52 protein-coding genes, 1 tRNA gene and 1 pseudogene (1 of these 54 running past the window's edge) are annotated in these 56,546 nt (G+C 63.0%); 27 read left to right on the top strand and 27 right to left on the bottom strand.

The window, feature by feature from the left end:
* The 3 genes from JAB8_RS09350 to tssK all read right to left on the bottom strand — a co-directional run.
* Positions 1 to 716, bottom strand: partial view of an ATP-binding protein gene (locus tag JAB8_RS09350; RefSeq protein WP_070289310.1) — the 5' end (the start) only. The gene continues 1,450 nt to the left of window position 1, outside the view; 716 of the gene's 2,166 nt are visible here — the first part of the coding sequence; the start codon lies at positions 714 to 716; its stop codon lies off the left edge, out of view.
* A complete protein-coding gene (locus JAB8_RS09345) occupies positions 713 to 3,778 on the bottom strand; it encodes a PAS domain-containing hybrid sensor histidine kinase/response regulator (RefSeq protein WP_083287637.1) in 3,066 nt (1,021 codons plus the stop codon). Before JAB8_RS09345 ends, JAB8_RS09350 begins: the two co-directional genes overlap by 4 nt.
* A gap of 162 nt (positions 3,779 to 3,940) precedes the next feature.
* Positions 3,941 to 5,287 carry a type VI secretion system baseplate subunit TssK gene (gene tssK / locus JAB8_RS09340; RefSeq protein WP_070289308.1) on the bottom strand — a complete coding sequence of 449 codons (1,347 nt, stop codon included), beginning with the start codon at positions 5,285 to 5,287 and terminating at the stop codon, positions 3,941 to 3,943.
* A gap of 175 nt (positions 5,288 to 5,462) precedes the next feature.
* On the opposite strand from tssK, the gene tssF reads away from it, so the two are divergent.
* The 7 genes from tssF to JAB8_RS09300 all read left to right on the top strand — a co-directional run bounded on the left by tssF (position 5,463) and on the right by JAB8_RS09300 (position 14,730).
* Entirely contained in the window at positions 5,463 to 7,268 is a 1,806-nt protein-coding gene (tssF, locus tag JAB8_RS09335) for a type VI secretion system baseplate subunit TssF (protein ID WP_070289307.1), read from the top strand.
* A complete protein-coding gene (gene tssG / locus JAB8_RS09330; protein WP_175445174.1) occupies positions 7,268 to 8,257 on the top strand; it encodes a type VI secretion system baseplate subunit TssG in 990 nt (329 codons plus the stop codon). Before tssF ends, tssG begins: the two co-directional genes overlap by 1 nt.
* A 29-nt stretch (positions 8,258 to 8,286) precedes the next feature.
* Positions 8,287 to 8,541 carry a PAAR domain-containing protein gene (locus JAB8_RS09325; protein WP_070289305.1) on the top strand — a complete coding sequence of 85 codons (255 nt, stop codon included), beginning with the start codon at positions 8,287 to 8,289 and terminating at the stop codon, positions 8,539 to 8,541.
* A 12-nt stretch (positions 8,542 to 8,553) separates the two neighbouring features.
* Positions 8,554 to 11,151: a type VI secretion system Vgr family protein gene (locus JAB8_RS09320; protein WP_070289304.1), complete on the top strand. Its 2,598-nt coding sequence runs from the start codon at positions 8,554 to 8,556 to the stop codon at positions 11,149 to 11,151.
* A complete protein-coding gene (locus JAB8_RS28100) occupies positions 11,148 to 13,070 on the top strand; it encodes a hypothetical protein (RefSeq protein WP_071654398.1) in 1,923 nt (640 codons plus the stop codon). Before JAB8_RS09320 ends, JAB8_RS28100 begins: the two co-directional genes overlap by 4 nt.
* Before the next feature lie 89 nt (positions 13,071 to 13,159).
* A complete protein-coding gene (locus JAB8_RS29475) occupies positions 13,160 to 14,179 on the top strand; it encodes a T6SS immunity protein Tli4 family protein (protein ID WP_254679483.1) in 1,020 nt (339 codons plus the stop codon).
* A gap of 71 nt (positions 14,180 to 14,250) precedes the next feature.
* On the top strand, positions 14,251 to 14,730 hold the full coding sequence (locus JAB8_RS09300) for a GNAT family N-acetyltransferase (RefSeq protein ID WP_217494217.1): 480 nt from the start codon (positions 14,251 to 14,253) through the stop codon (positions 14,728 to 14,730).
* 4 nt (positions 14,731 to 14,734) lie between these two features.
* Here the strand turns inward: JAB8_RS09300 and JAB8_RS29470 are convergent, their stop codons facing one another.
* The 6 genes from JAB8_RS29470 to JAB8_RS09275 form a co-directional block, all read right to left on the bottom strand.
* On the bottom strand, positions 14,735 to 14,908 hold the full coding sequence (locus JAB8_RS29470) for a hypothetical protein (protein WP_175445173.1): 174 nt from the start codon (positions 14,906 to 14,908) through the stop codon (positions 14,735 to 14,737).
* Entirely contained in the window at positions 14,901 to 15,278 is a 378-nt protein-coding gene (locus JAB8_RS09295) for a DUF2750 domain-containing protein (RefSeq protein WP_254679482.1), read from the bottom strand. Before JAB8_RS09295 ends, JAB8_RS29470 begins: the two co-directional genes overlap by 8 nt.
* Entirely contained in the window at positions 15,268 to 15,552 is a 285-nt protein-coding gene (locus JAB8_RS09290) for a hypothetical protein (protein ID WP_070289301.1), read from the bottom strand. Before JAB8_RS09290 ends, JAB8_RS09295 begins: the two co-directional genes overlap by 11 nt.
* 1 nt (position 15,553) lies before the next feature.
* Positions 15,554 to 15,943: an Imm1 family immunity protein gene (locus JAB8_RS09285; RefSeq protein WP_083287636.1), complete on the bottom strand. Its 390-nt coding sequence runs from the start codon at positions 15,941 to 15,943 to the stop codon at positions 15,554 to 15,556.
* Positions 15,940 to 17,580 carry a sulfate permease gene (sulP, locus tag JAB8_RS09280; RefSeq protein ID WP_070289299.1) on the bottom strand — a complete coding sequence of 547 codons (1,641 nt, stop codon included), beginning with the start codon at positions 17,578 to 17,580 and terminating at the stop codon, positions 15,940 to 15,942. Before sulP ends, JAB8_RS09285 begins: the two co-directional genes overlap by 4 nt.
* Positions 17,581 to 17,647: 67 nt before the next feature.
* On the bottom strand, positions 17,648 to 18,229 hold the full coding sequence (locus JAB8_RS09275) for a TetR/AcrR family transcriptional regulator (protein WP_070289298.1): 582 nt from the start codon (positions 18,227 to 18,229) through the stop codon (positions 17,648 to 17,650).
* A gap of 127 nt (positions 18,230 to 18,356) precedes the next feature.
* Here JAB8_RS09275 and JAB8_RS09270 point away from each other — a divergent pair, with 127 nt between their 5' ends.
* From JAB8_RS09270 to JAB8_RS09260, 3 genes are all read left to right on the top strand, one after another.
* Positions 18,357 to 19,331: an SDR family oxidoreductase gene (locus JAB8_RS09270; protein WP_070289297.1), complete on the top strand. Its 975-nt coding sequence runs from the start codon at positions 18,357 to 18,359 to the stop codon at positions 19,329 to 19,331.
* Positions 19,332 to 19,334: 3 nt separating this feature from the next.
* Positions 19,335 to 20,210 carry a Ku protein gene (locus JAB8_RS09265; protein ID WP_070289296.1) on the top strand — a complete coding sequence of 292 codons (876 nt, stop codon included), beginning with the start codon at positions 19,335 to 19,337 and terminating at the stop codon, positions 20,208 to 20,210.
* A gap of 120 nt (positions 20,211 to 20,330) precedes the next feature.
* The gene (locus JAB8_RS09260) at positions 20,331 to 22,643 is read left to right on the top strand and encodes a PAS domain S-box protein (protein ID WP_070289295.1); all 2,313 of its coding nucleotides are present in this window, start codon (positions 20,331 to 20,333) and stop codon (positions 22,641 to 22,643) included.
* Here the strand turns inward: JAB8_RS09260 and ligD are convergent.
* Entirely contained in the window at positions 22,627 to 25,113 is a 2,487-nt protein-coding gene (gene ligD / locus JAB8_RS09255) for a DNA ligase D (RefSeq protein WP_070289294.1), read from the bottom strand. The genes JAB8_RS09260 and ligD overlap by 17 nt on opposite strands.
* A gap of 212 nt (positions 25,114 to 25,325) precedes the next feature.
* Here ligD and JAB8_RS09250 point away from each other — a divergent pair, with 212 nt between their 5' ends.
* The 8 genes from JAB8_RS09250 (at position 25,326) to JAB8_RS28095 (ending at position 32,155) form a co-directional block, all read left to right on the top strand.
* Entirely contained in the window at positions 25,326 to 25,655 is a 330-nt protein-coding gene (locus tag JAB8_RS09250) for a hypothetical protein (protein WP_070289293.1), read from the top strand.
* A gap of 222 nt (positions 25,656 to 25,877) precedes the next feature.
* Positions 25,878 to 26,219, top strand: a complete 342-nt coding sequence (locus tag JAB8_RS09245; RefSeq protein ID WP_070219505.1) for a hypothetical protein — start codon at positions 25,878 to 25,880, stop codon at positions 26,217 to 26,219.
* A gap of 39 nt (positions 26,220 to 26,258) precedes the next feature.
* Positions 26,259 to 26,597, top strand: a complete 339-nt coding sequence (locus JAB8_RS09240) for a hypothetical protein (RefSeq protein WP_070289292.1) — start codon at positions 26,259 to 26,261, stop codon at positions 26,595 to 26,597.
* A 278-nt stretch (positions 26,598 to 26,875) separates the two neighbouring features.
* A complete protein-coding gene (locus JAB8_RS09235; RefSeq protein WP_070289291.1) occupies positions 26,876 to 29,044 on the top strand; it encodes a TonB-dependent siderophore receptor in 2,169 nt (722 codons plus the stop codon).
* Positions 29,045 to 29,059: 15 nt separating this feature from the next.
* Positions 29,060 to 30,295 carry a PepSY-associated TM helix domain-containing protein gene (locus JAB8_RS09230; protein ID WP_070289329.1) on the top strand — a complete coding sequence of 412 codons (1,236 nt, stop codon included), beginning with the start codon at positions 29,060 to 29,062 and terminating at the stop codon, positions 30,293 to 30,295.
* A gap of 63 nt (positions 30,296 to 30,358) precedes the next feature.
* A complete protein-coding gene (locus tag JAB8_RS09225) occupies positions 30,359 to 31,381 on the top strand; it encodes a serine hydrolase (protein ID WP_083287634.1) in 1,023 nt (340 codons plus the stop codon).
* Positions 31,382 to 31,495: 114 nt separating this feature from the next.
* Positions 31,496 to 31,840, top strand: coding sequence for a hypothetical protein (locus JAB8_RS09220; RefSeq protein ID WP_070219501.1), 345 nt, complete (start codon positions 31,496 to 31,498; stop codon positions 31,838 to 31,840).
* A 45-nt stretch (positions 31,841 to 31,885) separates the two neighbouring features.
* The gene (locus JAB8_RS28095) at positions 31,886 to 32,155 is read left to right on the top strand and encodes a hypothetical protein (protein WP_071654397.1); all 270 of its coding nucleotides are present in this window, start codon (positions 31,886 to 31,888) and stop codon (positions 32,153 to 32,155) included.
* Positions 32,156 to 32,210: 55 nt separating this feature from the next.
* Here JAB8_RS28095 and JAB8_RS09215 read toward each other — a convergent pair.
* From JAB8_RS09215 to JAB8_RS28965, 6 genes and pseudogenes are all read right to left on the bottom strand, one after another.
* Positions 32,211 to 32,614, bottom strand: a pseudogene (locus JAB8_RS09215) (fasciclin domain-containing protein).
* Positions 32,615 to 32,786: 172 nt separating this feature from the next.
* Positions 32,787 to 34,229: an efflux transporter outer membrane subunit gene (locus tag JAB8_RS09210; RefSeq protein ID WP_070289327.1), complete on the bottom strand. Its 1,443-nt coding sequence runs from the start codon at positions 34,227 to 34,229 to the stop codon at positions 32,787 to 32,789.
* A gap of 44 nt (positions 34,230 to 34,273) precedes the next feature.
* On the bottom strand, positions 34,274 to 37,474 hold the full coding sequence (locus JAB8_RS09205; protein WP_070289290.1) for an efflux RND transporter permease subunit: 3,201 nt from the start codon (positions 37,472 to 37,474) through the stop codon (positions 34,274 to 34,276).
* Between the two features lie 2 nt (positions 37,475 to 37,476).
* Positions 37,477 to 38,721 (bottom strand): efflux RND transporter periplasmic adaptor subunit, encoded by a 1,245-nt coding sequence (locus JAB8_RS09200; RefSeq protein ID WP_070289289.1) that lies wholly within the window; start codon positions 38,719 to 38,721, stop codon positions 37,477 to 37,479.
* Positions 38,722 to 38,992: 271 nt separating this feature from the next.
* Positions 38,993 to 39,853 carry an alpha/beta hydrolase gene (locus JAB8_RS09195; protein WP_070289288.1) on the bottom strand — a complete coding sequence of 287 codons (861 nt, stop codon included), beginning with the start codon at positions 39,851 to 39,853 and terminating at the stop codon, positions 38,993 to 38,995.
* Positions 39,850 to 40,062 (bottom strand): hypothetical protein, encoded by a 213-nt coding sequence (locus tag JAB8_RS28965; protein ID WP_139142989.1) that lies wholly within the window; start codon positions 40,060 to 40,062, stop codon positions 39,850 to 39,852. The genes JAB8_RS09195 and JAB8_RS28965 overlap by 4 nt, the downstream gene beginning before the upstream one ends.
* A gap of 148 nt (positions 40,063 to 40,210) precedes the next feature.
* On the opposite strand from JAB8_RS28965, the gene JAB8_RS09190 reads away from it, so the two are divergent.
* The 3 genes from JAB8_RS09190 to JAB8_RS09180 are packed head-to-tail and all read left to right on the top strand — an operon-like array spanning position 40,211 to position 42,608.
* The gene (locus JAB8_RS09190; RefSeq protein WP_070289287.1) at positions 40,211 to 41,170 is read left to right on the top strand and encodes a LysR family transcriptional regulator; all 960 of its coding nucleotides are present in this window, start codon (positions 40,211 to 40,213) and stop codon (positions 41,168 to 41,170) included.
* Positions 41,167 to 42,156, top strand: coding sequence for a D-2-hydroxyacid dehydrogenase (locus JAB8_RS09185; protein ID WP_070289286.1), 990 nt, complete (start codon positions 41,167 to 41,169; stop codon positions 42,154 to 42,156). Before JAB8_RS09190 ends, JAB8_RS09185 begins: the two co-directional genes overlap by 4 nt.
* On the top strand, positions 42,153 to 42,608 hold the full coding sequence (locus JAB8_RS09180; RefSeq protein WP_070289285.1) for a hypothetical protein: 456 nt from the start codon (positions 42,153 to 42,155) through the stop codon (positions 42,606 to 42,608). The genes JAB8_RS09185 and JAB8_RS09180 overlap by 4 nt, the downstream gene beginning before the upstream one ends.
* 3 nt (positions 42,609 to 42,611) lie before the next feature.
* Here JAB8_RS09180 and JAB8_RS09175 read toward each other — a convergent pair whose 3' ends face one another.
* From JAB8_RS09175 to JAB8_RS09145, 7 genes are all read right to left on the bottom strand, one after another.
* Positions 42,612 to 43,115, bottom strand: coding sequence for a DUF1993 domain-containing protein (locus JAB8_RS09175; RefSeq protein ID WP_254679481.1), 504 nt, complete (start codon positions 43,113 to 43,115; stop codon positions 42,612 to 42,614).
* A 60-nt stretch (positions 43,116 to 43,175) separates the two neighbouring features.
* Positions 43,176 to 44,057 carry an alpha/beta hydrolase-fold protein gene (locus JAB8_RS09170; protein ID WP_070289283.1) on the bottom strand — a complete coding sequence of 294 codons (882 nt, stop codon included), beginning with the start codon at positions 44,055 to 44,057 and terminating at the stop codon, positions 43,176 to 43,178.
* Between the two features lie 75 nt (positions 44,058 to 44,132).
* Positions 44,133 to 45,356 carry a HAMP domain-containing sensor histidine kinase gene (locus JAB8_RS09165; protein ID WP_070289282.1) on the bottom strand — a complete coding sequence of 408 codons (1,224 nt, stop codon included), beginning with the start codon at positions 45,354 to 45,356 and terminating at the stop codon, positions 44,133 to 44,135.
* Positions 45,349 to 46,053, bottom strand: coding sequence for a response regulator transcription factor (locus JAB8_RS09160; RefSeq protein ID WP_070289281.1), 705 nt, complete (start codon positions 46,051 to 46,053; stop codon positions 45,349 to 45,351). The genes JAB8_RS09165 and JAB8_RS09160 overlap by 8 nt, the downstream gene beginning before the upstream one ends.
* Entirely contained in the window at positions 46,050 to 46,589 is a 540-nt protein-coding gene (locus tag JAB8_RS09155) for a GNAT family protein (RefSeq protein WP_070289280.1), read from the bottom strand. Before JAB8_RS09155 ends, JAB8_RS09160 begins: the two co-directional genes overlap by 4 nt.
* An 18-nt stretch (positions 46,590 to 46,607) precedes the next feature.
* A complete protein-coding gene (locus JAB8_RS09150; RefSeq protein WP_175444700.1) occupies positions 46,608 to 46,955 on the bottom strand; it encodes an SMI1/KNR4 family protein in 348 nt (115 codons plus the stop codon).
* Positions 46,952 to 47,515, bottom strand: coding sequence for a GNAT family N-acetyltransferase (locus JAB8_RS09145; RefSeq protein ID WP_070289279.1), 564 nt, complete (start codon positions 47,513 to 47,515; stop codon positions 46,952 to 46,954). Before JAB8_RS09145 ends, JAB8_RS09150 begins: the two co-directional genes overlap by 4 nt.
* A gap of 179 nt (positions 47,516 to 47,694) precedes the next feature.
* Between JAB8_RS09145 and JAB8_RS09140 the strand changes: the two genes are divergently transcribed.
* The 4 genes from JAB8_RS09140 (at position 47,695) to JAB8_RS09125 (ending at position 50,655) form a co-directional block, all read left to right on the top strand.
* Complete coding sequence (locus tag JAB8_RS09140) at positions 47,695 to 48,462, top strand: CPBP family intramembrane glutamic endopeptidase (protein WP_070289278.1); 768 nt, start codon at positions 47,695 to 47,697, stop codon at positions 48,460 to 48,462.
* A 9-nt stretch (positions 48,463 to 48,471) separates the two neighbouring features.
* Positions 48,472 to 49,137 carry a hypothetical protein gene (locus tag JAB8_RS28545; RefSeq protein ID WP_083287633.1) on the top strand — a complete coding sequence of 222 codons (666 nt, stop codon included), beginning with the start codon at positions 48,472 to 48,474 and terminating at the stop codon, positions 49,135 to 49,137.
* 10 nt (positions 49,138 to 49,147) lie between these two features.
* Complete coding sequence (locus JAB8_RS28540; protein WP_083287632.1) at positions 49,148 to 49,954, top strand: DUF6624 domain-containing protein; 807 nt, start codon at positions 49,148 to 49,150, stop codon at positions 49,952 to 49,954.
* A gap of 194 nt (positions 49,955 to 50,148) precedes the next feature.
* Positions 50,149 to 50,655: an ATP-binding protein gene (locus JAB8_RS09125; protein WP_070289277.1), complete on the top strand. Its 507-nt coding sequence runs from the start codon at positions 50,149 to 50,151 to the stop codon at positions 50,653 to 50,655.
* Here the strand turns inward: JAB8_RS09125 and JAB8_RS09120 are convergent.
* Both JAB8_RS09120 and JAB8_RS09115 read right to left on the bottom strand, forming a co-directional pair.
* Positions 50,652 to 51,797 carry an alpha-hydroxy acid oxidase gene (locus JAB8_RS09120; protein WP_070289276.1) on the bottom strand — a complete coding sequence of 382 codons (1,146 nt, stop codon included), beginning with the start codon at positions 51,795 to 51,797 and terminating at the stop codon, positions 50,652 to 50,654. The two genes, JAB8_RS09125 and JAB8_RS09120, sit on opposite strands and share 4 nt — an antisense overlap.
* A gap of 92 nt (positions 51,798 to 51,889) precedes the next feature.
* Positions 51,890 to 52,849, bottom strand: coding sequence for a phytanoyl-CoA dioxygenase family protein (locus JAB8_RS09115; RefSeq protein WP_070289275.1), 960 nt, complete (start codon positions 52,847 to 52,849; stop codon positions 51,890 to 51,892).
* 115 nt (positions 52,850 to 52,964) lie between these two features.
* On the opposite strand from JAB8_RS09115, the gene JAB8_RS09110 reads away from it, so the two are divergent.
* Positions 52,965 to 53,837, top strand: a complete 873-nt coding sequence (locus JAB8_RS09110) for an AraC family transcriptional regulator (protein ID WP_070289274.1) — start codon at positions 52,965 to 52,967, stop codon at positions 53,835 to 53,837.
* A 55-nt stretch (positions 53,838 to 53,892) separates the two neighbouring features.
* Here the strand turns inward: JAB8_RS09110 and JAB8_RS09105 are convergent.
* Positions 53,893 to 53,969: transfer RNA gene (locus tag JAB8_RS09105), tRNA-Arg, on the bottom strand.
* A complete protein-coding gene (locus tag JAB8_RS28960; RefSeq protein WP_139142988.1) occupies positions 53,947 to 54,252 on the bottom strand; it encodes a hypothetical protein in 306 nt (101 codons plus the stop codon). The genes JAB8_RS09105 and JAB8_RS28960 overlap by 23 nt, the downstream gene beginning before the upstream one ends.
* On the opposite strand from JAB8_RS28960, the gene JAB8_RS09100 reads away from it, so the two are divergent.
* Positions 54,247 to 56,376 (top strand): hypothetical protein, encoded by a 2,130-nt coding sequence (locus tag JAB8_RS09100; RefSeq protein WP_070289273.1) that lies wholly within the window; start codon positions 54,247 to 54,249, stop codon positions 56,374 to 56,376. The genes JAB8_RS28960 and JAB8_RS09100 overlap by 6 nt on opposite strands.
* Positions 56,377 to 56,546 lie beyond the last annotated feature (170 nt).

Raw genomic sequence — 56,546 nt, 5'->3', positions numbered from 1 at the left:
TAGCGGCTGTCGAGCAGCGCCACCATGTCGCGGATGGAACGGTACAAGGTGCGCAGCTCGCCCAGGAACCACGCTTTCGGCGGCGTGCCGGGCGCTTCGCCCTGCCCCGCCTGGATGCCGGCCGCATACTGGCCGATTGCCTTCAGGGGCTTGAGCATCAGACACCACATGAGCAGCCAGATGCTGGCCACGAGGATCACGTCGAGCGCCACGATCATGGCGCCGATGCCCAGCGCGCGCTGGCGCAGCTGCGCGTGCAGCAGGGCCGGCGTCGCATACACGGCCACGCTGCCGATGACCTGTCCGCCCATCGTCACGGGGCGCCGCTGCACCAGCCAGCCCGGTTCCGCGGACAGCGAAGAAAAGCTGCCGATGGCGCCGGACGCAGTGCGGCGCAGGACCAGCGCTTCCTTGCCGATGCCCGGCGTGAGGGAACTGGCCACCAGGTCGCGCTTGCCCAGCATGCTGCGCATGATGGCCTGCATCTGCTTTTCATCGAGATTCCACAATGGCAGTTCGATGGCCACGGCCAGCTGGTCCGCGCTCACGGACAGGCTGCCCTGCAGCTGCTGCCAGCGCTGCTCGCGTTCGGACTGGTAAAACAGCACGGCAAACACCAGCAGCAGCGCGGTGACGACAAAGGTCAGCGCCACGCTGACGGCCAGCACGATGGAGACGCCGCCCAGGCGCGCATCTTTGGGGGCGTATGGCGTCATGCACCTTCGCCCTGCGGCTCGCTGCTTGGCTGCGCCAGCAGGGCGCACAGCGGCTGGTACTGGTGCTGCTCCAGCATGGCGGCGATGTGCGCGGTCAGCTGCGGCAGGCTGGTCGCCACGCCGGCCAGCACGATGGCGCTGCGCCGCAAATCGAGGGCTTGCACGGATTCGAGCAGCGCCTGCCGCTGGGCGGCGCTCAGCTGGCCCAGCGCCTTTTGCAGGTCGAAGGCGGCGGCCGGCACGCGCGGCGCTTGGGCGGCAGTGCGCTGGAAGCGCAGGCCCAGTTGCTGCTCCAGCATGGCGAACAGGTGTTCCTGTTCGATCGGTTTGCGCAGGAAGCCGTCGGCGCCGGCCGCCAGCGCCTCCTGCTTTTCTTCCTCGAAGGCTGAGGCGGTCATGATCACCAGGCGCGGCTGCACCAGCGCTGGCTGCGCGCGCAGCCAGCGCGTCAGCGCCAAACCGTCCATGTCCGGCATGCGCCAGTCGCTGAGCACGATGTCGTAGCGCTGCGCCGCCAGCATCGCTTGCGCCTGCACGCCGCCCGCCGCTTCCTGGAGCTGAAAGCCCAGCGGCGCCAGCAAGCCGGCCAGCAGCTTGCGGCAGTTGTCGTCATCGTCGACCAGCAGCACCATGCGCCCGCGCTGGGACGGCGGCAGGCGCGCCACGCGGCCCGGCGCCTGCGCCGCGAAGGCCGGCTGCCGCAGCGCGGGCGCGTGCAGCTCGAAACTGAAGCGGGAACCGGCGCCCAAGGTCGATTCGACGCGCAGCTCGCCGCCCATCAGGCGCACGAATTCGCGCGAAATGGTCAGCCCCAGTCCCGTGCCCGCCTGCGCCACGGCGCTGTCGGCCTGCACGAACGGTTCAAAGATGCGTTCCAGGTCCTCTTCCGCGATGCCGCTGCCCGTATCGCGCACGGCAAACGCCAGCGCCATTTGCCCGTCGCCGTCCGCCTGGCAGCTCAGCGACAGGGTCACGCTGCCCTGCTCGATGAACTTGAGCGCGTTCGACAGCAAATTGAGCAGCACCTGGCGCAGCTTGGCGCCGTCGAGGCGCACCAGCGGGGGCACGCCGTCGCGCTCGAGCCGCAGCGCGATGCCCTGGTCGCCCGAGCGCATGCGCACCATCTCGAGCACCTCGTCGAGCAAGCCGTTCAAGTCCACGGGCCCCGCCTGCAACTGCATGCGGCCCGCCTCGATTTTCGACAATTCCAGGATATCGTTGATCAAGGTCAGCAAATGGTGGCCGGCGCGGTTGATGATGGCCAGGTTGTGTTTTTCTTCCTCGAACATGCTGCTCGAATCAGCCATCATCTGCGAAAAGCCGATCACGGAATTCAAGGGCGTGCGCAATTCGTGGCTCATGTTGGCGAGAAAAACGCTTTTCGCGCGGTTCGCCGATTCGGCCTCGGTGACGGCCACCGACAGGGCGGCCGTGCGCTGCTGCACCAGTTCCTCCAGGTGGTCGCGGTAGCCGAGCAGCTCCTGCTCGCTTTGCTTGCGCTCGGAAATGTCGACGATGCCGCTGCGCACCAGGCGCCGCCCCTCCATCGGCAAGCGCACCAGCCGCACTTCGCAGGGGAAGACGCTGCCGTCGGCGCGCCGCACATGGCGCTCGACCAGGATGGGTTCACCCAGCATGGCGCGGCGCAGATGCTCTTCCATCATCAGGCCCAAAGGCATGCCGTCGGGCTGCTCCGTGCTGTACAGGTCGAACGGCCCGCGCGCCAGCAGCGCTTCGCGCGACATGCCCAGCATGCGCTGCGCGCTGCTGTTGGCGTCGATGAAGCGGTCCTGGTCCAGGTCATACACGACGATCGCTTCAGGCGCATGCTCGACGAGGATGCGGAAGCGCTGTTCGCTTTCGCGCGCCTCGCTCTCTGCGCGGCGCAAACGCCGCCGCTGCAGCAGCAGGGCGCTCAGCAAGCCGGCCATCACGATGAAGACGCCGGCCGCCAGCAGCACGGCGGCGCGGTGTTCGTGCCACAGCTGCGGCGGGCGGTTGAAGAACAGCGTGTCCGGCGGCAGCTGGCTGATGTCGGCATCCCACCGCTGCAGCTGCTCCCAGTCGTACATGGGCACGGGGCGGACCGGCGGCAGCAAGGCGCCCGGCGCGGCTGGCGCCTTGCCGGCCAACACGGCCAGCGACATCTGCGCCACCTGCTGCGCGGCCCCTTCGATGTGCAGGAGGGAGCCGCCCAGGATGCCCTTGCCCACGTTCGTGTTGTACATGCCGAAGGCGGGCACGTTCGCCAGCCGCGCCAGTTCGCCGGCAAACTGCACGGGTGTGGCGATGGCGCCGGCCACGTCGCGGTTGACATTGCCGGCCACCAGCAACGTATCAGCGGGCAGGTGCGCCACCTTCACGCGCATCTGCGCCAGGGTCAGGCCGTCGAGATACTCGACGTAAACCCTGCCCTGCCACGCCTGCGCCGCCTGCTGCAGGCTGCGCTTCAATGCCTGGTCGGCCTCGCTGACGCCAACGGCCATGACGATGGTTTTGGTCTCCGGGAACAGCGCCATCGCTTGCGCCAGGGTGCCGGGAAAATCGACGTTCGCCTTTTGCTGCCAGATGGCCAGCGGACTGCCGGCCGGCAAGGCCTTGCCCGAGGTGTTAATCGCCAGCACGGGCACGCCGCGCGCCAGCGGCGCCAGGTCGGACAACAAAAAATCGAGCGCCGGCTGCTGCATGGCGATGATCAGGTCGGCCTTGCGCCCCATCATCTGGGTGTATCTTAAAAGCAACAAATCACGCATCTCGTTGCGCAGCGCCGGGTCGCCCTGGGTATTGAGGTTCAGGTGCTCGACCATGATGTCTTCGCTGGCCAGGCCCGCGGCGGCCATGGCGGCCACGTAGGTGCGCGTGTACGATTCCACGCCGGCGCGGCCGTAATCGTAGGCGTTGAGGACCAGCACGCGCTGGCCCTGGTGCGGCGGCGCAGCGGCTGGCGCCGCTGCCGGCACGGCGGCCGGGGCCGCGGCGACACAGAATGCCAGCAGCAATGCGCGGCCGCAGCGGTACACCGCTGCCCTGCTCGTCCCGCCGCCAGGCACATCACGCATCATTCGCCATGCCCATGCTCACCCTCGCCTGTCACCATGTTTCAACTATGCGCCGGCCATTCAGCCACCGACACTTACAAAAACATGATAACGTCAACTGCCGGGGCAAGTCTATTCCTTAGGGCAATCTTTTGACAATACCCCGGCGCGTCAGGCCAAGCATCGTTACACGGCGGTGCTACTGATACCGAACAATTCCAGCTTCAGCCCTTTTATGCCAGACGGCACATAAATCGCAATCGCCTGGGCCTTGATCATGCTGTCATAGATACTGCCCTTGTTATCGATCGAAAAGTAATACGTATTGGGCCGTACTGGCACCTCGGCGGGAACCTGGGCCATATGGCGCAACTCGGCACCCGGCAGCGCCCTGCCTAGTAGCAGTTCGATATTGTCCGGAGATGAAATCTTGAACTGCAACGGCACCGTGGCGACCAGTTCCAGCGCCGGCATATCGGCGTTTACCGCAAGACAGAGTTCGGTCTGACGGTCAATCCGCTTGGCATCGAGCAAGCCGTAATAGTGGGTGTTCTGTTGCGCGTCGTTCGATAGCGCGATCGGGAAATAGCGCGACAGGAGCACAGTATCGATCAGGTCACGAATGATGCCATCGAGCTTGCCGAAGCCGGCAGCCGCGTCATCGTGACAATAAGCGGGCAAGTCGCTCAGTGTGTATTTCTTCGAAAACGTCATCAAGCCACCGGCCAACGCCATCAATTTTTCAAACAAATACACGGGATGGTGGCGCCGGTAACTGGCGCAATGACTGAGCGTGGCGCTGGCCATGCTCAAGGTATGGAGCATCCAGAACGAGGCAACATCCCCGCCATGAAATTCCACCGTATTGTTACCAGGCTGACGGTGGCGGCTGTACAGCGCCTCAATTTTCGCCCCCATGCGATCGATCAGCGAATCGAGCATTTTCTGCAGCGAGGACTCGGCACTGATGGTCAGGCCAGGTGGGATGAAGGAGGCATCGATGTCAAAGCCGCCATTGCCAGCGCGGTACAAACGGATCACCGGGATGGCAAGGTAATCATTCAGAGGGTCCAGTTGGGACAGCAGATACACGCGTTTCTTCAGGTAAGCCACGTCTATGCTGACCGCCTCGCTGTACAGATCCGGTGTTTCGATATCCGCCTGGACATAGCGCGCACCGGCAGAGCTCACATTGCCGCCATGTGCCTGCAGCGCGGGCAGCGCGGCATAAAAAGTAAAACTATGTTCGCTGGAAGGGAGTTTGGACAGGTCAACCGCACTGGGCAATACATCGCCCAGCGGCGCTTCAAACAGCTCTCCATCCTGAAAGACGAGCGACATGGCATCTGCCCGCAGGCTATTGTTGGCCAGCGCATCCGCATTCCAGCTGACGCCGTGCACGCCCCATAAATGTGGATTAATGAGCGAGGCCAGACGTTGCAGGCGCGCTTCATGGTAGCGGTCCAGCTGCTGGAATTGCTGGGGACCGATGGCCAGGCCTTCGGACCAAAGTAATTTGGATGGCAATGTCATTGCGTTCTCCGTGTTGACCGTTGGAATCTTTCTGCTTTGCCAGTCTGATGTTGCCAGCGTGGAAGTCCTTGATGTTGCGCAGTAACCCTGTTCAATTATTTGCGCAAACGCAATTTTCCTTGGAGCAAACGCTCGGATACTGGCCATTCCGCCGCGAAGACACAGGAAAAGAAAGATGGAAGACTTGCTGCCGTATTTCGAACGCGAGCTGGTGATGCTGCGGCGACATTGCCGTGAGTTTGCCGAGCGCTATCCGAGAATCGCCGGCAAATTGCATATGTCCGGCGAATCTTGCGAAGATCCGCACGTGGAACATTTGATCGAATCGGTGGCCATGCTGGCGGCACGCATCTCAAAACGGCTCGATGACGACTATCCGCAATTTACCGAAGCCTTGTTCGAAGCCCTGTTCCCGCATTACCTGCGTCCTTTTCCATCCTGCAGCATCGTGCGCCAGTGCGCCCCGGCGGCGGGAGCGGGTGCTTTGCAGCTGCCTGCCGGCAGTGAAATGGATACAGCGCCCGTGCGCGGCGTGCGCTGCCGCTTCAAGACGGCCTACGATATGACGGCCGGAGCATCGGTACTGGACAGCGCCGTTTTCGATGCGATGATCAAGGCGCCACCGGGCGTACGCCTGCCAGCATCGGCCAGCTCCTCGCTGAACATCGGCATCCGGCATCTCGATGCGGCGCCCGCGTCGCTGCGCGTTTTCATCGATGGCGAGGCTTCTTTTTCCGCCGCATTGCGCGATGCCTTGTTCATGCATACCGTCTGTGCTTTTGTGTCGACCGACGCGGCGCAATGGACGGCCTTGCCCGCCGTCCCTTTGGCCCCCGTCGGCTTCGCCGACGCGGATGCCTTGATACCTTTTGGCGCCCGTTCGCAGCCGGCATACCGCATCCTGAGCGAGTATTTTGCGTATCCGGAAAAATTCAATTTCTTTGACATCGATATCGCGGCGCTGAGTGCCGCCTTGCCGCTTGCTTGCCAGCGCTTCACCCTGCATCTGTGCATGGCCGGTTTGCGACCCGATTCCGCGACGGCGCGCATGTTGTCCAGCATTTCCAGCGAAAACTTGAAGCTGGGCTGCAGTCCGGCGGTCAATCTCTTCCGCCAGGAGGGCGTGCCGATCTCCGTCACCCGGCAGAAAACCGACTATCCCGTGCTGGCCCATGCCACCCATGCGCATGGCTACGAAGTCGTCTCCATCGACTCCGTGCGTTTGCTGCGCCAACGCGGCGGCGAAAGCACGCTGAGCGAATTCCGCCCGCTGTACAGCCTGCGGCATGGCGAGGGTACGGCGCAACAAGGCCATTACTGGATCATGCGCCACGATACGGCGTTGGCCATCAAAAGCCCGGGTCATGAAAAGAAAATCACGCTGATCGACAGCGACTTCAATCCCCTGATCCATGAAAAGGCCAGCTTGTCGCTGTCGCTGACATGCAGCAACCGCGATCTTCCCCTTGCACTCAAATACGGCCAGCCGCAAGGAGACTTGCAACCGTGCGCTGGCGGACCCGCGCTGCACATGCTGCGACGCCCCAGCCAGCCGCGACGCTTTTCGCCAGGCGCAGGTCTGCACTGGCGCCTGATTTCGCATCTGGCGCTGAATCATCACGCACTGGTCCAGGAGGGACTGCCGGCGCTGCGCGAAATGCTGACGCTGTACGACCTGTCCCAATCGGCAAGTTCGCAACGCCAGATAGGCGGCATCGTCGCGCTGGCGCACTCGCCGACCACGACATGGCTGCGGCACCGGCGCGGCACCTCGCTGGCGCATGGCGTGGAAGTGCGTATCACGCTGGACGAGGAAGCCTTTATCGGCAGCGGCATGCACCTGTTTGTGCAGGTGATCGACCATTTTCTCGGGCTGTATGTGCAAATCAACAGTTTCATCGAACTGGTGGTGCTGTCACTGCAAAGCGGAGAGGAGCTGATCCGATGCAAACCAAGAAGCGGATTGCAGAATCTGGTGTAATGCAACACTTGCTCGCCGAGCCTTACCGCTACCAGTTCGTGCAGGCGGTGCGTATTCTGCTGTGCTGGCTACGTCAGCAGAACGTGTCCCATGCACAAGCCTTCAGCCAGGTGCTGCGCTTCAAGAACAGCCTGTCCTTGAACTTTCCAGCCAGCGAAATCGAGCAGCTCTCGCTCGACGAGCATGAACAACTGATCCTGACACCGACTTTCATGCGTTTTCTGGGCGCCAGCGGCACCTTACCCTTGCATCACTCGGAACGCATCGCCGCCTGCCGTTTGTCGAGCAAGGACGCCGGCGTCTCGGCCTTCCTCGATATCTTTTCGCACCGCATGGTCTCGCTGTATTGCCAGGCATGGGAAAAATATCGCCTGGAGTCCGCACGCGAGACCCATGCAAAAGATGCGCAACTGCCCTTGCTGACTGCGCTCGCTGGCGTACCGCGCGATGCGCTGCCATCGAACGGCGAGGCCGGCGCCGTGACGCAGGACGTCGCAGCCTGGTACGCTGGCCTGCTGCGCTGCCGCCCCGTTTCAGCTCAGGCGATAGGTCCCGTGCTGGCCGAATACTGCGGCGTACCCGTCACCCTGCAACAATTTGTCGGGGGCTGGGACTATCTGGAAAAAAACCGGCGCAGCCTGCTGGGCAGTGTCAACTTCGTTCTGGCGCGCGGCGCAACGCTTGGTCTGCGGCTGTGGCGCCAGGACATGCGCGTCTGCCTGCATATCGGCCCGCTGGATCCCGCTGGCCTGCAACGCTTCCTGCCGCGCAGTACCGGCGCGGCGGCACTGGCAAAGATGCTGGCGCTGTTTGGCGTACCAGACTTGCAATATGAAGTGCGGCTGATATTGAGTCCGCCATGCATTACCCCCCTGCTCCTGAGCTCCAACCCGTCAGAAAGACGGCGGCTTGGCTGGACGACGTTCTTGCAGACAACACCAGGCAAGGTACGCGGCGCCGAAGTGCGTTATCTGCTGCAACTGACCTGAGCAGCCCATCACTGGAAAGCGAGGCAAGCATGAAACATGCGGGACGCGGCGTCATCCGGCTCGGAGACGCAACCGATCACGGCGGCAAGGTCACCAGCGCATCATCGGGCAGCACCGTGATGGGAAAGACGGCGGCGCTGGCCGATGACACAACCTTTTGCCCCAAGTGCAAGGGCAGCTTTCCCATCACGCCAGACGGCGCCGGCGCAAAGCACATGGGCAAGCCGTACGCCTATGACGGCGATGCCACCGCCTGCGGCGCCCGCCTGATCACATCGCTATAAGGGAGGCAGGCCATGCATGCAAGCATACAGGCGGCGTTATCGGCCTTTGACCTCGCCGCGCAAGAGCGGCGCCTGCTGAAGATCGACTTCCCCCATGACGATGGGCCGGCCGGCGCCATCCTGCTGGTCAATTCGCTGACCGCCAGGGAAGAAGTATCGCGCGACTTCCGTTTCGAAGCCGAGCTGCTGTCGGACGACGCACACATCGCGCTCAAGGCCATGATGGGCCGCATGGTCACCATTTCCATGGTGCGCGACGATGGCACGCTGCGCCACTTTAACGGCTATGTGGGCGAATTCTGCCTGCTGCGCGCAGACGGCGGCTTCGCCTGGTACCGGATGGTGCTGCAGCCGTGGCTGGCCTTTGCCCGGCTGCGCCAGGACAACGTCTCCTTTCATGGCCAAAGCGTCATGCAGCTGACCGAAACAACGTTCGCGCACTACGGGCAGCGCGACTGGAAAACCAGCATCCATGGCGACGATCCACAGATCACTTGCGCCAACCAGCACAATGAAACCGACTACAACCACCTGCACCGGCGCTGGGAAGCGCTCGGCTGGCATTACTGGTACGAACACCGTGCCGATGGCCATACCTTGTGGCTCGCAGACAACAGCACCCTGGCGGACATGATCGCCACGGTAGCCGGCGACGGCGCCATGCGTTTCCACGCCGAGTCGGGTTCCCTGGAAGACGATGGCCTGCAACAATGGCAAGCCGTGCGCAGGATCGGCTCCGGGCAGCTGACCTTGGCCAGTTTCGACTATAAAAATCCGCAGCCACGCCTTGCCAGCGGCTACTCCCTGAACCGCCAGGGCGACGTATTTGCTCACGAGTTGTATGAAGATACGGGCGCCTATGGCTACAGCAATGTTGATGATGGAGAGTCCCTGGCACAGCGCCGCATGGAAGAAAGCGACCATCTGCGCCAGTATTTCGAGGCGGCAGGCAATCACCGTGGCGCGCAGCCCGGCCTTTGCTTCCGGCTCGATGGACATTTCAGCGCCGAGGAAAAGCGCTATCAGCCTGGCCAGGAACGCCCGGACAGTATTGCCGAACGCGAGTATCTGATCCTGTCAGCCGAGCATATCGCCAGCAACAATTATCAGGCGGGCCCCAGCGCGCCATCGGAATATGCGAACACGCTGATGTGCGTGCGGCGAGACATCCGCTGGCGCCCGGGGCGTGGCTACAACAGCACGCCGTGCGTGGTTGCCGGCGTGCAGACGGCACTGGTGGTCGGGCCGGCCGGGGAAGAAATCCATACCGATGCCCTGGGACGCATCCGCCTGCAATTTCACTGGGACCGCCTGGGAAAATTCGATGAGCGCAGCTCGCCATGGATACGGGTCATGATGCCGATGGCGGGAGCGCAAATGGGACACATCGCCTTGCCCCGCGTGGGACAGGAAGTGGTCGTGCAATTTCAGGACGGCAATATCGACCATCCCATCGTCATCGGCGTCGTCTACAACAGCGCCAATCCGCCGCCGTGGCAATTGCCCCAGCAACGCGCCCTGTCCGGCGTGCGCAGCCGCGAACTGGGCGCCCGCAGCGCCAACCACCTGGTACTCGACGATACCAAGGGGGCGATCCAGGCACAGCTGCGCAGCGAGCACCAGGACAGCAGGCTGTCATTGGGCAACATCACCCGCATCGACGACAATGCCGGGCGCAAGGAAGCGCGCGGCGCGGGCTTTGAATTGGCCAGCAATGCCTGGGGCGCCCTGCGCGCCGCCAAAGGCATGCTGATCAGCACAGAGACATCGGCAGGCGCCGCATCGATCAAACAGCTCGACGAAACACAGTCCCGCCTGGCGCAGGCACGCCAACTGCAGGAGGGACTGGCCGGCATGGCCGTCGACGCAGGCGCGCAGGACAATACCGCACAACAGGGCGCCGTGGCAGACGCCATCCAGCGGCAAAACACCGCCATCAAGGGCAGCGGCGGTGATTTCCCGGAATTATCGGAACCACATCTGGTACTGGCCAGCCCGGCCGGCATCGAACTGAGCACGGCCCAGTCCATCCACCTGGCCGCCAGCGAGCATGTGGCGCTCAGCAGCAGCAAGCATATTTCACTCGCCAGCGGCGACAGCATGTTTGCCAGCACCGCCAGGAGCTTCAGCCTGTTCGTGCACAAGGCCGGCATGAAGCTGATCGCGGCCAGCGGCAAGGTGTCCATCGAAGCGCACAGCGACGAGGTCGAAGTCATTGCGAGGAAAGTGCTGTCGCTGATCAGCGAAGCGGACTGGGTCAACATCAAGGGCAAGAAAGGCATCCGCCTGCACGGCGCCAACCACATGCTGGAAATCAGCGACAAGGTGCAGTTCTTCACCTCCTCGCCCGTGCTCTTCAATGGCAACCTGGAAACCCTGGCGCCGAAGAGCGTGTCGCAGGAATTTAATGAGAGGCCAGTAGCGCGTTTTGATCAGGCCGTTCGACTGCTGCAAGTCGATGGCACACCCGCTCCCGATATAGCTTTTGAGTTAATACGCGAAGATGGCCACAGAATCAGTGAAAAGAGTAGCAGTGACGGACACACCCCAGTACAGAAAGGAGACGGCATGGATAGCTACACAATACGCTATAAGGGAGAACTTCCATGAATGACGATACGGATCTGAATGAACACGGCAATCACCAAGGCGAGTTTCGGCAGACTGTTGGCGGATGGGCTGAGTACACCGTCAATATGACTGAAATAAACGACACGATTCGTCATGACGTAACCATTCCTCCTGGGAAAATAATTCCTATCATCTTTTTACCAGGCGTGATGGGTAGTAATTTACGCATGAGCAAGGTACGTCAGAAAGAGCTGGACAAAAGCGATAACATCTCCTGGAGGCCAGATGACATGATGAGCGTGGCCGGAAAATGGAGTGTCGTAGAAGGTTATGGCATCGGTGGATGGTATAAAAATGCATCACCGAGAGATCGACAGATGGCCCTCGACCCAAATGAAACCGAGGTCGAATATTATATTTACAGCACAAATCAAGGAAGATTTGAACCAAGTGGCAACATCACAGGACTTTCCGATTTTCGTCACACCAACATTCCACATGATTTTGCCGGAGTGCCGCCATTGATTGCCATTAGTCCAAGAAAAATAAAAGAGAATGCAAAGTACAACATTCCAGGAATAGTAGATACCTCCTTACCCCCAGCCTTGCGTGAAACACCGGCACAAATTGCACGTTGGCGCGGCTGGAGCGAGATACTTTTTATTGGGGCTTATGGTGAAATGCTAAAGACTGCGGAATTTTTCATGAATAACATTGTCAGAGACAAAAATATTCTTCCCCATTGGCAGATAAGAGATATTCAATCCAAGAAAAATCAAGGTCCATATCCTGAAATTTCAAAATTAGTGCTACAAGCACCCAGCGCTTTCGGTGCCACATCCGGTACTGCAATTACAGAGACTGATCTAAAAAAAATATCTCCATGCTGGTATCCTGTTCACGCCATGGGCTACAACTTCTTGCAGAGCAATGCTATCTCCGCCGGCGTCATCGCTGAGCGGATACGTGGACTTGTCAAAGGCTATGTGGGCTGCGGATTCAAATGCGAAGAGGTCATTCTCGTCACACATAGCATGGGAGGTCTGCTTGCACGCACCTTAATGCATCCAAGTTATGGAAATCTTGTTAACGACAAGGAAGTAAAAGTACTTGGCGTCTATCATAACGTCATGCCGTCGATAGGTGCCGCAAGCGCCTATAAACGTATGCGCTTCGGTTTTCTGGAAAAATCTGGCCCATTCAATAAAAAGACGGCACAAGTTCTGGGAATTGACGGAGAGCATGCAACTGCAATGGTAGCAAATGCTCCAGCTGCATTGGAAATGATGCCGAGCGTTGCCTACGGCGCGAATTGGCTCAAAGTCGTGGACGACAAAGATCGAATTTTATGGAGCTGGCCGCAAGAAGGTCAGAACGCACTCGATAGCATTTATCTACGGCCAAGCAGTAATTGGTGGCGCCTTATTAATCCAATGTGGGTGAATCCAGCAAACATTTCCCATGAAAAAGGTGGCGGACTAAAAAATGTAACCCAGCGAATAAAAGATGCTTTTGCATTTTCACAGTCCATCGAAAAATACTTCCACAAACAAACATACGCTAGTTACTGCGAATCAAAAGACTACCTGTCTTATGGCGAGGTAATCTTCAAAGTTACTGACGGCATGGGTGGTGGACTGACAGATTTTTTTAAGAAATTTACGCCTCCTCATGCAGAGAAATGGAAACTAATCAACGATGATGCAAAAGGAATCCTAACCGTTCAAACTGGATCACGCATACTAAAACTCAAGTTGCAGCCTGCAAAAGAGCTTGGAGATGAAACAGTTCCAGCAATCCGGTCTGCCCGCCATATTACAGGAAATATTTTTCGTCATGGATTAGCAGATGGTAGCGGCTATGAACACCAAAATAGTTACTTGAACAAAAACGTGCTTGCATCTATGCTTTACTCCATAATTCAAATCGCAAAATTAGCAAATTGGGATAAAAAATGAAATCAATTTTTATTAAATATATTTTAATAATTTTCATATTTCTCCCCATAATTGCTTGCACAAAAAATTCTATGATTAAGGAGGAAATTATGACCAAAAAAACGAAATTGAATGGGCGATTAGAAAAAATGTTTTCAAAAACTAAATTATTATGTTTCGGCCGCTATGCTTTGGAAGTTCCAGACGAATCAAAACTTATTATTGGAAGCAATACTATTGACGTGGAAAAAATAACAATAAATAATTTACATTTTAAAATAGAAAAAGACATAGAAGAAATTTTTAAAAGAAATAAGAGCGCAGAAATCACATACAACCTTGAAGGCCCAATTAAAAATAGTTGGCAATTGCGCTATTACAATAGCATTCATGCAAAGGAAATGAAATTTCTATTTTTTAAAACTTATATTACAAAAGGAGATTTTACATTTATTGCTGGAGATGCTGTAGATGTGGATATCGGGGAACGAGAAGAAGAAATTGCTCGTCGACAGCTGCTTCTCGCAAAAAACATACGGCTGCGTGATCCGGACGAAATTCCTTCAGATCCTGGGGTTTGCTTCGAACATGGCTTCCTGGCAGAAAATTTATATAAAGAGCAAGAGATTGACAACGTCGGAATTCATTTCCCAAGTATCCCTGATATAACTTTTTCGGTGAGTTCTAATAAGGATGCATACGGCGATTACTCTTCAGAAGAATTTGAGAAGCGACTGCGTAGCGAATTATCTTTGCTCAACCGCATACAGAGTGCAAAAGACATACAGGGGGCGACTTATCCCAAGCGGAACTTGTTACGCGAAGGGAAGCGGGACGTTCAGCATTGGAAGGGGGAAGAGTCACTCATCCTGCGCCCTGATGGAGTACATGATTTTGAATGGGCATTGGTAGGCAAACCGAAAGACATCGCAAATCCATCTGTGCTGGAAGTCAAGATGTACACCAAAGTCGCCCACAACATGGTCGGCGCCGCCGAAGCCGCGTCGCTGACGGACGAAGAGGCCATCGCCTTGTGGGACAAGCTGCTCTCCGGCCTGAAGTTCCGCGTGAAAGTGCCGGGTGCGCCGCCGGGTTCGTATTACTTCGATCCGGACAAGCCGGCGCAGTGACAATTGACAAACTCATGCTGGCGCCGTGCAAGCCATTGCGCTAGCATGCTCCTTTTACCCGGAAAGCCCCCGTGCCCATCACCCTGCGCCCCGCCCTGCCAGCCGACATCGACGCCCTGTGGGCCCTGCGCACGGTGGCCGTGCGCGTCAGTTGCGCCACGCACTATGCGCCGGAGCAAATTGCTGTTTGGACCGCCTCGCCCGTGCCGGCATCGTATGGCGCCATGCTGGCTGCCGGTGGCGGCATCGTGGCCATGCAGGACGAGGCCATCGCCGGCTATGCCATGCTCGATGCGGACAAGCAGGAAGTCGATGCCGTCTTCGTCGACCCGGCGCGCGCGGGACTCGGTATCGGCAAGCGCCTGCTGGCGGCGCTGGAGCAGCTGGCGCGCCAGCGCGGCATTGCCCATTTGCACCTGTCCGCCTCGCTCAATGCGGAACCGTTTTACCGGGCCGCCGGTTTTGTTGCCTTGCGCGCGGAAGCGTATGCGCACCCGAGCGGCATCAGCCTGGCCAGCGTGGCGATGGAAAAGGCGCTGGCGGCGGCCTGAACCTTCAGTCAGGCACCGCGCCAGCCTCGGACTCGGCCAGGCATTGCTGCAGCTTGGCGATCAGGGCGCGCACTTCGTCGTCGCCCAGGTCCAGCGGGTCGCCGTGCGCGCCGACGGCGATCAGGCAGATGGCCGAGCCGTCGTACCAGGCGTCGAGGCGATCCTTGTCTTCACTCATATTGTTCCGCCTCATGTTGCAAATCCCTCCGTAAATCGTCCGGCGCCGCGATGCTGGCGCGGCCTTGCGGCACGGGAAAAACGGACGCCAGCTGGCCGTTGCCGGCCATGCCGGGCAGCCACTTATGCAAAAAATCGTCGAGCGCGATGGCGCGCGGCTGGAAATGTTCCCACTCGCCGCCGGCGCACGCTTGCGCGTATGCCGCTTCCGGCCAGAACGGTATAGCCACCTTGGCGTCGGCTTGCGCCGTGGCCCAGCCCTCACGGTACAAGCCCCACACTTCTTGCGTATCGGCTACCTTGCGCACAAAATAGCCATGGCGTTCGGCGGACGGCAGACCCATCACGTGCTTGAACTTTTCAGGATGCACGGTTTTCCCCTGCCTCGTCCCATACCCGCAGATGCGGCGCGCACCAGCCCGTCACCAGGTCGAGGGCATCCAGTATCACGTCTTCCCGCGCCTCATCCTGCGTGCCGTCCTGCGCAGACGCGCGCAATTCCTGCAGCAAGCCGGCCACTTGCGCCGCCGTCACACCGCTGGCCTTGTAGCGCAGCAGGATGGCGCGCAGCGTCAATAAACCTGCCCTGGCATCGAGCGCGGCCAGCAGGTCTCTGTCGATCTCGGCGATGATGGTGTGCGGCATGTCAATCCGCCTCCCAAGCGATGGCGGCCGGCCGCGCGCCGCCCGTCCTGAAAAATGCGGCAAAGGCACGCTGGCAGTGTTCCACATCAATGCACCAGGCTTCCGGATACTCATCCACCTGGCCATTGGCCAGCAGATAGCTGCAAACGCCGTCTGCCTCCTCGTCGCCCAGCGAGTGAAAACTCAAGTCATCCTGGCCCGACAGATACATCAGCCAGGCGTTGCCGCCATTGCGCAGCATCCACAGGGCCGGGCCCTGCTCCGCATCGGTTGCCACGGTCAGCCACAGCTCGCACTGGGCCAGGGCGCGTGCTTCCTGCAGCGCTTGTTCCAGCGCAAGCACGCTGCCGATCGCACGCGGCTCGCCATGCAGATTCAATTCCATTGTCATGTTGTGCTCCCGCTCAAATCGTTCGTCGCCAGCGCCGTACTCAGGTACAGCTTGCCGCTGAGGTCTTGCAATAAACTGCTCTGGCGCAAACGGTCCATCACGGGGCCCTTTACTTCGGCCAGGTTCAGGCTGATGCCGCGCTTGGCCAGCGTGCTGTTGAGCTCGATCAAGCCCAGCAAGGCCGTGCTGTCGATCTGGTTGACGGCCGACAGCACCAGCACCAGGTGGCGCGCCGTCGGGTGGCCGCGCAGCTCGTCTTCCACGCGCTCCGTGACGGCTTCCACGTTGCCAAAGAACAGGCCCGCATCGATGCGCAGCAGCAAGACGTCGGGCAAGGTCTGCGCCTCGTAGCGCTCCACGTTGCGGAAGTGCTCGCTATTCGGAATACGCCCCAGCACCGCGATATGCGGGCGGCTGGCGCGCCAGATCAGCGTCCCCATCGACAGCAGCACGCCGATCACCACGCCCGCTTCCACGCCCAGCACCAGCACGCCGGCCGTCGTCGCCAGCAGGGCCAGCGCATCGCTGCGGTCGTAGCGCCACGACAATTTCAAGGTATCCCAGTCCAGCAGGCTGCTGACGGCAAAGATGATGGTGGCAGCCAGCACGGGCAGCGGCAGCAGGGCCAGCCAGCCCGTGGGCGCCACCAGCGCCAGCGCGAGTAGCCCCGCCGTGATGATGCTGGCCAACGGCGTGTTGGCGCCCGCCTGGAAATTGACGGCCGAACGGGAAATCGAGCCCGTGACGGGAAAGCCGCCCGACAGCGCACTGGCCACGTTGGCCGCGCCCAGGCCCAGCAGTTCCCGGTTCGTATGCAGCTTTTCACCGCGTTTTTGCGCCAGGGTCTGGGCGGCGGACATGCTCATCAGAAAGATGATGAAGGCGATCAGCAGCGCCGGCGACAGCAAGGTGCGCCAATGGGCGCCCGAGGTGGCCAGATTCAGTCCGGGCAAGCCGCTGGGCACGTGGCCCGTCGTCTGCACGCCCATCGCTGCCAGGCCGCCATAGGCGACGAGCGCGATGCCGGCCAGCACCAGCGCCATCGGCGCCAGGCGCGCGCCCACGTCGGCCGCCACCTTGTTCAGCCCGCAGCGCTGCAGCAGGCGCGATGCGTAGCGCTTGGCCAGCCACAGGAACAGCAGGCAGGACAGCCCCAGCACGAGGCTGGGCGCGTGCCAGTGGGGAAGCGTTGCGCCCAGCAGGGGCGTGATCTGGCCCCAGATGATCAGGATCGCGGCGCCATTGCTGAAACCGCTGATCACGGGGCGCGACAAAAAGCTGGCCATGAAGCCCAGCCGCAGCACGCCGCACAGCAACAGTACCAGGCCGCTGATGAAGGCCAGCTGGGCGGCCAGCACGATGTACAGCGAGGAGCCGGGGTCGGCCAGCGGCGCCAAGGCCGCGGCCGTCATCAGCGAGACGATGGCCATGGGGCCCACCGATTGCGTCATGCTGCTGCCGAACAAGGCATACAGCACGGGCGGCAGGATGCTGGCGTAGATGCCGACCACGGGCGGCAAACCGGCCACCAAGGCGTAAGCCATGCCTTGCGGCACCATCATCATGGCGACAACGATACCGGCGGTGATGTCTCCGGCCAACAGAGGACGCCGGTATTGCCTGAGCCAGAGCAGCATGGATGATCCCAAAATCTGAAAACCGAAGCCTATCATGCGACGAGGCCGGCTGACAGGGGGAACGCGATCAGTCTGGCAGCAATTGCGCCTTCACGGCATCGAGGATTTCCGCCGACAGGGCTTCGTCATCGACGGAACGGGCCAGCACCATGGCGCCCACCATGGCGGCAAACGTGGCAATGGCCTGCTGGCGCCGCCGCTCCGGCGCACCATCGGGCGCGCCGTCGGGCAGCAAGCCTTCCAGCAGCGCGAACTGCTGCCGCGTGGCTTGCGTAAACGCGGGGCGCGCGCCGGGCGACATGCGCGCCACGTCGACGCCCATGGCCGCCGCCGGACAGCCGCCGCCGGGCTGGTCGCGGTGCCGGGTGGTCAGGTAGCTGTCGATGATGGCCGGCAGCGCGCGCTGCGGGTCGCTGGCAACCTTCGCCCGCCAGCCTTCCAGCGATTTCTCCAGGGCGTGCTGGCACGCCTCGATCATCAAGTCTTCCTTGGACGCAAAATGGCCATAGAAGCCGCCATGCGTGAGGCCCGCGTTCTTCATCAGGTCGGCCACGCCGATGCCGTCATAGCCCTTTTCGCGGAACAATCTTGCCGCTACGTCAACGATGCGCTCGCGGTTCAGCGCCGCCTGCTCCCTGCTCACTTTCATGCTGCCCTCCTACATTTATGTCAATCATCATATAACTTTACGCCCGTTTGCGCCACTCTGTTAGCAAGCGCACCGTTTGATGCCGGCGCCGCGCCGATACTGGATCTTCGTTTCCAGGGAGGCCAGCATGAACGAAAACAAGGACCAGTCCGCCGGCAACTTGCAGCGCGCCATCCAGCAGGAGCAGGATGGCCGCGATGCCGCCAAGCCAGACCAGGAAAGCAAGGCCCCCGTGCAGACGGGCAGCCGCAGCCAGCCGGCGCCTCCCCTGCCCGCCCAGCACCTGGACAAACCGGGCATCGAGGGGCAAATGCAGTTGAAACCGCGCTTCCTGGCGCCCGATTACTGCGGCAGCGGCAAGCTGGCCGGCATGGTGGCCGTCATCACGGGCGGCGATTCGGGCATCGGGCGCGCCGTGGCCGTGCTGTACGCGCGCGAAGGGGCCGATGTCGCCATCATTTACCTGAACGAACACGCGGACGCCAACGAAACGAAGCGCTACGTGGAAGCGGAAGGCCAAAGCTGCCTTTTGATCCCCGGCGACGTGCGCGACCAGGGCTTTTGCCAGCAAGCCGTCAGCCAGGTGCTGGAACGCTTCACGCACATCGACGTGCTGGTGAACAACGCCGCCTTTCAGGAACACGCCGAATCCTTGCTGGAACTGAGCGAAGAGCGCTTCGACCTCACCATGAAAACCAATGTCTACGGCTACTTTCACATGGCCAAGGCCGTGCTGCCCCATTTGCGGCGGGGCGCGTCCATCATCAACACGGGTTCCGTGACGGGCTTGCAGGGCTCGAAACACCTGCTCGACTATTCCACCACCAAGGGCGCCATCCATGCGTTCACCATGGCGCTGGCCGGCAACCTGCTCGACAAGGGTATCCGCGTGAACGCCATCGCGCCCGGCCCCGTCTGGACGCCGCTCAATCCGGCCGACAAGTCGCCCGAGGAGATCGAGAAATTCGGCCAGGACACGGACATGCGCCGCCCGGCCCAGCCCGAGGAACTGTCGCCCGCCTACGTCTTCCTGGCCTCGCCCGCCTGTTCCAGCTACATCAGCGGCATCGTCCTGCCCGTCACCGGCAGCGTGGGAGACTAGCCGATGGCGCGCGCACTCTGGAAAGGCGCCATCAGCTTCGGGCTCGTGCACATTCCCGTCGAGCTGATTTCTGCCAGCCTCGACCACGAACTGGACTTGTCCATGCTGGACCGGCGCGACTTCGCGCCCATCGGCTACAAGCGCTACAACAAGCAGACGGGCAAGGAAGTCGAGTGGGACGACATCATCAAGGGCTATGAATACAAGACGGACGAGTACGTGGTGCTGTCCGACGAGGATTTAAGGCAGGCGAACGTGAAGGCCACGCAAACCATCGATATTTTGACCTTTGTCGATGCGGCGGAAGTGCCGCTGACCTTTTACGAGCACCCGTATTACCTGCTGCCCGCCAAGGGCGGCGAGAAAGTCTATGCGCTGCTGCGCGAAACCTTGCGCAAGGCTAACAAAGTGGGTATCGCCAGCGTAGTCATGCGCACCAAGCAGCATTTGTGCGCGCTCGTCTGCGTGGGCGACGCCATCGTGCTCAACACCCTGCGCTACGCTGATGAAATCCGCCCCACGGATGACCTGGACTTGCCCGCCAGCACCCTGAAGGCGGCCTGCATTTCCGACAAGGAACTCAAGATGGCCCTGTCGCTCGTGGAAGGCATGAGCGAAGCGTGGGAACCGGAGCAATACCACGACAGCTACCGCGAAGACGTGCTGGCGCTGGTCAAGAAGAAAATCAAGGCGAAACAGACCAAGACCATCACGCCGCCCGCCCCCGAACCGGAAGAGGAGCACGCCAGCAATGTGATCGACCTGGTCGCCCTGCTGCAGCAAAGCCTGGGCAAGAAGGCGTCCGCGGCGCCGGTCCGCAAGCGGACGGCCGCGTCCCCCGCGCGCAAAACGGCGTCCGCCAGGCGCAAGGCGGCCTGAGGCACGCCCCACGCCACCGAGAATAGTCAATACTATAAATGCATTGACTTTGATCAAGCTTCTCGCTACGTTATGCACAGGCCTGCCAGCCGGCAAGCCCTGTCTCGCGTGCGGAAAAAAATGGATGCCGAGTTAGATCAGCTTATCCTCAGCGGCGCCCCTGGCGGCGTCGTCATCACGAACGAAGAGCACGCCGTCGTGCGCTGGACGGTGGGTGCCCAGCGCATCTTCGGCTATGGCAGCGACGAAGCGCTGGGCCGCACGCTGTGGGAGCTGATCTCCTTGCCCGGACAAGCCGAGGCGGCACAGCTGATCGACGAACAGCTGACCCTGCACGGCAGCTACGACCGCGAATCGCTGCGGCGGCGCAAGGATGGCGAACTCATCCACGTCGATGTCGCGTGCCAGGTCGCACAGGCCGGGGCGGATGCGCCCCGCTACCTGATTTCCACCATGAAAGACACGACCTTGCTGAAGGCGGCACGCGACGCCCAGTTCGTCGAGGTGCGCTACCGCGTGCTGTTCGAATCGACGCCGGACAGCGTCATCATGGTCAATGCCACGGGCGCCATCGTGCTGGCCAACCAGCAGGCGCAGCGCCTGTTCGGCTACGCGGAAGGCGAATTGAACGGCAGGCAAATCGATAGTCTGCTGCCGCAACGGCTGCGCCATTCGCACGTGGCGCACCGCGCGCGCTATTTCGACCAGCCCCGCACGCGCACCATGGGCGCCGACCTGGAATTGCTGGGCTTGCGCAAGGACAACGTCGAGTTTCCCGTCGAAATCAGCCTGTCGCCCATCCAGACGGAAATCGGCACCTTCGTCATCAGCGCCATCCGCGACGTCAGCGACCGCCGCCGCGCCGAGCAGAAGTTCCGCGGCCTGCTCGAATCGGCGCCGGACGCCATCGTCATCGTCAACGGCGATGGCGAGATCGTGCTCGTCAACTCGCAGACGGAACGCCTGTTCGGCTACTCGCGCGCGGAGTTGCTCGGGCGCAATGTGGAAGTGCTGATCCCGGCCCGCTACGCGATGGACCATCCGCGCCACCGCCATGCGTTTTCCACGGCGCCGCGCGCCCGCTCCATGGGTGCAGGACTGGAACTGTACGGCTTGCGCCGCGACGGTACCGAATTCCCCGTCGAAATCAGCCTGTCGCCGCTGGAAACGGACGAAGGCGTGCTCGTGTCGTCGGCCATCCGCGACATCTCCGAGCGCAAGCGCATCGAACGCACGCTCAACGAACAGAAAGTCGAACTCGAGCGGGCCAGCCAGGCGAAGGACCGTTTTCTCACCAGCATGTCGCACGAGCTGCGCACGCCGCTGAATGCCATCCTCGGCTTTGCCCAGTTGCTGGCCAACGAAGCCTTGCCCGCCACCGTGCTGCAAAAACGCACCTTCGTGCAAAACATCGTCACCTCGGGACGCCACCTGCTCACCCTGATCAATGAAATCCTCGACCTGGCGAAGATCGAATCAGGCAGCCTGAGCCTGTCGATGGAAGCGGTGACGCTGCCCGCGCTGATCGAGGAAGTGCGCGTGATGGTGGAAGAACAGGCGCAGCAGCGCCAGATCCACCTGATCTTTCCCGCCTGCGAAGCGCTGACGCTCAGGGCCGACCATACGCGCCTCAAGCAAGTGCTGCTGAACCTGCTGTCGAACGCCATCAAGTACAACCGCCCGGCCGGCAAGGTGGAGCTGGAAATTTCGCAGCCCGATGCGCTGTGCGTGCGCATCGCCATCCGCGACACGGGCAAGGGGCTGGACGACGCGCAGATGGCCGAACTGTTCCAGCCGTTTAACCGCCTGGGGCAGGAGGCCGGCAGCGAAGAAGGCACGGGCATCGGCCTGGTCGTCACCAAGCGCCTGGTCGAACTGATGGGCGGACGCATGGGCGTGCACAGCTGCCTTGGCGAGGGCAGCGTGTTCTGGATCGAACTCGACACCATGGCCGCGCCGCCCGACAGCATGCCGCTGGATACGGAGGGGTTATCCGAGCCTGCCGGCGACGCCGGGGACGACGCCAGCGGCCAGGCGCTGCTGCTGTACGTGGAAGACAATCCGGCCAGCCTGCGCCTGGTGGAAGACATCGTCAGCTTCCTGCCGCATCTGCGCATGATCTCGGCCACCGATGCGCGCCAGGGCATCGCGCTGGCGCTGGAACGCCAGCCCGATGTCATCCTGATGGATATCAACCTGCCCGGCATGAACGGCAACCAGGCGCAACGCATTCTGCGCAACGATCCGCGCACGGCGCACATTCCCGTCATCGCCCTGACGGCCAACGCCATGAAGGGCGACATCCGGCATGGCCTGGCCGCGGGCTTTTTCCGCTACCTGACCAAACCCGTCGAGATTCCCCAGCTCAACGCCGCCATCGACGAAGCCCTGCAGCTGGCGCGCGCCACCGTGACATTCAAGCCGGAGGCGTAAAGGCCAGCTTTTTCATCGCCGCACCGAGCCCTTTCGCGCTGCGCGCATAGCCAGCCCACGGCGCGTTGCCCACGTCGAGACGGCTGTGGACATTGCCCACGTTCCATTGGTCGCCCGCCTTCAGCTGGTCGAGCTCCTCCCAGGCCAGCGGCACGGAAATGCCCAGCCCCGAACGCGTGCGGGCCGACCACGCGCACACGGTGGTGGCGCCCCGGCCATTGCGCAAATAATCGATGAAGATCTTGCCGACCCGGTTGGACGGTCCGCTTTTCAGGACAAAACGCTGGGGAATGAGCTGCGCCATGTGCGCCACGATGGCTTGCGAAAACGCCTTGACCGTATCCCAGTCGTGTTTCGGGCGGATCGGCACGACCACGTGCAAGCCCTTGCCGCCGCTGGTTTTCAGCCAGGCGGGCAAGCCCAGTTCCGTCAAAAAGGCGCGCAGCAGCACGGCCGCTTCGCGGATGGCGGGCCAGGCCACGCCCTTGCCCGGGTCCAGGTCGAACACCAGGCGGTTCGGCGTGTCGTAGGCGCTGGCCAGTGCATTTTGCGTGTGAAATTCCACCACATTCCACTGCGCCGCCGACAACAGGCCCTGTACGCTGGCCACTTCCAGCATGCTGGCATGCTCGGGATCGAGGCCGGGATCGAGCTGTTTGACGCCGGGCATGGCGGACGTGTCCGCATGCTTCTGGAAAAACAGCTCGCCGCCCACGCCGGACGGCGCGCGCACCAGCGACACGGGCCGGCCCCGCAAATGCACGAGCATCAGCTTGCCCACGAGCGCGTAGTAGCGCACCAGGTCGATCTTCCTGGCGCCGCTGTCCTTGTCGATCACCCTGTCCGCATGGCTGACCTTGAAACTGGCCGGCAAGACGCTGTCCGGCCTGGATTGGTTTGGCATCGTCTTCTCCCTGTCGATTCGCTGTGGCCGCTCGCGCACGATGGCGGCCGGCTGTTTATCCGCACGCAAGCCGTGAAACACGGCGTGGCGCACGGCGCCGCCGCTGGTCCATTGCGCAAAGCCGACCTCGGCCACCAGCTCCGGCTTGACCCAGATGGGCTGGCGCACGCCGCCCGCCTTGCCCGCAAACGGACTCGTCTCGATGGTCAGGGTGTCGAGGCGGCGCCGCAAGTCGCGCAAGGCCGCATCGTCAAAGCCGCTGCCCACATTGCCCGCATAGCGCAGCTTGCCCTGCTCATCGTGCACGCCCAGCAGCAGCGAACCGATGCCTTCGCGCGCGCCTTGCGGCGCCGTATAGCCGCCGATGACGAATTCCTGGCGCAGCCCGCATTTGAGCTTGATCCAGTCGCCGGAACGCCGCGTGACGTAGGGCGAGCCGCGCCGCTTGCCAATCACCCCTTCCAGCCCCAGGCGGCAGGCGTGGGCCAGCAATTGCCGGGGTTTGGCGTCGAGCGCTTCGCTGAAGCGCAGCAGCGGCGAAGCCGGCAAGCGCTGCAGCAGCTGTTCCAGCAAGGCCCGGCGCGCCTCGACCGGCTGGCCCCGCAGATCGTGGCCGTCGAAAAACGGCACGTCGAACAGGTAATACACGATCTCGCTGGTCGTGTCTGCCTCGAAGGCGCGCTGCAAGGCGCCAAAATCCGGATGGCCGCTGGCGTCGTTGACGACGATTTCGCCGTCATACCAGCCAGGCGGCAAGCCCAGCTTTTCCAGCGCCTGGCGCAGCTTCGGCAGTTTCGCCGTCCAGTCGTTGCCATTGCGCGTGATCAAACTGACCCGTTCGCCATCGCAACGCGCGAGGATGCGGTAACCGTCGAATTTCACCTCGAACATCCAGTCTTGCGCGTCTGGCGGCGGCGCATCGACGAGCGTGGCCAGCTGCGGCGACAGGGCGGCTGGCAGCTTCGCGGCTGGCGCAGCCGCCTGCTCTGCGCTGTGTTTGCGCCTGGGCATGGCCTTGTGCTTGACGCTGTCGGGGAATTCGTCGACGACAGAAAATTCCAGCGCCGGCCGGGCATATTCATCTTTTTCCTTGATCAGCAGCCAGGCGGGCTGCTTTTCGCCCTTGCCCTTCATGCGCACGAGCACCCACTTGCCGTGCATCTTGTGGCCATGTACGGTGAATTTCAGCTCGCCGGCCGCCAGCGCCTTGCGCGCATCGGGCGTGGCCGGCTGGGGCTGCCACGTGCCCTTGTCCCAGATGATGACCTTGCCCGCGCCATACTGTTTTTCGGGGATCGTGCCTTCAAAGCTGGCGTAGGCAATCGGGTGGTCTTCCACTTGCACGGCCATGCGCTTGTCGCGCGGGTCGTAGCTGGGGCCTTTCGGCACGGCCCAGCTTTTCATCGTGCCGTCCAGTTCCAGGCGAAAGTCATAGTGCAGGCGGCTGGCCCAATGCTTCTGGATGACGAAGGTAAGCCCGCCGCCCGCCGCCTCGCCGCCCGCCGCAGGCTCGGGCGTGACGGCGAAGTTGCGCTTGGCTTGATAGGTTTTCAAGGCGGCTTTCATGGCGGACCCATGCGGTGACGATGGCATCGAGTCTAGGCCGCCAGGGGCCAAGGCGCGGTACGCCAGCTAACAGAGCGCCTGCCCCGGCAAATGTAAGTGTTTGTAATTGAGAGAAAACGTGTCAACGCAATTGCCGCACGGCGCGTTTTTGGCTCAGTGACAGGGGAAATGCATCTCCTGAACTACAACCCCACTTCTCGAGGAACTGCATCATGAAAAAACGCACTGTCAACATTGTCGCTACTCTGATCGCCGGCTTGTTCGCTACCGCAGCCTTTGCTCAAACCCCAGCACCAGCAGCGCCGGCCAAGGCCGAAGCCAAGCACACCAAGGAAGTGGCTAAAGCAGAAGCCAAAGAAACCAAGGCCGTCGTGAAAGCCGATGCGAAAGAAGCCGCCGTTGCCGCCGATGCGAAAGCCGACGTCGCCAGCGCCAAGGCCGATGCCGCCGTCACCAAAGCCAAAGCCCACAAAAAAGCGAAAAAAGCCAAGGCCAAGGCTGACGAAGCCAAAACTGAAGCGACCGCAGCAGCAGCCAAGTAATCCCCACAGCGCATTTTTTGCGCCACACAAAAAGACAGCTTCGGCTGTCTTTTTTCATTTTCATGCCAGCATCATGCAACAACATCTTATAAAACACCTGATTGTAAGAAAGTGTAAACAAGGTCAACGGTAAGCTTCCGGGGCGCGTTTTATGCTCAGTGACACGGGAATCATCCCACCACCAACAGATACACCAGACAAACCACCACTGAGGACTGCACCATGAAAAAAGTAATCGCTACCCTGATCGCCGGCCTGTTCGCAACCGCTGCCTTTGCCCAGACGCCCGCAGCCCCAGCAGCTCCGGCAGTGCCCGCCAAAGTCGAAGCGGCCCACACCAAGGCCGTCGTAAAAGCCGATGCCAAGGAAGCGCAAACGGTCGTGAAAGCGGACGCCAAAGAAGCGAAAGCCGTCGTCGCCGCGAAAACGGAAGTCGCCAGCGCCAAAGCGGAAGCGGCCACCACGAAAGCCAAGGCCCACCACAAAGCCAAGAAAACCAAGGCCAAGGCTGACGAAAAGCTGGCATCGGCCACCGCTGAAGCAGCACCGGCAGCAGCCAAGTAATCACCCAGACAATCGCTTATCACTCTCCAGGACAATACAATGAAAAAAGTTATCGCCACCCTCGTCGCCAGCCTGTTCGCTACCGCCGCCTTCGCCCAAACCCCTGCCGCCCCCGCAGCACCGGTTCCCGCCAAGGCGGAAGCGGCCCACACGAAAGCCGTAGCAAAAGCGGAAGCCAAGGAAACCAAGGCCGTCGTGAAAGCCGATGCGAAAGAAGCGGCCGTCGTCGCCGATGCGAAAGCCGACGTGGCCAGCGCCAAGGCCGACGCCAAGGTCAGCAAGGCCAAGGCCCATCACAAGGCCAGCAAAGCGAAAGTGAAAGCGGACGCAACGAAAGCGGCAGAAGCCGTACCGGCAGCGCCAGCGCCAGCGAAGTAATCGCGGCAATCGCCACGGGAGCGCGTCCGCCGGGTCTGCGCTTCCGTGGCGGCTTCGCCCGCAGTATCAAAGACAGCTTCGGCTGTCTTTTTTTTTCGCGGCTGGCACTGGTAGCGCATGAGCGGCACTGACGACCGGAAGCAAAACCTCCAACGTAAAACCGTGTAAAGATGTAAAAAAACAACGCTTTTCAGTCACAAAAAGTCCCCATTCCGGCCCCTCCTCAAATAGAATTGAGAATTATTCTCATTCTCATCCTTGATTCAGGAGCCGTTTCAATGCCAGGTCGCACCGTTCTTTCCGCCGCATCGTCCACCCCATCCTGCCCCGCCGCGCTGTCGTTGCGCCCGCTGGCCCTGGCCATTTCACTGGCGCTCGGCGCCGGCATGGCGCATGGCGCCGACGGCGCCCCCGCCGATGATGCTGGCGAAGATACGCCCGTGATGCAAACCATTACCGTCACGGGCAGCAGCGACGCGAACGCCTACACGGCGCGCAAAAGCGCCTCGGCCAGCAAGTTCGACCTGTCGCTGCGCGAGACGCCGCAGGCCGTTTCCGTGGTCACGCGCGCGCAAATGGACGATTTCAGGCTCGATAACGCCAGCAAGGTGCTGGCGCAAACGACGGGCGTGACGGTGGAAGCGGTAGAAACGGACCGCACCTATTACACGGCGCGCGGCTACGACATCACCAACTTCCAGTTCGACGGCGTCGGCATTCCTTTCGTCTTCGGCAATGTGATGGGCGACCTCGATACGGCGCTGTTCGAGCGCGTCGACATCGTGCGCGGCGCGAATGGCCTGATTTCCTCGACCGGCAATCCGTCGGCCACCGTCAACTTCGTGCGCAAGCGCCCGACCCAGGGCCTGGCCGCTGCTGCCGGCGTCACGCTGGGCTCCTGGAACACGCGCCGCGTCGATGCCGACGTCTCGACGCCGCTCGGCAGCGACGGCAAGGTGGCGGCCCGCTTCGTCGCCGCCCACGAGGAAGGCGATTCCCACCTGGACCGCTACTCGCCGCGCAAGGATGTCGCCTACGCCATCGTCGAAGCGAAACTGACGCCGGACACCCGCCTGGCCGTGGGCCACAGCTACCAGAACAACCTGGCCAGGGGCGGAATGTGGGGCGCCCTGCCCGTCGCCTACACGGACGGCACGCCCACCGACTACCCGGTTTCCGCCTCGACGTCGGCCGACTGGTCGCGCTGGAGCATCCTCAACAACAGCACCTTCGCCGAACTGGCGCACCAGTTCAATGCCGACTGGCGCGTGACGGCCACGGCCACCTACAACCGCTCCACCTCGGATTCCAAACTGTTCTACGTCTACGGCACGCCGGACAAGGCCACGGGCGACGGCTTGTTCAGCTACCCTTCGCGCTATGCCTCGGCCAACAAGCAGCGCCTGCTCGATGTCGCCGCCACGGGCACATTCACGCTGGCCGGGCGCCGGCATGACCTCAGCATGGGCCTGGCCTGGTCGAAGTCCACGCTCGACGACGTGTCGTATTATGGCCGCGGCATCGGCACGGCCCTGCCGAACGGCGCGGCCTTCGACGGCTCCTACCCGGAACCGCTCTTCGATGCATCGACCAATGGCAGCGCCTACAAGGACGAACGCAAGAATGCCTACCTGGCCGCCCGCTTCAACCTGGCCGACAACGCCAAGCTGCTGGCGGGCGTGAACACCGTCAAGGCCGACAGCACGGGCAGCGCGTATGGCGTCAGCCAGGCCAAGTCGCAGAGCGATACCACGCCCTACGTGGGCCTGGTGTACGACATCGGCCGCCATGTGTCGGCCTACGGCAGCTACACGGAAATCTTCAACCCGCAAAGCAGCATCGACCGCACGGGCCAGACCCTGGCGGCGGCCACCGGCAAGAGCCTGGAAGCGGGCTTGAAAAGCGACTGGTTCGACGGCCGCCTGAACCTGTCCGGCGCCCTGTTCAAGACGCGCCAGAAGAACGTGGCCGAAGCGGCCGGCACCACGCCCGACCTCAAGACGTTCTACAAGGGCGTCGATTCGGAATCGCAGGGTTTCGAGCTCGATGCCTCGGGCGAGCTGGCGAAAGGCTGGCAGGCGAACGCCGGCTATGCGCAGCTGCGCATCGAAGGCGACGACGGCCACGATGCGCGCACCTTCATCCCGCGCAAGCGCTTTCACCTGGCCACCACCTATCACGTGCCGGCCGTGCCGGCGCTGAAGCTGGGCGCCAGCCTGACCTGGCAGGACGCCATCTACAACAAGGTCGACGACAGCACCACCCTGCACCAGGGCGCCTACGCGCAACTGGGCCTGATGGCCAGCTACGCCATCAGCCGCAACGTCAGCCTGTCGCTGAACCTGAACAATGTGACGGACAAGAAGCACCTGACCAGCCTGTACTGGACCCAGTCGCTGTACGCGGCAGGCCGCAATGGCAGCGCCACCCTGAGCTGGAAGTACTAGGGAGCCGCCATGCGACTGCGTCCTCCCATGGTTGTTCTGCACCGCTGGTTCGGCCTGGCGGCGGCGCTCTTCCTGTTCATTTCCGGCCTGACGGGCGCCGTGATCTCGTGGGATCACGAGCTCGACGCCTGGCTCAATCCGCAGCTGTTCCGCGCCGCCAGCGCCGCCGATGTCGGCCACGCAAAATCGGGGCTGGAACTGGCGCGCCAGCTCGAGGCGCAGGACCGGCGCCTGCGCGTGAACTACGCGCTCACGGCGATCGAGCCTGGCCACACGGCGCTGATCTCGGTGGAAGGCCGGCCCGACCCGGCCACCGGCAAGCCGTTCGAGCCGGGCTTCAACCAGGTGGCCGTCGACCCGGCCACGGGCGCCATCCAGGGCACGCGCCTGTGGGGCGCGGTCTCGCTGACGCGCGAAAACCTGCTGCCCTTCCTGTATAAACTGCACTACACCATGCACATTCCCGATGGCTGGGGCATCGAACTGGGCGTGTGGTTCATGGGCATCATCGGCATCGTGTGGGTCCTTGACTGCGGCATCGCCCTGTACCTGTCGTTTCCAAACTGGCGCAGCTGGCGCAAGTCGCTGGCCTTCCGCTGGCGCGAAGGGGGCCACAGGCTGAACTTCGACCTGCACCGCTCGGGCGGCGTGTGGGTCTGGTTGCTGCTGCTGGTGCTGGCCGTCACGTCCGTGTCGATGAATCTGCAAACCCAGGTGATGCGTCCCCTGGTCGCGAAGTTGTCCACGCTCAGCCCGAACGCCTTCGACAGCCGCACGCCGCAGCCCCCCGGGAACCCCATCGAGCCGCTGCTGACGCGCGAAGAGGCGGTGGCGCTGGCAAAGACGGAAGCGGCAAGACGGGGCTGGACGCTGCCGGCCGGCGGCGTGTTCTATTCTTCCGCCTACGGCCTGTATGGCGTCGGTTTCTTCGCGGCGGACAACGACCATGGCGACGGCGGCCTGGGCAATGCATGGCTGTACTTCGACGGGCGCGACGGCAAGCCGGCGGGAGGCGTGGTGCCCGGCACGGGCAGCGCGGGCGACATCTTCCTGCAGGCGCAATTCCCCCTGCATTCGGGCCGCATCCTGGGCCTGCCCGGGCGTATCCTGATTTCCGCCATGGGCCTGGTGGTGGCCATGCTGAGCGCAACGGGCCTGATCATCTGGCTGAGAAAGCGCCGTGCCCGCGCGGCGCAGACCGGTAAGGCGCCGGCGCCGCTGCATGCCAACTTCAGCAAGCAGGTGCAGTAAAACGCCACAAAACGGCGCAACTGGGCGACACTGGCGATCCGACCATCGCCACGAAAGCTGTCCATGCGCCGCCTGTCCTTGTCCTTGCTGACTACCCTCCTCCTGTCCTGCGCCGCCCTGGCACAGGACAGCGCCCCCGGCACCATCGCGCAAGTCCTGCAAGCCCAGGACCGCGACAGCCACGGCGACCTGCGCGCCGTCGTCGTGCTGCGCGACGGCGCCATCGTCGCCGAACGCTATTACAACGGCGAGACGGCCGATACCCTGCACGACATCCGCTCGGCCGGCAAGAGCATCACCGCCCTGCTGGCCGGTGCGGCCGTGGCGCGCGGCCAGCTGGCGACGACAAAAACCGTGGGCGACTACTGGCCCGAAGTGGCCGGCAGCCCGGCGGGCAAGGTCGTCCTCGACGACGTGCTGACCATGCGTTCGGGCCTGGCCGCCTTCGATGAAGACGAACAGTCGCCCGGCAATGAAGACAAGCTCGATGCGGCGCCCGACCCCGCCGCCTTCGTGCGCGGCGTGCCGGCCGCAATAAAGCCGGGCAGCGCCTACCGCTACAACTCGCTGGGGGCGTACATCGCCGGCAGGGTGGTGGAAAACGCCAGCGGCGCCGACCTGGAAGACTACGCCGCCAAGGTGCTGTTCGCGCCACTGGGCATCAGGCGCTGGAGCTGGGGCCGCGACGTGGCCAACCATCCGAAGGGACAGGGCAATCTGTCGCTGCGGGCGCGCGACACGGCAAAGATCGGCCAGATGGTGCTCGACGATGGCGTAGTTGGCGGCAAGAGGGTCATCGACGCCGCCTGGCTGCACGCGGCGCTGGCGCCGCGCGTGGCCGTCGGCGCCGTCGACCGCTACGCCGACAGCTACGGCTATTTCTGGTACGCGAAGACGCAGGAGATCGGAGGACAAAAAATCGCCGTGTATTTCGCCTCGGGCAATGGCGGCAACAAGATCTATGTGATTCCCACGCGCCGCATGGTGGTGAGCGTGGCATCCAGCGCCTACGGCAAGGCGCATGGGCAGCGCCGTTCGGAAGACATCCTGAAAGCCATCCTGAAAGCCGATGCCACGCAGATGTAAGCGTTTGTAATGACCGTCAACGCAAGCGTCCGGGGCCGCGTTTTATGCTCAGTGACACGGGAATCATCCCGGCACCAACAGATACACCAGACAACCACCACTGAGGACTGCACCATGAAAAAAGTAATTGCTACCCTGATCGCCGGCCTGTTCGCAACCGCTGCCTTTGCCCAGACGCCTGCAGCTCCTGCAGCCACCCCGGCAGCCTCGGTTCCCGCCAAAGTGGAAGCGGCCCACACCAAGGCCGTCGTAAAAGCCGATGCCAAGGAAGCGCAAACGGTCGTCAAAGCGGACGCGAAAGAAGCGAAAGCCGTCGTCGCCGCCAAGACGGACGTCGCCAGCGCCAAAGCGGAAGCGGCCACCACCAAGGCCAAAGCCCACCACAAAGCCAAGAAAACCAAGGCCAAGGCTGACGAAAAGCTGGCATCGGCCACCGCTGAAGCGGCTCCAGCGAAGTAATTTCTTCCCACTGCATTCACCCGAAAAAACACCAAGGATCTCATCATGAAAAAAGTTATCGCCACCCTGATCGCCAGCCTGTTCGCCACCGCCGCTTTCGCCCAGACGCCAGCCGTCGCGCCAGTCGCTCCAGTGGCACCGATTCCTGTCGTCGCCCCTGTCGTCAAGGCCGAAGCACCGGCAGCAGCCGTCAAGCCAGCGACGCACAAGAAAGCCAAGCATCACAAGGCGAAGAAAGCGGCACCAGCAACGCCAGCAACTCCGGCCGCACCAGCAGCTTCCGCACCAGCAGCAGCGCCAGCGCCAGCCAAGTAATCACGGCCGCAGCAAGCAAAAAGACAGGGTTTTCCCTGTCTTTTTTTTCGTCCGCTTATTGTGGCATCAGCACCGTGTCGATGACATTGATCACGCCATTCGACTGGTACACGTCATAGGTGCTGATGTTGGCGCTGTTGCCGCCTTCATCCATCACCACGATGTTGTGCATGCCGTTCATGGCGAACATCAGCTTGCCCCCGCTGGCCGTGGGCAAGGTGGCTTTACCGTCATGCATCTTGATTTCCCTGGCCAGCGCCTTGAAGTCGTATTTGCCGGGCACCACGTGGTAGGTGAGGATTTTCGTCAGGGTCGCCTTGTTTCCGGCTTGACCAGGGTGTCGACCAGGCCAGCCGCCTTCACGGCGGCGACCAGGCTCGTGTGGTCGGCCGAATTGACGGCGTTGTCGACGATGTCCCTGGACGGATACATGCTCTGGCCACCGACCATGGTCGCCATGCGGCGGCAAAGGGGGCGCTGGCGGCCAGCATGGACGTAATGAACAGGGTATTGTCGGCTTACGCGCTGCGCGCTAAGCCGACCTACAGCGCTGAGCCGACCTGCGCCAACCATAAAAAAACGGCGCCGTGCAATGCACGACGCCGTTCTTGGCTGGCTTATAGCCGGGATACTAGTTGGCCGCGACTTGCGGCTCCGTCTCGCCCCAGCCGCCGCCCAGGGCGCGGATCAGCGCCACCGTGGTGACGGCGCGGTTGCCGCGCAGCTGCACGGCATTGCGCTCGATGGCCGCCAGGTTGCGCTGCGCATCGAGCAGATCGAGGTAGCTGGAACGGCCCGCGTCGTACAGCTTTTGCGCCAGGTCGGCCGAACGGCGCGCCGAGACGACGGCTTCGTCGATCTGCTGCGTCTGGCCCGACAGGATGCGCAGGCCAGCCAGGTTGTCTTCCACCTCGGCGAAGGCCACCAGCACGCTCTGGCGATACGTCGCCACCGATTCTTCCAGCTGCGCTTCGCTGCGGCTCACGGCAGCTTTATTACGGCCACCGTCGATGATCGGCATCGACATCAGGGCGCCCAGCAGCCAGGAGCGGCTGCTCCACTTGAAGATGTCCGAGAAGGTATCGGACGCGCCGCCGCCGGAAGCGTTCAGGCTCAAGGCGGGGAACATGGCCGACTTGGCCACGCCGATGCGCGCATTCGACGCTTCCATGGTGCGCTGCGCCGAGGCGATGTCGGGACGGCGTTCCAGCAAGGACGACGGCATGCCGGCCGGGATCACGGGCAGGAAGCCGCTGTCCTGCAGCGGGTTGACGCCCGCCGTGAAGCTGGCGGCAGGTTTGCCCAGCAGGACGGCCAGCGCATGCTCGCTGGTGGCGCGCTGGCGCTGCAGGCCGATGGCTTCGGCGCGCACGGTCGACAGCTCCGTGCGGGCACGGGACAGGTCGAATTCGCCGATGTCACCCAGGTCGTAGCGGCGCTGGTTCACATGCACGCTTTCCTCGCGCAGGCGCACCGTCTGTTCCAGGGTCGCCAGTTCGGCGTCCGTGGCGCGCAGCTGGAAGTAGGTTTGCGCCACGTCGGCCTGCAAGGACAGCAGCACCGAGCGGTAAGTCGCCTCCACGGCCAGCGCATCGCTGTGCGAGGCGCTGACGTTCGATGCCACCCTGCCGAACAGATCGACTTCGTAGCTGGCCGTCAGGTTGGCCTGGTAGACGTTGGTCGCCGCCACCGGCGCGCCGTTCGGCAAGCCGAGCGACACGGCGGAAGCGCGGTTGCGCTGGCCGCCCACGTTCACGCCCACTTGCGGAATGCGGTCCGCTTCGGCGATGCCGGCAATCGCCCTCGCCTGCTTGACGCGGGCGGCGGCGACGGCCAGGTTGGCGTTCGCCTGCGTGGCCTCGTTGATCAGGCCAGTCAAAGCCGGATCATTGAACGCCAGCCACCACTCGCCGCGCGCCTGGCGCTCGGCTGGCACGCCCTGCTTCCAGCGCGTGCCATCGGCCGCCGTCTGCACGGCGGGCGCTTGCGCTTCCTTGAACGCCGCCGGCGTCTCGATCTGCGGCTGCTTGAACTCGGGCGCCGCGCAGGCGGCCAGCAGGACTGCGGCGGCCATGGCGCTCAAGACGGGCGCCGCGCGCCGGATGATTTCCTTGGTTTTCAATATATATCTCCTTCCAGGTCCAGCGCTGGCGCGGCGACAGGCTTGGCGGCAGCGGCGGCTGGTTTTTTCTCAAAACGCTGCGCCAGGGTGCGCAGCAGAACATAGAACACGGGCGTCAGGAACAGGCCGAAGAAGGTCACGCCCAGCATGCCGGCGAATACGGCCACGCCCATCGCATGGCGCATTTCCGAACCGGCGCCGTGCGAGAACACCAGGGGCACCACGCCCATGATGAAGGCGATCGACGTCATCAGAATCGGACGCAGACGCAGACGGCACGCTTCCAGCGCCGCTTGCACGACGGTGCGGCCATGCTCTTCCAGTTCGCGGGCAAATTCCACGATCAGGATGGCATTTTTTGACGCCAGCCCCACCAGCACGAACAGCGCGATCTGGGTGAACACGTTGTTGTCGCCGCCGGTCAATTTGACGCCCAACAAGGCGCACAGGATCGACATCGGCACGATCAGGATCACGGCCAGCGGCAGGGTCCAGCTTTCATACTGGGCAGCGAGCACCAGGAACACCAGCAGCACGCACAGCGGGAACACGTAGATCATCGTATTGCCGGACAAGATGTCCTGGTAGGTCAGTTCCGTCCACTCATACGAAATCCCTTGCGGCAGCACTTCCTTGGCGATGCGTTCCAGCGCGACTTGCGCCTGTCCGCTCGACACGCCAGGTGCGGCGCCGCCATTGAAATCGGCTGCTGCATACGCGTTGTAGCGCTGCACGCGGTCCGGACCATAGCTGTCCTTGACGCGCATCAGCGACGACAGCGGGATCATCTCGCCCTTGTCATTGCGTACCTTCAGCTGCGCGATATCCTGCGCATGCGAACGGAAAGCCGCATCGGCCTGCACGCGCACCTGATAGGTGCGGCCAAACTGATTAAAATCATTCACGTACAGCGAACCGAGGTTGATCTGCAAGGTCTGGTAAATCGTTTGCAGCTGCACGCCCATCTGCTTGGCTTTCACGCGGTCGACGTCGGCGAACAGCTGCGGCACGTTGATCTGGTAACCCGAGAACACGCCCGCCAGTTCCGGCGTCTGGTACGCTTTCGCGGCCAGTGCCTGGGTGGCGTTGTACAGCGCGTCGTAACCGAGGTTGCCGCGGTCTTCGATCATCATCTTGAAGCCGCCGATGGTACCGAGGCCGTTGACGGGCGGTGGCGGGAAGACCATGATGAAGGCGTCCTGGATACCGCCCAGGCGCTTGTTGATCTCGGCCGCGATGGCGCCGCCGGACAGCTCCTTGGTCGTACGCTCGTCGAACGGCTTCAGGGTGGCGAATACGATGCCGGCGTTTGGCGCGTTGGTAAAGTCGTTGATCGACAGGCCGGGGAAGGCGATGGTCGATTCGACGCCCGGCACCGACTTGATGACGTCGGACATGCGGCACACGACATCTTCCGTGCGGTCCAGCGAAGCGGCGTCGGGCAATTGCGCAAAGCCCACCAGGTATTGCTTGTCCTGCGCCGGCACGAAGCCGGCCGGCACGGACTTGAAGGTGAAGATGGCGGCAACGACCAGCAGCGCATACACGCCCAGCGAGGCGCTCTTGCGGCCCAATACACCCTTCACGCCCGCTTCATAGCGGTGCGAGGCGCGGCCGAAGAAGCGGTTGAACCAGGCGAAGAAGCGGCCGAAGACCATGTCCATGCCGCGCGTCAGCGCGTCTTTCGGCGCATCGTGCGGTTTCAGCAGCGCGGCCGACAGGGCTGGTGCCAGGGTCAGCGAGCTGAAAGCGGAGATCACGGTCGAAATGGCGATCGTCAGCGCGAACTGGCGGTAAAACTCGCCCGACAGGCCGGGCACGAAGGCGATCGGCACGAACACGGCGCACAGCACCAGGGCGATGGCGACGATGGGACCGCTCACCTCTTTCATGGCCTGGATGGTGGCGTCGCGCGGCGACAAGCCTTCCTCGATGTTGCGCTCGACGTTTTCCACCACGACGATGGCGTCATCGACGACGATACCGATGGCCAGCACGAGGCCGAACAGCGACAGGGTGTTGATCGAGAAGCCGAAGCCCAGCATCACGGCAAAGGTACCGACGATCGACACGGGAACGGCCAGCAGCGGGATGATCGATGCGCGCCAGGTTTGCAGGAAGATGATCACCACCAGCACCACCAGGGCGATGGCTTCCAGCAGTGTGTGGATTACGGCTTCGATGGACGAACGCACGAACTGCGTGGGGTCGTACTCGATGCGGTATTCCACGCCTTGCGGGAAGTCTTTTTTCAGTTCGTCCATCTTGGCGCGCACGTCGGAAGACAATTGCAGCGCGTTGGCGTTCGGCGCCTCGAAAATACCCATGCCGACGGCAGGATTGTTGTTCAGCAGCGAACGCAGCGAGTAGCTGTTTGCGCCCATTTCCACGCGCGCCACGTCCTTCAGGTGCGTGACGGCGCCGTCGGCATTGGTGCGCACGATGATGGCGCCGAATTCCTCGGGCGTCTGCAGGCGGCCCTGCGTGTTGACGGTCAGCTGGAAGTCCGAGTTCTTCGCTGGCGAGGCGCCGATCACGCCGGCAGCCACCTGCACGTTCTGCTCGCGGATCGCGTCGACGACGTCATTGGCCGTCATGCCGCGCGCCGCTACCTTTTGCGGGTCGAGCCAGATGCGCATCGCATAGTCGCCCGCGCCGAAGATCTGGATGTCGCCCATGCCGGGCAAACGGGCCAATTGATCCTTGACGTTCAGCACCGCGTAGTTACGCAGGTACATGTCGTCATAGCGCTTGTTCGGCGAGACCAGGTGCACGACCATGGTCAGGTTGGGCGAGGACTTGACGGTCGTCACGCCGATCTGGCGCACTTCCTCGGGCAGGCGCGGCAAGGCGCGCTGCACGCGGTTCTGCACCTGCGTCTCGGCCTGCTCGACGTTGGTGCCGATCTTGAAGGTCACGGTCAGCATCATCGCGCCATCGGACGTGTTTTGCGAGGACATGTAGAGCATGTTCTCGACGCCGTTGATCTGCTCTTCGAGCGGCGCGGCCACGGTTTCGGCGATCACTTTCGGGTTGGCGCCCGGGTATTGCGCGCGCACCACCACCGATGGCGGCACGACGTCGGGATATTCGGAGATGGGCAGGCCGAATATCGACAGCAGCCCGGCCACGAATATGACGATCGACAGCACCGCCGCGAAAATCGGCTTGTCGATGAAAAAGCGGGAAAAATTCATGTTTATTCCTTGGAAGTCGATGCTGCTTTCGCGGCGATCTTGGCGTCTTTTGCTTCAGGTTTTGCGGGAGCGACGGGCGCGGTCGGGTCGAAATCCATCGCCACCATCTGCGGCGTCACGGGCGCGCCGGGGCGCACGCGCTGCAAGCCGTTGACGACGATTTTTTCGCCCGCCTTCAAGCCTTCGCGCACCACGCGCAAGCCGTCCGAGGTCGGGCCCAGCTTGACGGCGCGGTATTCGGCCTTGTTATCGGCGCCCACCACGTAGACATATTTACGGCTTTGATCCGTGCCGACCGCGCGGTCGGAGATCAACAGTGCCGTGCTTTGCGCGTGCGGGCCGTTGCCGCCATCGAGCTGGATGCGCGCGAACAGGCCCGGCACCAGCTGGCGCTCGGCGTTGGCGAAGGTGGCGCGCATGCGCACGCTGCCCGTGGCCGGGTCGAGCTGGTTGTCGACGAATTCCAGCTTGCCTTCGTGCGGGAAGCCCGTTTCATTGGCCAGGCCCACCTTGACGGTGACGGGCGTGCCCTTTTGCGCCGTGCCGGCCACGCGCAGGTAGGTATCTTCATCGCCATCGAAGCTGGCGTAGATGCGGTCCGTCGACACCACCGACGTCAAAATGGCGGAAGCGTCGATCAGGTTGCCGACGGTGATTTCCGCCTTGCTGACGCGGCCGCTGATCGGCGCCTGCACCTGCGTGTACGACAGGTTCAGCCTGGCCGCTTCATACGCGGCTTGCGCCGAGCGGACATTCGCGTCCAGCTCTTTCAGGCCCGAGGCCTTTTCATCGAATTCGCGCTGGGCGATGGCTTTTTCGGCCAGCAGCTTTTCAGCGCGCGACAGTTCCAGCTTGGCCAGTTCCGCCTTGGCGCGGGCCGAGGCGGCCGTGCCTTCGGCGCGCGACACTTCAGCCTGAAATGGACGCGGATCGATGACGAACAGCACATCGCCCTTCTTCACTTCGCTGCCCGGCTTGAAGTTGACGGCCGTGATGAAGCCGCCGACGCGCGAGCGGATTTCCACGCGCTCGATCGCTTCCAGGCGGCCCGAGAATTCCTGCGTTTCCGTGATCTGTTTTTCAACGACGGCGGCGGCCGAGATGGGCGGGCCGCCGGCCGCTGGCGCGTCGGGCACCTTGCTATTGGCCGAATCGCAGCCGGCCAGGCTCACGGCCACCAGTCCCGCCAGCGCGAGCGAGGCCGCCAGGGGCTTGAGCAGAGTGGAAAATTGTTGAACGTTTTTCATTTTATTTCCCTGTTTTATGAAAATTTCTAATGATATGGGCGGCAGAAAGCAACCCAGCTGAAAAAGTGAATGGTGGTGCCATGGCGCCCGACGGCGCTCGATCAAAGGTAAACAGGCCGCCAGCTGCTTGAAAGCGGACGGGGACGACGAAGCTGGCTGTGCGAACGCACAACGCAGACAGGAAGGGAACTACACTGCGTAGTGTAGCAACCGAAACCCAAAAAGTAAACTGATTAGTGTAAGTTTTTTTGCAGTGCCGCAGATGGCGGCTTTATGACTCGGGCTCCTGCCCCAGTCCGGCGACGAAACTGCTAATTTCGCTCAATACCTGCACCTTGCAGGCGCATTCATTACGGGCGGTCGCGTCTTGCAGCGGCGCGGCGGCCATGCGCCGCACGGTGGTCTTGATGCCGCAGACGATCAATTTGCTGCCGTATTGTTCAGCCTCGTCGCGCAATGGGTCATCTTCGCTGGACAAGATCAAGGCTGGCGGCAGGTTCTTCAGGCGACTCGACTGCAATGGCGACGCGTACGGGTGGGTGCGGTCAGCGGCATTCGGCAGGTAGCCGCGGTAGGCGGCGGCGCATTGATCGGCCACTTCGGCCAGGTCCGGACAGGTCGGCAAGTGGCGCATCGAACAGGTCGACAGGCCGGGGTCGAGCATGGGCATGATCAGCACCTGGCCCGCGAGGGGCGGTCCGCCCCGGTCACGCGCCATCATGGCGCACACGGCAGCCAGGTTGGCGCCCGCTTCGATGCCCGACACCACCATCTGCTTGCCCGTCCAGCCCAGCTTGGACTTGTTCTTTTTCGCCCACAGCAGCACGGCATGCGCGTCTTCCACGGCTGCGGGGAATGGCCGCACCTTCGCCAGCGTGTAGTTCGCGGCCAGCACCACATGGTCGGGGTTGCTCAGCACGAGGCAGCGCAGGAAGTCGTCCGCGTCGTCCAGGTCGCCATCGACAAAGCCGCCGCCATGGAAGAAGACCATCAGGTTCGGCTGCTTGGCGCCCGGCACGCCGGCCGTATAGACGCGCGCGCCGAGCGCATCCTGCGCGCCCTGCACCTGGATGTCGCGTATCTTCAGCGCCTGGCCAGGTGCCAGTTCAGCCGCGGCGTCGGCAAACGTCATTGCGCCACCACCGGCTGCACGGCCACATCGCGTACCGCGTCGTTCAGGCACAACAGGGCGATGCCGCCCACTTCATGGGTCAGGGCGCTATAAGCGCTGGCTTCGCTTTGCGCCGCCAGCGAGTAGGCATCCGTCGATACCATCGCGGCCAGAGCGAGCAGGCTCGCCGCCAAGGCGAATACTGCAAAGTTTCCATTCCGATGACCCATGATGTTTCTCCTGTTGTACTTCCTGCGGCATCACATTTATGCTGCAGTACAACAACTATAGACTTGATCTACAATCTGATAAAGAGTGCAATGCCGAATTGATTGTTCAGGATTCTGAATAATCACGCAGAAAGTGATAGGAAATCAAGTGAACAAGCTGCAAGCCATGGAAGTTTTCATCCAAGTCGTCGATGCGGGCGGCTTTACGCGCGCGGCGGAAAACATGCAGTTACCCAAAGCCACCGTGTCGACCCTGATCCAGTCGCTGGAAGCGAGCTTGTCGGTCAAGTTGCTCAACCGCACCACGCGCCACGTCAGCATCACCTCCGACGGCGCCGCCTATTACGAACGCTGCGTGCGCATCCTGTCCGACGTACGCGAAGCCGAGGAATCGCTGTCGCGCACGCGCTTGAGCCCCAGCGGGCGGCTGCGCGTGGATGCGCCCACGGCCCTGGCCAGCGAACTGATCATCCCCGCCCTGCCCGACTTCTTCGCCCGCTACCCCGATATATCGCTGGAACTCGGCTGCAGCGACCGCCCCGTCGATCTGATCGAGGAAGGCGTCGACTGCGCCGTGCGCGGCGGCGAGCTGGGCGACCTGAACCTGATCGCGCGCCGGGTCGGCGTGCTGCATTTCATCACCTGTGCCGCGCCCGGCTACCTGGCGCGCTATGGCACGCCGCTACACCCGAACGATCTGGCGCAGCACCGGGGCGTGAATTTTTTCTCCGCCAAGACAGGCAAGACCTTTGACTGGGATTTCACGCGCGCGGGCGAACGCATCCAGATGTCCATGCCCAGCCATATTGCCTTGAACGACTCGAACGCCTACGCGGCGGCCGGCCTGGCGGGCCTGGGCATCGTGCAAATGACGCATTTCATGCTTGCGCCCCTGATGGAACAGGGCAAAATGGTGGAATTGCTGGGCGATTGGGAATCCGACCCGCTGCCCATCCACGTGATCTATCCGCCCAACCGCCACCTGTCCGCCAAGGTGCGCGTATTCGTCGAATGGGTCGCCGACATGTTTACCAACCACCCGGCCACGCAGCTGAAGGGCAAGAGCACCCTGCCCGCGCGTGCCGCCCTGACCGAGGCCCAGCCATGACCGCAGCAAGCACATCACCGCACCTGCACCTGCACCCGCACCGCATCGTCTTTCTCGACCGCGACAGCCTGATCGCCACCGTGCTCCCGCCCGCTTTCGCCCACAGCTGGGAAGAATATCCGCATACCAAGGGCAGCGAGCAGACGGTAGCCCGCCTGCAAGGCGCCACCATCGCCATCACGAACAAGGTGCCGCTGCGCGCGGCCGAACTGGCGCAGCTGTCCCACCTGAAAATGATCGCCGTGGCCGCCACGGGCACGGATATCCTCGACCTGGCCGCCTGCCGCGCGCGGGGCATTATCGTCGCGAATATCCGCGACTATGCGCGCGCCACCGTGCCCGAGCATACGCTGGCCCTGATGCTGGCCCTGCGCCGCCAGCTGGTCGCCTACCGCGCGGACGTGGAAGCGGGCCTGTGGCAGAAGTCCGACCGCTTCTGCCTGTTCGGCCACCCGATCCGCGACCTGGCCGGCAGCCGCCTGGGTTTGCTCGGCTACGGCGCGCTGGGCAAGTCCGTGGCCCAGCTGGGACGCGCCTTCGGCATGCAGGTGATCGTCCACAACCGTTCCCCGATCGAGGAAGACGGCGTAAAGGAAGTGAGCTTCGACGAACTGCTGGCCAGCTCCGACGTGCTGAGCATGCATCTGCCGCTGACGGACAAGACGCGCAACATCATCGGAGAGCAAGAGCTGGCGCGCATGCAGCCCACGTCGCTGCTGATCAACACGGCGCGGGGCGGCCTCGTCGATGAAGCGGCGCTGGCCGACGCATTGACCCGTGGCGTGATCGCCGGCGCCGGCTTCGACGTGCTGTCGAAGGAACCGCCGCTGCCCGACAACCCGCTGTTGAACTTGCGCCTACCCAACTTCATCCTCACCCCGCACACGGCCTGGGCCAGCGGCGAGGCCATGCAAAAGCTGGCCGACATTCTGATCGGCAATATCGAAGCGTTCGAACGCGGTGCTCCCGTGAACGTGGTGGCATGAGCGTGTTGCAGGAGCTCGATGAACTGCTGTGCGGCGACGACGAGGAATACGACCGCCTCGACCTGTTTCAGGAGGCGGATGAGCTGATCGGACAGCTGCGGACGGCCGACGTGCCCGCGCTGCTGGCGCTGTGGCAAGCGCGCAACCTGTGCTGGCAGCAGCGTTTCACGCAAGCGAGTACCAACATCGACGGTGCCGTGCTGCGCGCGCTGCTGGCCGGTTTGCTGCAGATCAGGGAGACGACGCACGGCGTGTTCGAACTGATGTCGCGACTGCCGCCCGTGGCCGACCATTCCCCGCTCAGCGAGGCACTGCTCGATTACGCCGAGCGAGCCTGGCATGCGGACCAGGGGCGGCACCGGCAAATCCAGATCAGTTGCTGGAGCTGCGGGCTGTCGGGCCGACTGCTGAAGCGGCTGGGGCTGTCTGCCTGGAAGGAAGCGGGGCTGTAGCCGCTACGGCGCGGCAGGCCGCTCGAATGAAAACCCGGGCGCATACGCGTGATAACCGTCGAAATCGCCCTTGCCAATGGCGGCACCTTGGCTGCGGGCAATCGCATACGCCATGCTGAAGTGAAAGTAGAAATTCGGCAGGATGTACAAATTCAAATATTCATTGGCCGGCAGCGCGATGTCGGCAAAGCCGGCGCGGTCGCGGCAGATGCGCTCAAGCGGCCCGTCGAAGCGCTCCACGGGAATCGCCTTGAGATAACGCATGGTCTGCGCGATCTGTTCCTGCAGGCTGGCGGCGCCGCTGAAATCGGCCACCTCCAGCCCCGCCAGCGGGCAGCAGCCGCGCAGCGAAAAGCTTACGGCCGCGCGCACTTGCTGGGCGAACGGCAGCATGTCCGGGTGCAGCCGCGCGGCCAGGATCTGCGGCTGGGCGTCGAGCTTGTCCAGCATGGCCGACAACTGGCCCAGCGAGCGGCAAAAGATGGCGACGGGGTGGCTGTTCATCATTTCCTTGTGCAAGATTCAAGATGACAGGAGTGTGCCACAGGCACCCGCGTCCCCGCAGCGTTATCGCCGGTGCTTGCTGAAAAATTCCCACATCACCTCATTTGCATCGACGGCGCGCGTGGTCTTGCCGATGGGCAGGCCAACATTGAAAGCGTCGGCGCCCGGCCACGTGTGGCCACCGTCCTTGACGGTGAGCAAGGCCACCTTGGCGCCGCCCGCACTACTCCCCTGCTCCAGCCAGCTCACTTGCGTGGGGTCGCCGGCGGGGCCAGGAAGCAGGCGCGGCTGCGGCGTGGCGCCGTCGATGCCGTTGTGCCTGCGCCAGTAATCGTACGTGCCTTCGGCCGACAGGTAGCTGGCGGCCTTGCCCTCAAACAGCACGACCTTGTCGGCCATGCCCTGTATCAGCAGCATGCCCACCTTGTCCTTCTGCTTGTGATGCTGCAGCACGGGTTCCGGCATGGGCGCGCCCACCGAGGCAACGGCGGCGAACTGTTGCGGCAGTTCCGCCGCCAGGCGCAGGGCAAAGAAGCCGCCGCGCGACAGGCCCGTCGCATACACGCGCTTGTCATCGATGCGGTAATCCTGCTTGAGTTTGCTCAATATCGCCTGCGTAAAACCAACATCATCGGTGCCTGCCAGGTAATCCATGCCGAAGCCCACGTTCCAGTCCTGCTTGATACCTTGCGGATACACAACGATGAACCGGTGCCGCTCGGCCGCCTTGTTCATCTGCGTGTACAGCATCTGTTCCGCCATGCTCATGCCGCCGCCATGGAAATTGAAGACGACGGGAAAGGTCTGTTGGGGCTGGCTTTGATAAGCCTCCGGCGTATAAACGATGTAGCGGCGCTTTTCCTCATTGTGGACGAGGCTGCTCACTTGCGCCAGAACCGGGATGCTGGTGCACGCCAGCACCAGCAGGCTGATAAGAAACTTCATGCGGTTTTCTCCATTCATCAAGAGCTTGCAGCTTACGCAGGCGCCGGTGAAATCGCGGTGAAATCTCCCTGCTTTTTATCGTATCTGGAGGGGAATGATGTCGACGCGATAGTGCGCCTCGCCCGGATGGAAACGGATTTCCCAGCGCATGGCCTGCGCCACGCGCCCCAGCAAACTTTGTCCGTGCGCAAAGCCCTGGATGCGCCGTGGTTGCCCCGCTGGCACAGTATTGCCGATGCTCAGGCTGCCTTGCGCATACGCGATGCGGATGCGGCAAGCGGGGCCGCCATGGAACAGGGCATTTGCCAGGCAATTATTGATGAGCAACATCGTCAACTGCGGATTGCCGACGACCTCGAGGCGCTCGGGCAAGTCCAGGGTCAGCAGACTGGCGTCCCACGGATGTTCGTCGAGCAGGCGCAGCAGGCATTGCTCGATGCAGGCGCGCAGCTCCATCACGTCGCCGGGCAGTTGCTCGGCCCGCGCCAGCGCGAACAGCACCTCGATGGTGGCGCGCATGTCGTCGACGCCCTGGCGCAGCTGCGCCTGCCCGTCTGCCGCCAGGGGCTGCGCGCCGGCCAGCGCCAGGCTGTTGTGCATCAAGGTCAGCGGCGTGCGCAGTTCGTGGCTGACGTCGCGGGCGAATGCCTGTTCGCGCCGCAACACCGTTTGCAGTTCGGCAAACGTGGTTTCCAGGCGGCGCGCCAGGAAACCGATCTCGTCGGGGCGGTCGCGCTCGCTGAAGTGCACGGCGCCGCCGGGCGCCAGCTGGCGCGCTTCCCGGGCCAGGCGCTGCAAGGGCAGCACGAGGCGCCGCGCCAGCCAGTATGCCAGCAGCAAGGCCAGGGCGATCAGCGCCAGCGCCACGCCAGCGACGACACCGCCCACCTCCCGCACCAGGCGCTGCACCACCAGCACGGGCGCCACGTCGGCCAGCAGATACGCGCGCTGCGGCTGGCCGGCGGCAGCGAGGTCCAGCGCCAGCACGTGATAATGCTGGCCCGTCGTCGTGAACACTTCGCCGCGCGGGGCAGACGGTGGCACGTGTGCGCGCACGGCTTGAGGCAAGTCAAGGTAGCGGCCATAAACCTTGATGAGGTCGCTGCCAGACGGCGTAAGCTCACCGTGCTGACGCAAACGCTGGCTGACCACCGCCGCTTCGCGCTCGAGCAGGCGCTGCACCAGCATGTCTTCCGTCACGTAGGCGATCACCAGCGCCAGGCCCGTGTAGCACAGGCATAGCAGGACGGTGAAGCCGGCCAGGGCCGCAAACAGGCGCTGCCGAATCGACTTAGCCATCGCCGGCCGCCGCATCGAAGGCCAGGCGGTAGCCCAGCTGCGGGATGGTCACGAGTACACCCGCCGCGCCAAGCAACTCCAGTTGCTTGCGCAACGCGTAGATATGCGATTTGAGCGCGTCGCTGTCCGGCGGCTGGCTGCCCCACAAGGCTTGCAGCAAGGCCGAGCGCGACACGGCATGCGGATGCTCGCGGCACAGCAGCAGCAAAATTTTAAAACCCGTCTGCGTCAGCGCCAGGGAAGCATCATCGTACAGGGCGCGCCCTGCGCGCGTCTGCAAGGTGAATGGGCCCACGCGCATTTCCTGGTGCACGTGCAGCTGCTGCCGTCGCGCCAGCGCTTCGCAGCGCAAGGCCACTTCGCGCAAGTCGAAGGGCTTGGTCAAATAGTCGTCGGCGCCGTCGCGAAAGCCGCGTGCCTTGTCTTCATAAGAGTCGCGCGCCGTCAGCATCAGAATCGGCACATTGCTGGGCGCACTGGCCTTGATGGCGCGGCACACTTGCAAGCCATCGATATCGGGCAGGTTCAGGTCCAGCAGCACCACGTCATAGGGGTTGCGCGTGGCCAGCTCGACACCGAGCGCGCCCGTGCCCGCATGGTCCGTCTGCCAGCCCAGGCCATCGAGGAAATCCAATACCTGGCGCGCGATGGCCAGGTGGTCTTCCACCAGCAGGATGCTCAAGGGAGCTTTGCTCATGGCACGCCGGCAAGGCGCGCATACAGCCAGAAGTTGCCCGATCTTCCACGGATTTGCCGGTAGCTGCGCAAATAGCCTTCCCGCTCGAAAGCGCAGCGTTCGAGCACGCGCAGCGAACGCTCGTTGCTTTCCAGCACGGTCGCCTGGATGCGCAGCAAGCCCAGGCGTTGAAAACCCCAGTCCAGCATGGACTGGACGATGGACGTGGCCACGCCCTGCCCCCACACGGCGGGCGCCAGGTCGTAGGCGATTTCGGCCGTGCGGTGCTGCGGAGAAATCGCATTGAAGCCGATGGTGCCCACCAGTTGGCCGCCGTCGCGCAGCACGACGGCCAGGCGCATGGGCGAAGCCGGCTGGGCCGACGCGTAATCATCGAAATTGGCCTGCAGGTCATCGATGCCGCGCAAGTCCCAGCTCGTGTGTTCGACGACGACAGGGTCGGCCAGGTAGGCATACCAGGCGGGCGCGTCGCTGCGTTCCAGCGGGCGCAAGGTCACGAGGGGATGGGTGGAACAGGGCAAGTCAGCCGGTTTCATCGTTTACTCATGGAATAGTCAATCGACGGGGCAATCGGCGGCCAGCCAGGCGGCGAAATCATCGGCGGCCCGCTCGAAATCGTCGCGCTGCATCGAGCCATGGTCCACCAGGTACACGGCGCGGTCAACGCCATCGAGCGCCAGCATGACGGCGCGCCCGCCGCTGTCGTCGCCGATGGTCATGTAGCCGGGGCAAAATTGCTGCGTCTCATACGTTTCATTGCGTTCCCGTAAGCTGTCCACGCCGTACAGCAATACCTGTTCGCCCCGCATGCTCTCTTGCCCATCCTGCAAAAAACGCAGGTAATGCGCCGGCAAGGGGGCACCCAGCCAGCGTTCAAGCGCGTCGATCGCTTGCCCGCTCACGCGGCATCCTTGCGCCGCGCTTCCCACTCGCGCCGCAGCAAGCCGTACAGTGCCGAATCGCTGACGTGGCCGCCGACGATCCAGCGCTCCGGCAAAAAGCCTTCCCTGTTAAAACCCTGGCGCTCGAGGGCGCTGGCCGAACCGGCGTTGAGCGGGTCGATATCGGCTTCCAGGCGGTTCAAGTCGCGCTCGACAAACGCGTACTCGATCAGCGCCGACAGCGCCTCGTGCATATAGCCACGGCCCCAGTGCGGACGCGCCAGCGCGTAGCCGATCTCGGCGCGGCGGTTCTGGCGGTGCACGGAAAACAGCGTGCAGCTGCCCAGGTATTCGCCCGTCGCCTGCAGTTCGATGGCGAAGCGGAAGAACTCTTCGTTCTCGAAGGCGGCGCTGTCCTCGGCGATCTGGCGCGCGGCGCGGCCGGCATCGTCCCAGGGCGGCTCGCTGAAATAGCGCATCACTTCAGGGTCGGCATGCATGGCGAACAGGGCCGCCTCATCGGATGGCTGCGGCTTGCGCAGGATCAGGCGTTCGGTGGTGATGGTCTTGCTGTAAGTCATGGCGCTCCAGTCTGGCGGCAAACGGACGAATGCTTATTATTCCATGCAACTATAACGAAGTGGCAATTTTGTGACGGTGCTTTTAATGTAATATGGCAATATTTCGACCATATCATTGATGCAACTTCATGATCCGCTCATGCACGCAGTAAAACACGCAGCCAACACCGAAGCCGACCATGCCCATCCCTAAAATCCACCTCACCATGCCGCTTGCCCTGGGAGCACTGGCCGTCTGGCTGGGCTTGAGCATGGGCGGGCGCTGGCTGGAATCGGCCGGCTACGCCTTGCCGGGCGCCGCCGTCACCGGCCGTATCGGCCTGTCGTGGGCGCTGGCCGCCCTGTTCGCGCTGGCGCTGCTGCTGGCATCCAGCCGGCCCCGCGAAGCGGGCCTGAGCGCGCCGCAGCCATGGAAAACGGTGTGGCTCGCCTCGCCGCCCCTGCTGTATGCGCTGTTGATGCTGTTGCTGGCCTGGGCCGGTGGCTGGCCGCAGCCGCGCGTGCTGCTGATCGTCGCCTGCAATGCGGCGCTGGTGGCCGTCTCGGAAGAGCTGATGTTCCGCGCCATCTTGCTGCAAGGAATGCTGGACCGCTACGCCGTCTGGCCCGCCGTCCTGATGTCCTCGGCGCTGTTCGGCCTGGCCCATACGGCCAACGGCCTGGCCACGGGCGACGTCAGCGGCGCCCTGTGGCAAGCCGTGGCCGCCACCTTGCAGGGCGTAGGCTATGCGGCCATCCGCCTGCGCACCCGCTCCATCTGGCCCATGGTGCTCGTGCATGGACTGTGGGACTACGCACTCGTGACGGCCACCTTGCCGCACCCGGCCGAGGATGGCGCATCGATCCTGCCGTATATCGCCCTGCTGGCCGTGCTGCCCCTGTGCCTCTACGGCGTCTACCTGCTGCGCCCCAGCCAGCGGGCGGTCATATCTCAACTGCAACGATAAGGACTGTGCATGGCGTTTTTTTCACGTGATTACGAGGTATTCCTGCTGCTGGCCGCGCCCGATGCCATACCGCTATGGGATGCGGCGCAATGGTCGCCGTTTGCCGCCAGCCTCGACGGCCTGATGGCGCAGGCTGGCACGAGGGGCAAGGCCGGCGTGCGCAGCCATCAATACAATCCCAAGGGCAAGCCGATTCCCTTTGGCCGCCTGGGCTGGGACGCCAAATCGCACGCGAAGTGGTCGCACACGCCGGCCACGACGCAAGCGCGCTTCATGAGCCTGGAAGCATGGGCGCCCACCTGGACCGTCTGCGAAAAGGACGACCAGGCGCCCGATGTGTTCCTGGCCCTGGCCAATGAATCGCTGCTGGGACTGGCAGGCAAGCCCTTGCAGTTCAGCCAGCGCCTGGTGTGCGCCATCGCCACGGACATGGGCCCGGAAGCGGCCGCCACCTTGCGGCAAGCGCTGGCGCAACTGGCCGCGCAGCAAGACGCCGTCGTCTTCGCCCATACGCACCGCCAGTGGGGCCGCGCCTCGTCGTATGGCGGTTTCACGGGTGCCATCCAGGACATGCTGATCGGCGGCCTGTTCCAGGCAGACGACCCGCATGCCCGACCGCTCGATGACACCGCGTTCCAAGATGTATGGAGCAAACTCGACATCCACCATGCATGAACGGACTCCCATGCCACGCCTGAGCTTTGCCATCCTGCTGTGCTGGAGCGTCCATGCGGGCGCCTTCGAACTGAGCGGCACCATCCGCAGCAACGGCCCGCCGCTGCCGCAAGCCATCAGCATCGTTGCCGAGCGCATGCACGGCGAGCCGCAGATACATGGCACGGTCGAAAATGGCCGCTACCGCATTGATGTACCTGAAGGCGGCCCACTGGCACTGCTTTTGCAATCGCCCGGCTGGGAAGCGGAACCCAAGCTCATCTTCAGCGTGGCCACGGCGGGCGCGCTGGACTTCCTGCTGTATCCGGCCGCGGTGCCCGAGGCGGCGCTGGCAGCCGAATTGCGGACCATGGAACAGGAAGACCAGGCCCTGCGCGCGGGCTTCCCGCCTACGGGGCCGGACCTGGCCACGCGCCAGCGCATGCTGGCCACGGATAAGGCACGCGAGCAACGCTTGCGGCACATCATCGCCAGCAAGGGCTGGCCCACGCAAACGATGGTCGGCTACAAGGCGGCGGGCAGCGCCTGGCTGATCGCCCAGCATGGCTCCAGTGCCTTCCTCAAAAGCAGCCTGCCGCTGATGCGCGCGGCAGCGGCACGGGGAGAGATCACGCCCTCGAAGCTGGCACTGGCGATCGACCGCGACTTGAGCAATGACAAGCTGCCGCAGCTGTACGGCAGCCAGTTCCGCACGGATAGCACCGGCAAGACGGTGCCCTTCCCCATCGACGATCCGCAGCGCCTGGAGCAGCGCCGCGCCAGCATGGGCATGGAACCGTATGCGCAGTACCGACAGTTATTCGAAAAGGACAATTGACAACGCCAACCGTCGCATGGCATCGTTGCGCCATGCCATCGCCATTCCCGCCCCTGCCATCGATTATTGCCGCCATTTCACACATGGTGGCTGGACAGGAATGACATTGACCAAGCCGCCTGCAAGGCGGCTTTGATCGGCAACAAACAATCAAGACGTCTCGCAGGCTTTGTTTTCACTTTCAGCGAGCGACCATGCACACCACTTCCAGCACCCCCGTTATCCCCACCTTGCACCTCGTGTGCGGCAAGATTGCCTCGGGCAAATCCACCTTGACCAGCCAGCTTGCGCAAGCGCCGCATACCGTGCGCATCAGCGAAGACACCCTGCTGGCGCAGCTGTATCCGGGCCAGATCGCCAGCCTGGCCGACTATGTGGCCTGCGCGGCGCGGCTGCGCGCGGCCATCGCGCCTCTGGCCCTGCAGATGCTGCGGGCGGGCGTGTCCGTCGTGCTCGATTTCCCCGCGAATACGCCCGCCAGCCGCGCCTGGATGCGCGAGCTGTTCCAGCAGGCGCGCGTGCCGCACGTGCTGCACTACCTCGACGTGACGGATGAAGAATGCAAGGCGCGCTTGCGCCGGCGCAATGACAGCGGCTTGCACCCGTTCTCCACCAGCGACGCGCAATTTGATGAAATCACGCGCCACTTCACGCCGCCCGACGCCTCGGAAGGCTTTGATATCGTGCGGATTGCCGCTTAAAACGTCCCCGGCAGCAGGATTTTTTTATCCACCTGCTGCAGGTCGCGCAAGCCGCAAAACGCCATCGTCAGATCGAGTTCATTGCGGATGATGTCCAGGCATTTGGTCACGCCCGGGCCGCCCATGGCGCCCAGGCCGTATAAGAATGGGCGGCCGATGTACACGCCTTTCGCGCCCAAGGCCACGGCCTTGATCACGTCCTGGCCCGAGCGGATGCCGCCGTCCATGTGCACTTCGATCTGGCTGCCGACGGCGTCGACGATGGCGGGCAAGGCTTCGATCGACGATTGCGCGCCATCGAGCTGGCGCCCGCCATGGTTCGAGACGATCAGCGCGTCGGCACCGCTGTTGACGGCCAGGCGCGCGTCTTCGGGGTCCATGATGCCCTTGATGATCAGTTTTCCGCCCCAGCGCTGCTTGATCCATTCCACGTCCGCCCACGACAGGCTCAGGTCGAACTGCTGCTGCGTCCAGGCCGACAGCGACGACATGTCGGACACGGACGTGGCGTGGCCGACGATGTTGCCGAAGCCGCGGCGTTTCGTGCCCAGCATGCCCGCCACCCAGCGCGGCTTGGTGGCCATGTTGAGGATATTCGGTATGGTCAGTTTCGGCGGCGCCGACAGGCCGTTGCGCAAGTCCTTGTGACGCTGGCCCAGCACCTGCAAGTCCAGCGTCAGCACGAGCGCGCCGCACTTGGCCGCCTTGGCGCGGTCGATCAGGCGGTTGATGAATTCGCGGTCCTTCATCACGTACAGCTGGAACCAGAACGGTTTGCTCGTGTTCGCCGCCACGTCCTCGATCGAGCAAATGCTCATCGTCGACAGGGTGAACGGCACGCCGAAGCGCTCGGCCGCCTGGGCCGCGAGGATTTCGCCATCCGCATGCTGCATGCCCGTCAAGCCCGTGGGCGACAGGGCCACCGGCATCGAGACGGCCTGCCCCACCATGGTCGAGGCCAGGCTGCGGTTTTCCAGGTTGACGGCCACGCGCTGGCGGAATTTGATCTTGGCAAAATCGCTGTTGTTGGCGCGGTACGTCGATTCCGTCCAGGAGCCGGAATCGGCGTAGTCGTAAAACATGCGTGGCACCCGTTTCTGGGCCAGCACGCGCAAGTCTTCGATGCAGGTGATGATACTCATGCGTTTCCTCGGTCGATGGCTAGTCGGACCATGATCGTGCATTTACCGGTAATTGTCTATCCGGCAGGCAAGCCTGCCGGATGGCGCTTCGCTTACCAGTCGCGCGCGCCGAGGATCTTCTCGCCCAGTTCGCTCAAGCGCGCCTGCGGATAGCGCAGCTTTTCCTTGTCCTCGGGGTCGCCGGGAAACGCATAGCCCTGCGGTGCGCTGCGTTCGCGCCAGCTTTGCACCCGCCAGTCGCGCAAGGCCTGGTTGTCTTGCTGGGCGGGCGTAAAGGAAATATATTGCGCCAGGCGCACTTGGTCCGTCGACGTGTTCGGGCGGATGCCGTGCGCCAGCAGGCTGTTGAAGATCAGCAGTTCTCCCTTCTGCATGGCGATGAATTCCATCGGGTACGGCACCGTCGCCAGGTCCGGCTGCCACGGGTTGCGATCCGCCGGCACGGTCTTGCGCCATGCGAGCAAGTTGTTGAACAGCTCCGGATAGCACTGGAAACCGCCGCTCTCGGGCGAGGTGTCGGACAGGGCCAGCACGCCCTGCACGTTGACGGGCAGCGGGTCGAGCGTGGTGTCCGCATCCCAGTGGATGAAGCCGCCAAACTTGCGCTTGCCATGGTTGGGCGTGTTCAGGTTGGCGCGGTCGATCGTCACCCACAAATCCTGACGGTCCCAGATGTCGACAAAGGCGTCGTAGACGCGCTGGGTCTGGCGGTTATCCCACAGCGTCTGGTTGTGATAGGCCTCGACCATGCCGGAGCCGTTGAGTTCCTTCATCGCATGGTCGCGCAATTGCTCCCGGTTCCAGGTGGCGGGGTCATGCTGGTCGAGTCCCTGGAATTCCCACAGGAAATCTGTCGTGCGCCGCACTTGCTCGGGCGACACCGCATCCTTGACGATGACGTAGCCATAGGTTTGCCAGTGCAGGAAATCGCTGTCGGACAGCACGCGCAGGGGCAGCTGTTTTTGTATGTCGCGCAGCTGGGTCTGTTCCGTGTAGGCCACGGACGGGTTGCCGGGACGGTCTTCGCCGTATTGATATCGATCTTCTTGCATCGCTGTCTCCTGTGTTGGTGTGAGACAGATTGTGCGATGGCATGGCAGGCTGAAATGCGCGCCAAGCGGCCAATACTGATACTATCCTGACTATTCATACGCTTCAAACGTCACAATGACGCCTTTATTTGAACAAGTCACGATCCCGGCCGGCCACTCCTGGGGCTTGCTGTGGCGCGAACTCGACACCATTCCCTTCATCTGGCATTACCACCCGCAGTTCGAGCTGACCCTGACGGTCAATGCGCGGGGGCAGCGCTACATCGGCGACCACCTCGGCGACTTCGAACCGGGCGACCTGGTGCTGCTGGGACCGAATTTGCCGCACACGTGGTCGGCCAGCGAGCGCATCGACAGCAGCCAGCCGATGCTGGCCGTCGTCGTATGGTTTTCATTGGAGTGGCTGGAGCGGCTGGCGGCCTGTTTTCCCGAGTTGCTCAGCTTGCGGCAACTGGCGGCACGCGCCGGCCCTGCCCTGCATTTTTCAGCGGACACGAGCGCGCGCAGCGCTGATAAACTGCTGCAACTGAACGCCCTGCCCGTGCCGCAGCGCTTGCCGCTGCTGCTCGACGTGCTGCTGGACCTGGCGGGCGATACGGGCGCGCGGCCGCTGGCCTCGACGGCGCAGGCGCCGCTGCCCGATGGGCAGCAAAAACGCATGGCCGGCGTGTTCGATTTCATGCACGCGCATTTCCGGGAAGAGATCGCACTGGAGAGCCTGGCGCAGCGGGCGGCCCTGTCGCTGGGCGCGTTTCACCGCTGTTTCAAGCGCCACGCGCATTGCACGCCGGGCGCGTACCTGGCGCGGCTGCGCATCGGCCGCGCCTGCCAACAGCTGATCGAGAGCAATCTCGCCATCGCCGTCATCGCGCAAGAGGCGGGCTACCGCAACCTCGCCCATTTCAACCGCCAGTTCCGCGCCGCCAAGCACGTCACGCCGCGCGCGTTTCGCCTGCAATACCGGCGCGGCGTCAAAGACCTATCGTAAATCCGTTCGGAAACGAAAAAGGGGATCAGATTTTACAATCTGATCCCCGATATTCTGGTGCGGCTGGCAGGAATTGAACCCACGACCCCTTGGTTCGTAGCCAAGTACTCTATCCAGCTGAGCTACAGCCGCCTAAGACAAGATTATAGCAGGGCTTTGCAGAATGGCAAAGGGCGTGGCGGCGATATTTCACAATTGACGCCCTCCCCGGTTTTTCACCGGCCGCCCCGCCACTTGCATTTTTAATCACATTGATGTTCTGATTGCGGCGCAAAACCGACACGCTGATGACTGATTGGCCATTATGAACGCATTCAAGAAAAATAAATTGCAATTCATGGAAAACTTTGAGAATGTTTACTAGCAGTAATTCCAAAAAAAATACCAAGGGGATGTCATGAAAATAAACTTGCATAAATTGCCTCTGGCCGCCGCCTGCGCGGCCACCCTCCTTCTTGCCGCCTGTGGCGGCGGCAGTAGCAGCAGCCCCGCCGACCCGGCTCCGCCCGTCGTGCCGCCGCCGGCAACGACGCTCAGCGGCACTGCCGCCGTCGGCGCGCCCATCTCGGGCAGCGTGGTGGCCATCGACAGCAAGGGCAAAGTCTCCACGGCGGTCAATACCGGCGCCGGCGGGGCATTTACGGTGGACGTGGCCGGCATGACGGCGCCGTTTTTCCTCAGCATCACCGGCTCGTCCGGCGGCAAGCAGGTGACGCTCAATTCCATCGCCACCGCGGCGGGACAAACCGTCAACATCACGCCGCTGACCGACCTGATCGTCTCCACGGCGTCGGGCCAGCCCGGCGGCACGGCCCTGGCCGCCGTCTGCGCCCCCGTCGCCAATACGGTATCGGCCGCCTGCACCTCGGCCCTGGCCAATGCCGCGACGCAGCAACGGCTCGATGCGGCCGTGGCCGCCGTCGTCGCCATGATCAAACCGATTAATACCGGCAATACCAATCCGCTGACGGGTGCCTTTGTTGCCAACGGCACGGGCATGGACGCCGTGCTGGACCAGATCCTCGTCGCGCCCGCGGAAGCGCAGGGCGCCATGGCCACCGTCACCCTGATCGCCACCAACAGCGCGCTGGGCAGCGTGACCCTGCCGGCCGCCGCCGGCGGCGCGCCGACGATACCGGCAGCGACGCCGCCATCGGACGCCGACCTGGCCAAGGCGACGGCCGCGGCCACTGTCTTGCCGGAAATCCGCGCCTGCATGGCCTCACTCAGCGCCCTGTATCCGAAGACGGGCTTCGTCGTGCCGTCGGCGGCGGCCGTGTCGCCGTTCATCGACAGCAGCTTCAACATGGGCGCGGCGGTGGGCAAGGCCGACATTGTGTCCGCCCTGAGCAGCGCGGACCAGGCTGCCCATGCGGGCCTGACGATCGAGGCGCTGGGCCTGGCCAGCGTCAGCATGCAGCCTTTGAGCGCCGATGAAATCGCCACGCTGACGTCCGCGAGCAGCACTTCGACGACGCGCGTCGCCGACTTCATCGGCAATCGCCTCGGTGCCGGGGCGACGGCCATCGCCTTTACTTCAGGCAAGCCCAGCAGCGCATGGGTACAGTTACGCATAGGAACAGATGCGGGCATGCTCAACTGGAAGCTGGTCAAGACGGGCGACACCAGCGGCTGCGCCGGCGGCTGGAAACTGGCCGGCAGCGGCCACCTGGACATGCACATGAATGCGCGCATCCAGCGCAACTTCGATGCTGCAGGCACGGCCAGCTTTGCGCGCGAATGGGCAGCCCACGTCGAGCTCGACACCGTGCTGCAGGAAAATCCGGCCGTCAACAAGATCGACGTGCGGGGACCGGGCCTGACGACGTTCGGCGACTTCCAGATACCGGGCACGGCCGGCAGCAAACTGCAGCTGATCCTGCCGGCCACCGGCTACACCCACATGCGGGTGGCCGACAGCAATGGCGCCGCCAGCACTTTCTACAATAACGCGGAAGCGATCCAGAGCTGCCAGGACCTGGCCAGCCTGCCCGCCAATACGCCGGGCCTGGGCGCGGGTACGGCTTGCATCGACGAAACGAAAGTGGCGCCTGGAAAAATCTACGTGTGGACCCTGAAAACGCCGAATGGCGCCGTCAGCGCCTTCCCGTTCCAGATCAATGCCGTGCCCCTGTCGAAAGCGTTTGCCAAGGCCAACCAGGCCAGCCTGTTCGCCACGCTCACCAGCATCACGCCGGCGAAACTGTCGTCCATCCCGGCCGCCGCCCTGCTCGATGGCGCGGTGACCTTCAATTACACGCAGTCGGCCACCTACGGCTCGAAAATGGATAATTGCGGCCTGTATCTGTTCAATAACACCACGCCGGTGCTGAACGCGGAGCAAAATGCAGTTGGACAAGAAACCTCGTGCACGTTCACGACCTCGGGGCTCAATGCGCTGGCCTCGAACGTGGCGGACCCGGCGCAATCCGGCGCCTCGCTGTTCCAGTTCACCGGTCCCGTGACAAGCGGCGGATTGTGGGTGACCACCATCGTCCTGGGCAACCAGGCGTCGTCGGGCCAGCCTTACCCGAATTGACGGGGCCCGGCCACTGCAGCGCGCCGCGATGGGGGCGGCGCGCTGCAGGCTTGCCTTTCGCTGGACGAAAAAAAACCCGGAAAGCGAACTTTCCGGGTTTTTTTCACTACTGCTGATACTGGTGCGGCTGGCAGGAATTGAACCCACGACCCCTTGGTTCGTAGCCAAGT

The sequence above is a fragment of the Janthinobacterium sp. HH106 genome (genome assembly GCF_001758725.1).
In the GTDB taxonomy this organism is placed as follows: Bacteria; Pseudomonadota; Gammaproteobacteria; order Burkholderiales; family Burkholderiaceae_D; genus Janthinobacterium.
This window is presented reverse-complemented; position numbering and strand designations above follow the sequence as displayed.

What these genes read in the sequence shown, in the direction of transcription:
- JAB8_RS09345 (WP_083287637.1), bottom strand. Translation starts at nt 3,778, where the DNA reads ATGATGCGTGATGTGCCTGGCGGCGGGACGAGCAGGGCAGCGGTGTAC.
- tssK (WP_070289308.1), bottom strand. Translation starts at nt 5,287, where the DNA reads ATGACATTGCCATCCAAATTACTTTGGTCCGAAGGCCTGGCCATCGGT.
- tssF (WP_070289307.1), top strand. Translation starts at nt 5,463, where the DNA reads ATGGAAGACTTGCTGCCGTATTTCGAACGCGAGCTGGTGATGCTGCGG.
- tssG (WP_175445174.1), top strand. Translation starts at nt 7,268, where the DNA reads ATGCAACACTTGCTCGCCGAGCCTTACCGCTACCAGTTCGTGCAGGCG.
- JAB8_RS09325 (WP_070289305.1), top strand. Translation starts at nt 8,287, where the DNA reads ATGAAACATGCGGGACGCGGCGTCATCCGGCTCGGAGACGCAACCGAT.
- JAB8_RS09320 (WP_070289304.1), top strand. Translation starts at nt 8,554, where the DNA reads ATGCATGCAAGCATACAGGCGGCGTTATCGGCCTTTGACCTCGCCGCG.
- JAB8_RS28100 (WP_071654398.1), top strand. Translation starts at nt 11,148, where the DNA reads ATGAATGACGATACGGATCTGAATGAACACGGCAATCACCAAGGCGAG.
- JAB8_RS29475 (WP_254679483.1), top strand. Translation starts at nt 13,160, where the DNA reads ATGACCAAAAAAACGAAATTGAATGGGCGATTAGAAAAAATGTTTTCA.
- JAB8_RS29470 (WP_175445173.1), bottom strand. Translation starts at nt 14,908, where the DNA reads ATGAGTGAAGACAAGGATCGCCTCGACGCCTGGTACGACGGCTCGGCC.
- JAB8_RS09290 (WP_070289301.1), bottom strand. Translation starts at nt 15,552, where the DNA reads ATGCCGCACACCATCATCGCCGAGATCGACAGAGACCTGCTGGCCGCG.
- JAB8_RS09285 (WP_083287636.1), bottom strand. Translation starts at nt 15,943, where the DNA reads ATGACAATGGAATTGAATCTGCATGGCGAGCCGCGTGCGATCGGCAGC.
- sulP (WP_070289299.1), bottom strand. Translation starts at nt 17,580, where the DNA reads ATGCTGCTCTGGCTCAGGCAATACCGGCGTCCTCTGTTGGCCGGAGAC.
- JAB8_RS09275 (WP_070289298.1), bottom strand. Translation starts at nt 18,229, where the DNA reads ATGAAAGTGAGCAGGGAGCAGGCGGCGCTGAACCGCGAGCGCATCGTT.
- JAB8_RS09270 (WP_070289297.1), top strand. Translation starts at nt 18,357, where the DNA reads ATGAACGAAAACAAGGACCAGTCCGCCGGCAACTTGCAGCGCGCCATC.
- JAB8_RS09265 (WP_070289296.1), top strand. Translation starts at nt 19,335, where the DNA reads ATGGCGCGCGCACTCTGGAAAGGCGCCATCAGCTTCGGGCTCGTGCAC.
- JAB8_RS09260 (WP_070289295.1), top strand. Translation starts at nt 20,331, where the DNA reads ATGGATGCCGAGTTAGATCAGCTTATCCTCAGCGGCGCCCCTGGCGGC.
- ligD (WP_070289294.1), bottom strand. Translation starts at nt 25,113, where the DNA reads ATGAAAGCCGCCTTGAAAACCTATCAAGCCAAGCGCAACTTCGCCGTC.
- JAB8_RS09250 (WP_070289293.1), top strand. Translation starts at nt 25,326, where the DNA reads ATGAAAAAACGCACTGTCAACATTGTCGCTACTCTGATCGCCGGCTTG.
- JAB8_RS09245 (WP_070219505.1), top strand. Translation starts at nt 25,878, where the DNA reads ATGAAAAAAGTAATCGCTACCCTGATCGCCGGCCTGTTCGCAACCGCT.
- JAB8_RS09240 (WP_070289292.1), top strand. Translation starts at nt 26,259, where the DNA reads ATGAAAAAAGTTATCGCCACCCTCGTCGCCAGCCTGTTCGCTACCGCC.
- JAB8_RS09235 (WP_070289291.1), top strand. Translation starts at nt 26,876, where the DNA reads ATGCCAGGTCGCACCGTTCTTTCCGCCGCATCGTCCACCCCATCCTGC.
- JAB8_RS09225 (WP_083287634.1), top strand. Translation starts at nt 30,359, where the DNA reads ATGCGCCGCCTGTCCTTGTCCTTGCTGACTACCCTCCTCCTGTCCTGC.
- JAB8_RS09220 (WP_070219501.1), top strand. Translation starts at nt 31,496, where the DNA reads ATGAAAAAAGTAATTGCTACCCTGATCGCCGGCCTGTTCGCAACCGCT.
- JAB8_RS28095 (WP_071654397.1), top strand. Translation starts at nt 31,886, where the DNA reads ATGAAAAAAGTTATCGCCACCCTGATCGCCAGCCTGTTCGCCACCGCC.
- JAB8_RS09210 (WP_070289327.1), bottom strand. Translation starts at nt 34,229, where the DNA reads ATGGCCGCCGCAGTCCTGCTGGCCGCCTGCGCGGCGCCCGAGTTCAAG.
- JAB8_RS09205 (WP_070289290.1), bottom strand. Translation starts at nt 37,474, where the DNA reads ATGAATTTTTCCCGCTTTTTCATCGACAAGCCGATTTTCGCGGCGGTG.
- JAB8_RS09200 (WP_070289289.1), bottom strand. Translation starts at nt 38,721, where the DNA reads ATGAAAAACGTTCAACAATTTTCCACTCTGCTCAAGCCCCTGGCGGCC.
- JAB8_RS09195 (WP_070289288.1), bottom strand. Translation starts at nt 39,853, where the DNA reads ATGACGTTTGCCGACGCCGCGGCTGAACTGGCACCTGGCCAGGCGCTG.
- JAB8_RS28965 (WP_139142989.1), bottom strand. Translation starts at nt 40,062, where the DNA reads ATGGGTCATCGGAATGGAAACTTTGCAGTATTCGCCTTGGCGGCGAGC.
- JAB8_RS09185 (WP_070289286.1), top strand. Translation starts at nt 41,167, where the DNA reads ATGACCGCAGCAAGCACATCACCGCACCTGCACCTGCACCCGCACCGC.
- JAB8_RS09180 (WP_070289285.1), top strand. Translation starts at nt 42,153, where the DNA reads ATGAGCGTGTTGCAGGAGCTCGATGAACTGCTGTGCGGCGACGACGAG.
- JAB8_RS09175 (WP_254679481.1), bottom strand. Translation starts at nt 43,115, where the DNA reads ATGATGAACAGCCACCCCGTCGCCATCTTTTGCCGCTCGCTGGGCCAG.
- JAB8_RS09170 (WP_070289283.1), bottom strand. Translation starts at nt 44,057, where the DNA reads ATGAAGTTTCTTATCAGCCTGCTGGTGCTGGCGTGCACCAGCATCCCG.
- JAB8_RS09165 (WP_070289282.1), bottom strand. Translation starts at nt 45,356, where the DNA reads ATGGCTAAGTCGATTCGGCAGCGCCTGTTTGCGGCCCTGGCCGGCTTC.
- JAB8_RS09160 (WP_070289281.1), bottom strand. Translation starts at nt 46,053, where the DNA reads ATGAGCAAAGCTCCCTTGAGCATCCTGCTGGTGGAAGACCACCTGGCC.
- JAB8_RS09155 (WP_070289280.1), bottom strand. Translation starts at nt 46,589, where the DNA reads ATGAAACCGGCTGACTTGCCCTGTTCCACCCATCCCCTCGTGACCTTG.
- JAB8_RS09145 (WP_070289279.1), bottom strand. Translation starts at nt 47,515, where the DNA reads ATGACTTACAGCAAGACCATCACCACCGAACGCCTGATCCTGCGCAAG.
- JAB8_RS09140 (WP_070289278.1), top strand. Translation starts at nt 47,695, where the DNA reads ATGCCCATCCCTAAAATCCACCTCACCATGCCGCTTGCCCTGGGAGCA.
- JAB8_RS28545 (WP_083287633.1), top strand. Translation starts at nt 48,472, where the DNA reads ATGGCGTTTTTTTCACGTGATTACGAGGTATTCCTGCTGCTGGCCGCG.
- JAB8_RS28540 (WP_083287632.1), top strand. Translation starts at nt 49,148, where the DNA reads ATGCCACGCCTGAGCTTTGCCATCCTGCTGTGCTGGAGCGTCCATGCG.
- JAB8_RS09125 (WP_070289277.1), top strand. Translation starts at nt 50,149, where the DNA reads ATGCACACCACTTCCAGCACCCCCGTTATCCCCACCTTGCACCTCGTG.
- JAB8_RS09120 (WP_070289276.1), bottom strand. Translation starts at nt 51,797, where the DNA reads ATGAGTATCATCACCTGCATCGAAGACTTGCGCGTGCTGGCCCAGAAA.
- JAB8_RS09115 (WP_070289275.1), bottom strand. Translation starts at nt 52,849, where the DNA reads ATGCAAGAAGATCGATATCAATACGGCGAAGACCGTCCCGGCAACCCG.
- JAB8_RS09110 (WP_070289274.1), top strand. Translation starts at nt 52,965, where the DNA reads ATGACGCCTTTATTTGAACAAGTCACGATCCCGGCCGGCCACTCCTGG.
- JAB8_RS28960 (WP_139142988.1), bottom strand. Translation starts at nt 54,252, where the DNA reads ATGCAAGTTTATTTTCATGACATCCCCTTGGTATTTTTTTTGGAATTA.